28 protein-coding genes, 2 tRNA genes and 4 rRNA genes (2 of these 34 running past the window's edge) are annotated in these 57671 nt (G+C 62.2%); 19 read left to right on the forward strand and 15 right to left on the reverse strand.

Features of this window, described 5'->3' with window-relative positions; all coding sequences use genetic code 11:
* From alr to ACZ899_RS20090, 5 genes are all read left to right on the forward strand, one after another.
* Positions 1-338, forward strand: the final stretch of a protein-coding gene (gene alr / locus ACZ899_RS20070) for an alanine racemase (protein ID WP_234562809.1). It extends 736 nt beyond the left edge of the window; only the last 338 of its 1074 coding nucleotides appear in the window; its start codon lies off the left edge, out of view; its stop codon occupies positions 336-338.
* 108 nt (positions 339-446) lie between these two features.
* Positions 447-995, forward strand: coding sequence for a cupin domain-containing protein (locus ACZ899_RS20075; protein ID WP_023629132.1), 549 nt, complete (start codon positions 447-449; stop codon positions 993-995).
* A 154-nt stretch (positions 996-1149) separates the two neighbouring features.
* Positions 1150-1554, forward strand: coding sequence for a c-type cytochrome (locus ACZ899_RS20080; RefSeq protein WP_036985953.1), 405 nt, complete (start codon positions 1150-1152; stop codon positions 1552-1554).
* Between the two features lie 152 nt (positions 1555-1706).
* Positions 1707-2582, forward strand: a complete 876-nt coding sequence (locus ACZ899_RS20085; protein ID WP_234562808.1) for an RHS repeat-associated core domain-containing protein — start codon at positions 1707-1709, stop codon at positions 2580-2582.
* A gap of 26 nt (positions 2583-2608) precedes the next feature.
* Entirely contained in the window at positions 2609-4471 is a 1863-nt protein-coding gene (locus ACZ899_RS20090; protein ID WP_234562807.1) for an acetyl-CoA hydrolase/transferase C-terminal domain-containing protein, read from the forward strand.
* Positions 4472-4571: 100 nt separating this feature from the next.
* Here the strand turns inward: ACZ899_RS20090 and ACZ899_RS20095 are convergent, their stop codons facing one another.
* The gene (locus ACZ899_RS20095) at positions 4572-5144 is read right to left on the reverse strand and encodes a xanthine phosphoribosyltransferase (RefSeq protein ID WP_234562806.1); all 573 of its coding nucleotides are present in this window, start codon (positions 5142-5144) and stop codon (positions 4572-4574) included.
* A 222-nt stretch (positions 5145-5366) separates the two neighbouring features.
* Entirely contained in the window at positions 5367-7376 is a 2010-nt protein-coding gene (rep, locus tag ACZ899_RS20100) for a DNA helicase Rep (RefSeq protein WP_050707509.1), read from the reverse strand.
* Between the two features lie 256 nt (positions 7377-7632).
* On the opposite strand from rep, the gene ACZ899_RS20105 reads away from it, so the two are divergent.
* Positions 7633-9300, forward strand: a complete 1668-nt coding sequence (locus tag ACZ899_RS20105) for a putative bifunctional diguanylate cyclase/phosphodiesterase (protein ID WP_234562805.1) — start codon at positions 7633-7635, stop codon at positions 9298-9300.
* Positions 9301-9369: 69 nt separating this feature from the next.
* Here ACZ899_RS20105 and scpC read toward each other — a convergent pair whose 3' ends face one another.
* From scpC to ACZ899_RS20130, 5 genes are all read right to left on the reverse strand, one after another.
* Complete coding sequence (scpC, locus tag ACZ899_RS20110; protein WP_050707507.1) at positions 9370-10863, reverse strand: succinyl-CoA:acetate CoA-transferase ScpC; 1494 nt, start codon at positions 10861-10863, stop codon at positions 9370-9372.
* A 266-nt stretch (positions 10864-11129) separates the two neighbouring features.
* A complete protein-coding gene (locus ACZ899_RS20115; protein ID WP_234562804.1) occupies positions 11130-12566 on the reverse strand; it encodes an NAD(P)(+) transhydrogenase (Re/Si-specific) subunit beta in 1437 nt (478 codons plus the stop codon).
* Positions 12567-12568: 2 nt separating this feature from the next.
* Positions 12569-12883 carry an NAD(P) transhydrogenase subunit alpha part 2 gene (locus ACZ899_RS20120; protein WP_232855387.1) on the reverse strand — a complete coding sequence of 105 codons (315 nt, stop codon included), beginning with the start codon at positions 12881-12883 and terminating at the stop codon, positions 12569-12571.
* Positions 12884-12894: 11 nt separating this feature from the next.
* Entirely contained in the window at positions 12895-14016 is a 1122-nt protein-coding gene (locus ACZ899_RS20125; RefSeq protein ID WP_232855386.1) for a Re/Si-specific NAD(P)(+) transhydrogenase subunit alpha, read from the reverse strand.
* A 441-nt stretch (positions 14017-14457) separates the two neighbouring features.
* A complete protein-coding gene (locus ACZ899_RS20130) occupies positions 14458-15357 on the reverse strand; it encodes a LysR family transcriptional regulator (RefSeq protein WP_203649451.1) in 900 nt (299 codons plus the stop codon).
* 163 nt (positions 15358-15520) lie between these two features.
* Here ACZ899_RS20130 and ACZ899_RS20135 point away from each other — a divergent pair, with 163 nt between their 5' ends.
* The 8 genes from ACZ899_RS20135 (at position 15521) to rrf (ACZ899_RS20170) (ending at position 24136) form a co-directional block, all read left to right on the forward strand.
* Positions 15521-16702 carry an acyl-CoA dehydrogenase gene (locus ACZ899_RS20135; protein WP_028689912.1) on the forward strand — a complete coding sequence of 394 codons (1182 nt, stop codon included), beginning with the start codon at positions 15521-15523 and terminating at the stop codon, positions 16700-16702.
* A 15-nt stretch (positions 16703-16717) separates the two neighbouring features.
* Positions 16718-17938: a CaiB/BaiF CoA transferase family protein gene (locus ACZ899_RS20140; protein WP_203649453.1), complete on the forward strand. Its 1221-nt coding sequence runs from the start codon at positions 16718-16720 to the stop codon at positions 17936-17938.
* Positions 17939-18712: 774 nt separating this feature from the next.
* Positions 18713-20249: ribosomal RNA gene (locus ACZ899_RS20145) — 16S ribosomal RNA — on the forward strand.
* 86 nt (positions 20250-20335) lie between these two features.
* Positions 20336-20412 (forward strand) — tRNA-Ile (locus ACZ899_RS20150).
* Between the two features lie 38 nt (positions 20413-20450).
* Positions 20451-20526 (forward strand) — tRNA-Ala (locus ACZ899_RS20155).
* Positions 20527-20771: 245 nt separating this feature from the next.
* Positions 20772-23664: ribosomal RNA gene (locus tag ACZ899_RS20160) — 23S ribosomal RNA — on the forward strand.
* A gap of 131 nt (positions 23665-23795) precedes the next feature.
* Positions 23796-23911: ribosomal RNA gene (gene rrf / locus ACZ899_RS20165) — 5S ribosomal RNA — on the forward strand.
* Positions 23912-24020: 109 nt separating this feature from the next.
* Positions 24021-24136 (forward strand): 5S ribosomal RNA (rrf, locus tag ACZ899_RS20170).
* Together the 16S, 23S and 5S rRNA genes with 2 tRNA genes alongside form the textbook arrangement of a ribosomal RNA operon.
* Positions 24137-24498: 362 nt before the next feature.
* Here rrf (ACZ899_RS20170) and ACZ899_RS20175 read toward each other — a convergent pair.
* From ACZ899_RS20175 to ACZ899_RS20200, 6 genes are all read right to left on the reverse strand, one after another.
* Entirely contained in the window at positions 24499-24966 is a 468-nt protein-coding gene (locus ACZ899_RS20175; RefSeq protein ID WP_203649455.1) for an SRPBCC family protein, read from the reverse strand.
* Positions 24967-24997: 31 nt separating this feature from the next.
* Positions 24998-28429: an amino acid adenylation domain-containing protein gene (locus ACZ899_RS20180; protein ID WP_234562886.1), complete on the reverse strand. Its 3432-nt coding sequence runs from the start codon at positions 28427-28429 to the stop codon at positions 24998-25000.
* A gap of 10 nt (positions 28430-28439) precedes the next feature.
* Complete coding sequence (locus ACZ899_RS20185) at positions 28440-29369, reverse strand: diiron oxygenase (RefSeq protein WP_234562885.1); 930 nt, start codon at positions 29367-29369, stop codon at positions 28440-28442.
* Positions 29366-30142 carry a DUF3050 domain-containing protein gene (locus ACZ899_RS20190; RefSeq protein WP_234562884.1) on the reverse strand — a complete coding sequence of 259 codons (777 nt, stop codon included), beginning with the start codon at positions 30140-30142 and terminating at the stop codon, positions 29366-29368. Before ACZ899_RS20190 ends, ACZ899_RS20185 begins: the two co-directional genes overlap by 4 nt.
* A gap of 601 nt (positions 30143-30743) precedes the next feature.
* A complete protein-coding gene (locus ACZ899_RS20195) occupies positions 30744-31310 on the reverse strand; it encodes a hypothetical protein (protein WP_203649463.1) in 567 nt (188 codons plus the stop codon).
* Between the two features lie 78 nt (positions 31311-31388).
* Positions 31389-32081 (reverse strand): GntR family transcriptional regulator, encoded by a 693-nt coding sequence (locus ACZ899_RS20200; protein ID WP_234562883.1) that lies wholly within the window; start codon positions 32079-32081, stop codon positions 31389-31391.
* A 271-nt stretch (positions 32082-32352) separates the two neighbouring features.
* Between ACZ899_RS20200 and lapG the strand changes: the two genes are divergently transcribed.
* The gene (lapG, locus tag ACZ899_RS20205) at positions 32353-33054 is read left to right on the forward strand and encodes a cysteine protease LapG (protein ID WP_203649467.1); all 702 of its coding nucleotides are present in this window, start codon (positions 32353-32355) and stop codon (positions 33052-33054) included.
* A 10-nt stretch (positions 33055-33064) separates the two neighbouring features.
* Positions 33065-35011, forward strand: coding sequence for a cyclic di-GMP receptor LapD (lapD, locus tag ACZ899_RS20210; RefSeq protein ID WP_234562882.1), 1947 nt, complete (start codon positions 33065-33067; stop codon positions 35009-35011).
* A 230-nt stretch (positions 35012-35241) separates the two neighbouring features.
* Here the strand turns inward: lapD and ACZ899_RS20215 are convergent, their stop codons facing one another.
* Complete coding sequence (locus ACZ899_RS20215; RefSeq protein ID WP_203652574.1) at positions 35242-35583, reverse strand: tryptophan synthase subunit beta; 342 nt, start codon at positions 35581-35583, stop codon at positions 35242-35244.
* Between the two features lie 162 nt (positions 35584-35745).
* The gene (locus ACZ899_RS20220; protein WP_485627709.1) at positions 35746-53598 is read right to left on the reverse strand and encodes an immunoglobulin-like domain-containing protein; all 17853 of its coding nucleotides are present in this window, start codon (positions 53596-53598) and stop codon (positions 35746-35748) included.
* Between the two features lie 350 nt (positions 53599-53948).
* Between ACZ899_RS20220 and ACZ899_RS20225 the strand changes: the two genes are divergently transcribed.
* The 3 genes in view from ACZ899_RS20225 to ACZ899_RS20235 are tightly spaced (at most 45 nt apart) and all read left to right on the forward strand, a layout consistent with a single transcriptional unit that may run on beyond the window.
* Positions 53949-55286, forward strand: a complete 1338-nt coding sequence (locus ACZ899_RS20225; protein WP_110735609.1) for a TolC family outer membrane protein — start codon at positions 53949-53951, stop codon at positions 55284-55286.
* 45 nt (positions 55287-55331) lie between these two features.
* Entirely contained in the window at positions 55332-57488 is a 2157-nt protein-coding gene (locus ACZ899_RS20230) for a type I secretion system permease/ATPase (RefSeq protein WP_203649469.1), read from the forward strand.
* Positions 57478-57671 carry the beginning of an HlyD family type I secretion periplasmic adaptor subunit gene (locus tag ACZ899_RS20235; RefSeq protein ID WP_234562888.1) on the forward strand. Its footprint extends 1183 nt past the window's final position, so only the first 194 of its 1377 coding nucleotides appear in the window; its start codon is at positions 57478-57480; the stop codon falls past the right edge of the window. The genes ACZ899_RS20230 and ACZ899_RS20235 overlap by 11 nt, the downstream gene beginning before the upstream one ends.

A 57671-nucleotide genomic window follows, 5' to 3' on the forward strand; every position in this document is an offset into this window, starting at 1 on the left:
CGGCCGGCGAACCGGTGGGCTACGGCGCCAAGTTCCTCAGCCCGCGCCCGACCCGCGTGGGCGTGGTCGCCATGGGCTATGCCGACGGCTACCCACGCCAGGCGCCCACCGGCACCCCGGTGGTGGTGGCCGGCAAGCGCACCCAGCTGATCGGCCGGGTGTCGATGGACATGCTCTGCGTCGACCTCACCGAGGTGCCCGAGGCCACCATCGGCAGCCCGGTGGAGCTGTGGGGCAAGCAAGTCCTGGCCAGCGACGTGGCGATGCAGGCCGGGACCATTCCGTACCAGATCTTCTGCAATCTCAAGCGTGTGCCACTGGACTATATCGGCGAATAAGGCGCTGAAGCGGACAGGCTGCGGGGCTGTGTGTTGTAAATACTGAACGGCATTGCCATCATATCGTTCACACTACCCCCATCTCGACCGATTCAGGAGGCTCCAGCTTTGGACGTCGGTGAACGACTGCAAGCCATCCGCAAGCTCAAGGGCCTGTCCCAGCGCGAACTCGCCAAGCGCGCGGGGGTGACCAACAGCACCATCTCGATGATCGAGAAGAACAGCGTGAGCCCGTCAATCAGCTCCCTGCGCAAGGTGCTCAGCGGTATCCCCATGTCCATGGTCGAGTTCTTCTCGGTGGAGCTGGCGCCGGAAAGCCCGACCCAGATCGTCTACAAGGCCCACGAGCTGATCGACATCTCCGACGGCGCGGTGACCATGAAGCTGGTCGGCAAGTCGCATCCCAACCGGGCCATCGCCTTCCTCACCGAGGTCTACCCGCCGGGTGCCGACACTGGCGCGGAAATGCTCACCCACGACGGCGAAGAGACCGGCATCCTGCTCGAAGGCCGCCTGGAGCTGGTGGTTGGTACCGAGATCTTCATTCTCGAGGCCGGCGACAGCTATTACTTCGAAAGCACCCGTCCACACCGCTTTCGCAACCCGTTCGAGGAGCCGGCACGTTTGATCAGCGCGGCGACCCCGTCGAACTTTTGATCCAGCGCAGTGCATTGATTCGCCAATACCCTTTCCCTGAGTGTGGTCGTTTCACGCCTTCCGGGTTCCCGCTATACTTTTCAACGCTCGCAATTCCGTGGCCGCGGGCGTGATTAGCCACCATGAGGGTGTTCGCGTGAACCAAATCAAGAAGATGCTGGCCGTACCAGCAGCCGTATTCGCCCTTTGGGCAATGAGCGCAACCGCTGCAACCAACGACGACATCGCCAAGCGCCTCGAGCCGGTTGGCCAGGTGTGCGTCCAGGGCCAGGAATGCAAGGGCATGGAAGTGGCCGCCACTGCCGGCGGCGGCGGTGCCAAGACGCCCGACGAGATCATCGCCAAGCACTGCAACGCCTGCCATGGCACGGGCCTGCTGAACGCGCCGAAGATCGGCGACACCGCGGCGTGGAAAGAGCGTGCCGATCACCAGGGCGGCCTTGACGGCATCCTGGCCAAGGCTATCACCGGGATCAACGCCATGCCGCCGAAGGGCACCTGCGCCGATTGCTCGGATGAAGACCTGAAGGGCGCGATCAAGAAGATGTCCGGGCTGTAAGCCATAGATGCAATACACGAGGCCCGCCTATCCTGGCGGGCTTTGTTTTTTGTGTCTCCAGTTGTTTAGGCTGATACCTGGTATTTTTACCAGTACTCTGTTACAGGTGTGGTCATGATAATAATGCACCCAGCCGAGGCAGAGGGTGCGTCATGATGGTAGACAAAAGAGTTAGTACATTATTGGCCGTGGCTCAGCAGCGTTCGACGCTGACTAGCGTCAACCCCTGCTGTTTACCCCAGAACTTCGCCTACCCACCTTACGGCTATCGCCATGAGTTGACGGTTGTCCTTGGTTTTAATGGTGAGGGTCTAGAGCCGATAACCGGTCATTATCTTTTGGGTAATGGCTATCGTGCATTTAATCCAACGCTGATGCGCTTCAGTAGCCCAGACTCCCTGAGTCCATTTGCACAGGGTGGTTTGAATGCGTATGCATACTGTCTGGGGGATCCAGTAAACTATCGCGATCCGAGCGGTCATGCTGGGGAAGGCCAAGTTGTTGGTGTTCTGAGAATTTTATTTCGTCAGTACTCACAAAAAACAAAACGAATTGCGTGGCATGGCAGTGATAAAGCAAATGAGAATTCATTGAGATATGGTGTGTCGCTAGGCTTTTCAGAAAGGCAAGCCAATGGCCCCGCTTTCTATACCACGCCGAATTATAGAAAGGCCGAGGGTTATGCTGAGAGATCTACTGACGGAGGCTATGTCTATGCGGTGACTACTGAACATCCCGAAATTCTTGTCCCAGGGGTGCATTATATACAGTATCCTTCGGGTGTATTGGTGTTCCTTGAGCCTGCTTTTAAGTTGCTTGTCGTGCAGAGAGAGATTGTTGGGCCTATGTACTTCAATCCTAAGTATGTGGAGATCGAAAAGTACTCGGGCTACAAGTTTACAAAGGATCTGAGTCATCCATTGAGCAACTACGACGGTCCCTGGGAAGCTTGGTATATAATTGAGCACTCGACCGGAATGAGGTCGGAGCCCGCAACCAACCCGCATGGACCGCTGTCCAACCCCTGAACCCACGGACGACTCAGGAGGCCGAGATGTACCTCTGCTCCATTGACCAGGCTGTCGAGCAGACCCTGTCACGCCTTCCTGCCCATATCCATATGGGCCTTCCTTTGGGCTTGGGCAAGCCCAATGCTTTCGTCAATGCCCTGTATGCCCGGGTGAGTGAGCTGCCTGAGCGTCGGTTGACCATCTACACCGCCCTGTCGTTAGGCCGTCCATCTCTGGGCGATGGCTTGCAACGGCGCTTTATCGAACCCTTCATCGAGCGTGTGTTCGCCGACTACGAAGAACTCACCTACCTGGCCGACCTGCGTGCCGACCGGCTGCCGCCAAACATCCGCGTCGAGCAGTTCTTCATGCAGCCCGGCAGCCTGCTGCACAGCGAGGCGGCGCAGCAGGACTACGTCAGCAGCAACTACAGCCACGCTGCCCGCGACATCAACGCCAAAGGCTTGAACCTGGTTGCGCAATTGGTGGCCGCCACGCCTGAAAGGCCCGACCACCTGAGCCTGGCCTGCAATCCCGACATCACCCTTGACCTGCTGCCGATGGTCGCCCGGCGCCGAGCCGCCGGCGAGACCATCCTGGTACTCGGCCAGGTCCACGACGAACTGCCCTACATGCCTGGGGACTCGGAGCTGGGCCTGGAGCAGTTCGACCTGCTGATCGACCAGCCCGAACAACGTCGGCTGTTCTCCACGCCGAACATGCCGGTGAACACCCAGGACCACTGCATCGGCCTGCATGCCAGCGCCCTGGTGCGTGACGGCGGTACCTTGCAGATCGGCATCGGTGCCATGGGCGATGCGATAACGGCGGCGCTGCTGGCGCGCCAGGGCGACAACGAGGGCTATCGCGCGCTGCTCGATGAGCTGGATATCGGCCCATGGCAGGCACTGATCGAGCGGGAAGGGGGCTTGGATACCTTCGCCCAGGGGCTGTACGGCTGCAGCGAGATGTTCGTCAATGGCCTGCTGGCACTGGCCGACGCCGGGGTGGTGCGCCGTCCTGCCGACGAGCAGGGCGTGCTGATCCATGGCGGGTTCTTCCTCGGGCCGCAGGCGTTCTATCAGCGCCTGCGCGAGATGCCGTTGGAACAGCGCGCAAGGTTCGCCATGAGCGCCATCAGCTTCATCAACGAGCTCTACGGCCAGGAGGAGCGCAAGCGTCGCCAGCGTCGGGATGCGCGCTTCGTCAACACGGTGTTCGGCATGACCCTGCTGGGCGCGGGGGTTGCCGACCAGCTCGAGAATGGCCGGGTACTCAGCGGCGTGGGCGGGCAGTACAACTTCGTCGCCCAGGGGCATGCGCTGGAGGGTGGTCGCTCGATCCTGTTGCTGCGCAGCTGGCGCGAGGCCGGTGGCGAAGTGACCTCGAACCTTTACTGGACCTACGGCCATTGCACCATCCCCCGACACCTTCGGGACATCGTGATCACCGAGTACGGCATCGCCGACCTGCGCGGGCAGACCGACAGCGAGGTGATTGCGCGTTTGCTGGCGATCAGCGACTCACGTTTTCAGCGCGAGCTGATGGAGCAGGCCAAGGCGGCGGGCAAGCTGGCCAAGGACTTCGAGCTGGATGCGCGGTTCATGGACAACACGCCTGAGCGGCTCGAGGCAATTCGGGCACGGCATGCACGACTGTTCCCTGAGTATCCGCTGGGCACTGACTTCACGGCAGAGGAGCGGGATCTGTTGCGGGCGCTGAACTGGTTGAAGAGCAAGTTCAAGTTGAGCGAGGTTTTGGAGTTGGGCAAGGCGGCATTGGATGCGCCGGGGCCCGAGGGGTATGGGGCAGCGTTGGCGAGGATGGGGCTGGGTGAGCCACAGGGGTTGAAGGAGGAGTTGTATCAGCGGTTGCTGTTGGCGGCGCTTCGGGCGACGCGGCAATGATGCAGCGTGGGAGCGGGCTTGCCCCGCGATGGCGTCAGCTCGGGCAATATCTTTGTTTGACCTGACGCCATCGCGGGGCAAGCCCGCTCCCACGGGTCCATCACTCGATGAACGAAACTACGCCACCTTCCAGCGACTTCACCCGGGCCAGCGATTCGACGCGGTAACCCTGGCTGTCCAGCTCGGCGCGGCCGCCCTGGAACGACTTCTCGATGACGATGCCCAGGCCGGCCACGGTGGCGCCGGCCTGCTTGATGATCGAGATCAGCGCCTGGGACGCCTTGCCGTTGGCCAGGAAGTCGTCGATCACCAGCACGCGGTCGCTGCTGTTGAGATGGCGCGGCGAGATGGCCACGGTGTTCTCGGTCTGCTTGGTGAAGGAGTACACCGAGGCAGTCAGCAGGTTCTCGGTCAGGGTCAGCGACTGGTGCTTGCGGGCGAAGATCACCGGCACGCCGAGCTTCAGGCCGGTCATTACCGCCGGGGCGATGCCGGAGGCTTCGATGGTGACGATCTTGGTCACGCCCGAATCGGCGAACAGGCGGGCGAACTCGTCACCGATCAGCTGCATCAGCGCCGGGTCGATCTGGTGGTTGAGAAACGCGTCGACTTTGAGAACCTGGTCGGAAAGCACGATGCCTTCTTCGCGAATCTTCTGCTGCAGTGCTTCCACTGTTTTTTCCTCGATGTAGATAGTGGCCTGTATGGCCGATTTGTAAGCCCAACTTCGGCGCCAGCCTTCGTCACACTGCGTTGCCGCTCCTCGCCGTAGCTGGGCTACGACTCGTCGCGGCGCCTTGTGTGCCGAACCCTGGCACTCGAATTTGAGCTCACAAATCGGCCATACAAGCCACCGTGGCCGCAAATAGCGGCAAAGTTTAAGAGTAATGGTTGATCAGCGTTTGAGCATCGCCCGGATATCGGCCAGGGCGTTGTTGCCGCGCGCGGCTTTCACTTCCACGGGCGCATCGTCCAGGCCTTCCCAGGCCAGGTCGTCCGGCGGCAGTTCGTCGAGGAACCGGCTCGGGGTGCAGTCGATGATCTCGCCGTACTGTTTGCGCTTGGCGGCGAAGGTGAAGGCCAGGGTCTGGCGTGCGCGGGTGATGCCCACGTAGGCCAGGCGGCGTTCCTCTTCGATGGTGTCGGCCTCGATGCTCGAGCGGTGGGGAAGAATCTCCTCCTCCATGCCCATGATGAACACGTAGGGGAACTCCAGGCCCTTGGAGGCGTGCAGGGTCATCATCTGCACGCCTTCGGCGTTCTCTTCCTCTTCCTGCTGGCGCTCGAGCATGTCGCGCAGCACCAGCTTGCCGATGGCGTCCTCGATGGTCATGTCACCCTCTTCATCCTTCTCGAGGGTATTCTTCAGCGCTTCGACCAGGAACCAGACGTTGCTGATGCGAAACTCCGCGGCCTTGTCGCTGGCGGTCTGCTGGCGAATCCAGTTCTCGTAGTCGATGTCGCGGATCATCTCGTGCAACGCGGCGATCGGATCTTCCAGGGCGACCTTGTGGCGCACGCCGTCGAGCCAGTGCTTGAAGCGCTGCAGGCGCTCGGTGTAGCGGGCATCCAGGTGCTCGCCCAGGCCCAGCTCCTCGCTGGCGGCGTACATCGAGATGCCGCGCTCGGTGGAATAGTTGCCGAGCTTTTCCAGGGTGGTCGAGCCGATTTCGCGGCGCGGCACGTTGATCACCCGCAGGTAGGCGTTGTCGTCGTCCGGGTTCACCAGCAGGCGCAGGTAGGCCATCAGGTCCTTGACCTCCTGGCGGCCGAAGAAGCTGTTGCCGCCGGAGAGGCGGTACGGCACCTGGTGGTGCTGCAGCTTAAGTTCGATCAGCTTGGCTTGGTAGTTGCCCCGGTAAAGGATGGCGAAGTCACTGTACGGGCGGTTGGTGCGCAGGTGCAGGGTGAGGATTTCCATGGCCACGCGCTCGGCCTCGGCTTCCTCGTTCTTGCAGCGGATCACGCGGATCTCGTCGCCGACGCCCATCTCGCTCCACAGTTCCTTCTCGAAGGCGTGGGGATTGTTGGCGATCAGCACGTTGGCGCAGCGCAGGATGCGGCTGGTGGAGCGGTAGTTCTGCTCGAGCATGACGATCTTCAGGGAGGGATAGTCCTCCTTGAGCAGCATCAGGTTCTCGGGGCGGGCGCCGCGCCAGGCGTAGATCGACTGGTCATCGTCGCCGACCACGGTGAACTGGTTGCGCATGCCGATCAGCATCTTCACCAGCAGGTATTGGCTGGCGTTGGTGTCCTGGTATTCGTCCACCAGCAGGTAGCGTACGCGGTTCTGCCAGCGTTCGAGCACGTCGGGGTGTTCCTGGAACAGCTTGACCGGCTGCAGGATCAGGTCATCGAAGTCCACCGCGTTGAACGCCTTGAGCGTGCGCTGGTAGTGGGTGTAGACGATGGCCGCGGTCTGCTCGCGCGGGTTGCGTGCCTTTTCCAGGGCCTCGGGCGGCAGGATCAGGTCGTTCTTCCAGGCACCGATCATGTTCTTGATCTCGTCGATGCCGTCGTCGCCGGAGTATTCCTTCTGCATGATGTCCGACAGCAACGCCTTGATGTCGGATTCATCGAAGATCGAGAAGCCCGGCTTGTAGCCCAGGCGCTCGTGTTCCTTGCGGATGATGTTCAGGCCTAGGTTGTGGAAGGTGCACACCGTCAGGCCCCGGCCTTCCCCCGGGCGCAGCAGGGTGCCGACCCGCTCCTTCATCTCGCGCGCGGCCTTGTTGGTGAAGGTCATCGCCACGATGTACTGGGCACGGATGCCGCAGTTCTGGATCAGGTGGGCAATCTTGCGCGTGATCACGCTGGTCTTGCCGGAGCCTGCACCGGCGAGCACCAAAAGAGGGCCGCCGACGTAGTCTCGGGCTTCCTGTTGCCGGGGATTGAGTCGGGACATGCTAGAAACCGGGGGTAACCAGAAAATAGCCGCGCATTCTAGCAGGCATGGGGCTGTTAATGCGCGACCGTCTGACGTTGTGATGCAGGGCGCGAATCGGATTTGCCGCATCTGCTACTTTCGCGCAGGATGCACGTCAGATTGCGTCGGGATGGCGGCCAGGGAAGGGCAACGACTAAAAGTGAAAATCATTTCCAATTAATCGGGTAGGATTGCCCGCGCTCGCCGTTCCACCGCCCATGTCTAAGGAGCCCGCTTGTCCACGCCTGTCGAACCCCTGCGTTTGCTGCTGTTGGCTGATGAGCCGGAGTGGGCCGTGCACCTGCGCGAATGCCTGCAGCCGATGGGCGGCAGCGTCGTGCTGCTGACCGCGCCGAACTGGGCGGCGGTGGACAGCCTGTTCGCCAACGACCGCCAGGCCGTGGTGCTGGCCACCCCCGAGCTGCAGCCGGCGCCGGGGCGTTGCGAGCTGCCGACCATCCTGCTGCTGGAGCAGGAGCCGGCCAGCGCGCCGCTGGGCGTCAGCGACTGGCTGGTGCTGGCGCAGCTGACCACCGACACCCTGCGTCGCTCGCTGCGTCATGTGCGCGAGCGCGGCGTGCTGGTGGCCACCCTGCAGCGCCTGGCCGAACAGGATCCGCTGACCGGTATCGCCAACCGCCAGGGCTTCCAGGCCCTGCTGACCGCGCGCCTGGCGGAGAACGAAGGCCGTGGCCTGGCGCTCGGCCACCTCGACCTGGATAACTTCCGCCACGTCAACGACGCCCTCGGCCACCAGGGTGGCGACCGGCTGATCCTGCAGGTGGTCGGTCGGTTGAAACACCAGTTGGAAGCGAGCGACCAGCTGGCACGCCTGGGCAGCGACGAGTTTGCCCTGTTGATCGACACCCGGCGCGACCCCAATCGCGCCGAGTGGATGGCCGAGCGCATCACCGAAGCGCTCACCGAGCCCTACTGGATCGACGGCGAGAGCCTGCTGCTCGGTTGCAGCCTGGGGATCGCCCATGCCCGCGCCCAGGCCGGCGCCGACCCGCTGATGTGGCACGCGCACATCGCCATGCGCCAGGCCAAGAGCAGCCAGGGCTGCACCTTCCATGTGTTCAACGAGCGCATCAACCGCAACGCCCGCAGCCTGGCTGACCTTGAGAGCGAGCTGCGCCGCGCCCTGCGCCGCGACGAGCTGGAGCTGCACTATCAACCGCGGCTCAACCTCGCCGACGGCCGCATCGTCGGGCTGGAGGCGCTGGTGCGCTGGAATCATCCCGAGCGCGGCCTGCTCGCGCCGAGCGAATTCGTGCCGTTGGCCGAGCAAAGCGGGTTGATCGTGCCGCTGGGCTACTGGGTGATCTCCCGGGCGCTGAGCGACATGCAGGCCCTGCGCGAGCGCGGCCTGGCGCCGCTGCACATGGCGGTGAACCTGAGCTTTCGCCAGTTCCAGGACAGCCAGCTGCTGGCCACCCTGAGCCGGCTGATCGTCGAGCACGGCGTCGATGCGCGCTGGCTGGAGTTCGAGCTGACCGAGACCGCGGTGATGCGGCGCAACGAGCTGGTGCGCCAGACCATGGACGCCCTGGGGCGCCTGGGGGTGCGTTTCTCGCTGGATGACTTCGGGACCGGCTTCTCGTCGTTCGTGCACCTGAACAGCCTGCCGATCACCTTGCTCAAGGTCGATCGCAGTTTCGTCGGCGGCATGGAGCAGCGCGAGGAGAACGCCAAGCTGGTGCACGCGATGATCAACCTGGCGCACAACCTCAACCTGGAGGTGGTGGCCGAAGGGGTGGAGAGCGAGGAGCAGCTGGCGCTGCTGCGGGCGTTCGGTTGCGACCAGGTGCAGGGGTTCCTGGTAAGCCGGCCGTTACCGGTGGAGGCGTTGATCGAGTACCTGTTGCAGGTGCCGAGTCCTGGTCTGGTGCAGACCTTGTAGATCTCATGCAGCCTTGTGCCGCGAAAAGGGGCGCAAAGCGCCCCCGGCAATTTCAAACCGTGAAGATGATCAACCGACCAGCATCCGCCCGGTCTCTTCCAGGTTCTCATGCCAGCTCAAGGCTTCGCGCAGGATATGCGGGGTATGCCCGCCACGCTGGCAGGCGCGTTCGAAGTAATCGTTCAGCGCGGCGCGGTAGTCCGGGTGCACGCAGTTGTCGATGATCACCCGGGCACGCTCGCGCGGAGCCAGGCCACGCAGGTCGGCCAGGCCCACCTCGGTCACCAGGATGTCCACGTCGTGCTCGGTGTGGTCGACGTGGCTGACCATCGGCACCACGCTGGAAATCGCGCCGCCCTTGGCGATCGACTTGGTGACGAAGATCGCCAGGTGCGCGTTGCGGGCGAAGTCGCCCGAGCCACCGATGCCGTTCATCATCTTGGTGCCGCAGACGTGGGTGGAGTTGACGTTGCCGTAGATGTCGAACTCCAGCGCCGTGTTGATGCCGATGATCCCCAGGCGACGCACCACTTCAGGGTGGTTGGAGATCTCCTGCGGACGCAGCACCAGCTTGTCCTTGTAGCGCTCCAGGTTGCCGAACACGTCGGCGTTGCGGCGGCTCGACAGGGTGATCGAGCTGCCCGAGGCGAAGCTCAGCTTGCCGGCGTCGATCAGGTCGAAGGTCGAGTCCTGCAGCACTTCGGAGTACATGGTCAGGTTTTCGAACGGCGACTCGATCAGGCCGCACATCACCGCGTTGGCGATGCTGCCGATGCCGGCCTGCAGCGGGCCGAGGTTGTTGCTCATGCGCCCGGCGTCCACCTCGCCCTTGAGGAAGGCGATCAGGTGGTCGGCAATGCCCTGGGTCTCGTGGTCAGGCGGCAGCACGGTGGACGGCGAGTCCGGCTGGTCGCTGATGACGATGCCGACGATCTTGGCCGGGTCGATCGGGATCGCGGTGCTGCCGATGCGGTCGTCGACCTTCACCAGCGGGATCGGCGTGCGGGTCGGGCGGTAGGTCGGGATGTAGATGTCGTGCAGGCCTTCGAGGTTGGCGTGGTGCGACAGGTTGATCTCGACGATGACCTGCTTGGCGAAGATCGCGAAGCTGGCCGAGTTGCCGACCGAGGTGGTCGGCACGATGTGGCCCTGTTCGGTGATCGCCACCGCTTCGATGACCGCGATGTCCGGCAGGGTCAGCTGTTTGTTGCGCAGTTGCTCGACGGTTTCCGACAGGTGCTGGTCGATGAACATCACCTTGCCGTCGTTGATGGCCTTGCGCAGGGTGCTGTCGACCTGGAACGGCATGCGTCGGGCCAGCACGCCGGCCTCGGTCAGTTGCTTGTCCAGGTCGTTGCCCAGGCTGGCGCCGGTCATCAGGCTGATCTTCAGCGGCGACTGTTTTGCACGTTCAGCCAGTGCGTGGGGCACGGCCTTGGCTTCGCCGGCGCGGGTGAAACCGCTCATGCCGACGGTCATGCCGTCCTGGATCAGGCCAGCGGCGTCAGCCGCACTCATAACCTTGCTGTGCAGGGAGGACAAGCGGATACGATCACGGTACATGGATTGTTATCTCAGGCTACTGAAGCTACTGGAAGCGCAGTCTAGAGATTTCACCCGGAACCGTCCCGCGACCATGGTCGTAGGCGAAGGCCGGAAGTAGAGCCGTTGATCTGGATCAGGCAAATACGACAAACCCCGGGAGTGACTTCCCGGGGTTTGTTCGACAGCAGCGGTTTCGTGGGAGCGGGCTTGCCCCGCGATGGCGATGCTGCATTCAAGCCATCATCGCGGGGCAAGCCCGCTCCCACAAAGCATCGCTCCTGCTATTACTCCACCGCCTTGACCATGTCCTCGATGACTTTCTTGGCGTCACCGAACACCATCATGGTCTTGTCCAGATAGAACAGTTCGTTGTCCAGACCCGCATAGCCACTGGCCATGGAGCGTTTGTTGACGATGATGGTCTTGGCCTTGAAGGCTTCGAGGATCGGCATGCCGGCGATCGGCGACTTCGGATCGTTCTTCGCCGCCGGGTTGACCACGTCGTTGGCGCCCAGCACCAGCACCACGTCGGCCTGGCCGAACTCGGCGTTGATGTCCTCCATCTCGAACACCTGGTCGTACGGTACCTCGGCCTCGGCCAGCAGCACGTTCATGTGCCCGGGCATGCGCCCCGCCACCGGGTGGATCGCGTACTTCACGGTCACCCCGTTGTGGGTCAGCTTCTCGGTCAGCTCCTTGAGTGCGTGCTGGGCGCGGGCCACCGCCAGGCCGTAGCCCGGGACGATGATCACGCTGTCGGCGTTGCTCAGCAGGAAGGTGGCGTCGTCGGCCGAGCCGGACTTCACCGGGCGCTGCTCCTTCGAGCCTTGCGCCGCGCTGGTATCGGTATCGCCGCCGAAGCCGCCGAGGATGACGTTGAAGAACGAACGGTTCATCGCCTTGCACATGATGTACGAGAGGATCGCACCGCTGGAGCCCACCAGGGAGCCGGCGATGATCAACATCGAGTTGTTCAGCGAGAAGCCGATACCCGCCGCCGCCCAGCCCGAGTAGCTGTTGAGCATCGACACCACCACCGGCATGTCGGCGCCGCCGATCGGGATGATGATCAGCACGCCCATGACGAAGGCCAGGGCCAGCATCAGGGTGAAGGCGCTGTAGTGGCCGGTGAAGGTGAACAGCAGCCCCAGGGCGATGGTCGCCAGGCCCAGGATCAGGTTCAGCTTGTGCTGGCCGGCGAACTGTACCGGTGCGCCCTGGAACAGGCGGAACTTGTACTTGCCCGACAGCTTGCCGAAGGCGATCACCGAGCCCGAGAAGGTGACGGCACCGATGGCCGCGCCAAGGAACAGCTCCAGGCGATTGCCGGTGGGGATCGGGTCGCTGATGGCGGCGACGATACCCAGCGATTGCGGCTCGAGCACGGCAGCGATGGCGATGAACACTGCAGCCAGGCCGATCATGCTGTGCATGAAGGCGACCAGCTCGGGCATCTTGGTCATCTCGACGCGCTTGGCCATGATCGAGCCGGCGCTGCCGCCGACCAGCAGGCCGACGATGACGTAGCCGATGCCGGCGGTCGCAAGCTCTGCGCCAAGCTTGTAGATCAGGCCGACCGTGGTGAGGATGGCGATACCCATGCCGATCATGCCGAACAGGTTGCCGCGGCGTGAGGTAGTCGGATGCGAGAGTCCCTTGAGCGCCTGGATGAAGCAGACCGAGGCGACCAGGTACAGAAGCGTTACCAGATTCATGCTCATGCTTACTTCTGCCCCTCGCTCTTGGTTTTCTTCTTGAACATTTCCAGCATGCGGCGGGTGACCAGGAAGCCACCGAACACATTCACCGCAGCCAGCGCCACGGCCAGGGTGCCCATGACCTTGCCGGCCGGGGTGACGGTCAGCGCGGCGGCCAGCATGGCGCCGACGATGACGATCGCGGAAATGGCGTTGGTGACCGCCATCAGCGGCGTGTGCAGGGCCGGGGTGACGTTCCACACCACGTGGTAGCCCACGTAGATGGCCAGCACGAAGATGATCAGGTTGTAGATGCCGTGGGAAATCAGCATGTCTTCCATTGTCGTGCTCCTCAGCCGTTCTTGCGCACGACTTGGCCGTCGCGGCACATCAGGCACGCGGCGACGATGTCGTCTTCGAGGTTGATGACCAGGTTGCCGTCCTTGTCGAACAGCAGCTTCATGAAGTCCAGCAGGTTGCGCGCGTACAGCGCCGAGGCATCGGCGCCGACCTGGGCCGGCAGGTTGGTCGGGCCGACGAGGGTCACGCCGTTGTGCATGACGACCTGATCGGCCACGGTCAGCGGGCAGTTGCCGCCCTGGGCCGCGGCAAGGTCGATGACCACCGAGCCGGGCTTCATCTGCGCCACGGTCTCGGCGCTGAGCAGGGTCGGCGCCTTGCGCCCGGGAATCAGCGCAGTGGTGATGACGATATCGGCCTGCCTGGCGCGCTCGTGCACGGCCTGGGCCTGACGCTGCATCCAGCTCGCCGGCATCGGCCGGGCATAGCCGCCGACGCCTTCGGCGCATTCGCGTTCTTCATCGGTCTCGTAGGGCACGTCGATGAACTTGGCCCCCAGCGATTCGATCTGCTCCTTCACCGCCGGACGCACGTCCGACGCTTCGATCACCGCACCCAGGCGTTTGGCCGTGGCGATGGCCTGCAGGCCGGCGACGCCGGCGCCGAGGATCAGCACGCGGGCGGCTTTCACCGTGCCTGCGGCGGTCATCAGCATGGGCATGAAGCGCGGGTAGTGGTGAGCCGCCAGCAGCACGGCCTTGTAGCCGGCGATGTTGGCCTGGGACGACAGCACGTCGAGGCTCTGGGCCCGCGAGGTGCGTGGCGCGGCTTCCAGGGCGAAGGCGGTGATGCCGCGTTCGGCCATCTTGCCGATCAGTTCGTTGTTGAAGGGGTTGAGCATGCCCGCCAACAGGCTGGTGCTGTTGATCAGCGCCAGTTCCTGATCATCGGGCGCGACCACCTTGAGTACCAGCTGCGCGCCGAAGGCGTCGGTGGCTTCACCCAGGGTGGCGCCCACGGCTTCATAGGCACTGTCGGGAATGCTGGCTTTGAGCCCTGCCCCCCGTTGCACGGTGACCTGATGGCCCTGGCCTACCAGTTTCTTGATGGTTTCCGGGGTCGCGGCGACCCTTGTCTCACCCGTCTGCGTCTCGAGAGGAACACCAATGTGCACGACTATGTCTCCTGCGGTGACCTTTATTGTCTTTATGGAAACCAGCGCACTTCGGGTGGTGCGGCTGGGCGGCCGTAGAGCACGACTCCGCCTGGTTCGAGGCGGGAGAGGCATTTTGCAGACGAACCCAGGGGCCTTCAACAGGTTCTGAAGCGAAACGAACTCAAAACTACAAGTCACCCTGTGACCGTATGTCGCAACGATTCCGATCGAGCCCGTCAAGTACGCGCTATTCGCAGCTTAGGGGAAAAAACGAAAAAATTTCGGCCGTTTTCGTTCGCGGCGTTGTGAATGTCGCAAAATAAGCCGCAAACCCGCGCAGTCACTAGGGTTGCTACGGTTTTTCCGGTAAACGGAACAGATTACGAATTTGCGACAAATCCATATATCTGTAGGTGTTCAAAATAATTGACTACGGAGTCAGGTTGTCGCTTCATGGCCTCAGCTGGTGGCGGTGTACTGCTGTGCCTGCGCCACCAGCCAGTCGCGAAACGCCCGCAGCGAAGCGGACTCCACCTTTCGCTCAGGGATCATCAGATGGTAGGCCTTGTCGCTGGACAGGGCATGCCTGTTAGCGACCAGCAATCGACCTTCCTGCAACTCGCGCTGGATCAGGAACGGCGGAATCAGCGCGATGCCCATGTCGTGCATGGCGGCCTGGGCCAGCATGGAGAACAGTTCGTAGCGCGGGCCAGTCATGTCGCGCTCGACGCTCATGCCCAGGCCGTCGAACCATTGCCGCCAGGCATAGGGGCGCGTGGTCTGCTGCAGCAGGGGCAATTCGGCGATGCGCCGGGCGTCGAGGCTGGCTTGTCCGTCCAGCAACGCGGGGCTGCACACCGGCACGGGGTTCTCGCCCATCAGTCGGTGGGACTGGGTTCCGGACCAGTCGGCGTCGCCGAAATAGATGGCGGCGTCGAAGGGCGTGTCGGCGAACAGAAAGGGGCGGGTGCGGTTGGTCAGGTTGACCGTGACTTCGGGGTGGCGCTGCTGGAAGTCCTTCAGGCGCGGCAGCAGCCATTGCGTGCCGAAGGTCGGTACCACCGCCAGTTCGATCACGTTGGCGCCCTGCTGGCGCATCACCGAAAGCGTGTCGCGCTCCACCGCATCCAGCTGCGCAGCCACCTGGCGGCTGTAGGACAGCCCGGCTTCGGTCAGTTTCACGCCCCGGCGCGAGCGGCGGAACAGTTCGACATTGAGGAAGGCCTCAAGGCCACCGATCTGCCGACAGACGGCGCCCTGGGTCAGGGCCAGTTCCTGGGCGGCCTTGGTGAAGCTCTCGTGACGCGCGGCCGCCTCGAAGCAGACCAGGGCGGTGGTGCTGGGGATCTTGCGGCGCATGTACGTCAACCTCACTTGTAGGGCGTTGAACAGGGCATTTCGATGATTACGAAGTGAGAAAATATCACTAAACCGTGCGCAATCCTCGTTTGTCCCGCAGGCCGATCAGGCCTAGGATCAATCCAGCACAACAATTCGTTCCCATCTTTCGAGGAATCCGCACATGGCTGGCAAGGCAAGCTTCAACTGGATCGACCCGCTGCTGCTGGATCAGCAGCTCACTGAAGAAGAGCGCATGGTTCGCGACAGCGCCTATCAGTTCGCCCAGGACAAGCTGGCACCCCGTGTGCTGGAGGCGTTCCGCCACGAGCAGACAGACCCGGCGATCTTCCGCGAGATGGGTGAAGTCGGCCTGCTTGGCGCGACCATCCCCGAGCAGTACGGCGGTAGCGGCCTGAACTATGTGTGCTACGGCCTGATCGCCCGCGAGGTGGAACGCATCGACTCCGGTTACCGCTCGATGATGAGCGTGCAGTCGTCGCTGGTGATGGTGCCGATCAACGAGTTTGGTACCGAGGCACAGAAGCAGAAGTACCTGCCGAAGCTGGCCAGCGGCGAGTGGATCGGCTGCTTCGGCCTGACCGAGCCCAACCATGGTTCCGACCCGGGTTCGATGATCACCCGCGCCCGCAAGGTCGACGGTGGCTATCGCCTGACCGGCAGCAAGATGTGGATCACCAACAGCCCGATCGCCGATGTGTTCGTGGTCTGGGCCAAGGATGATGCCGGCGATATCCGCGGCTTCGTGCTGGAGAAAGGCTGGGACGGCCTCAGCGCCCCGGCCATCCATGGCAAGGTGGGCCTGCGCGCCTCGATCACCGGCGAGATCGTCATGGACAACGTGTTCGTGCCGGAAGAGAACATCTTCCCGGACGTGCGTGGCCTCAAAGGTCCGTTCACCTGCCTGAACTCGGCCCGCTATGGCATCTCCTGGGGCGCCCTGGGCGCCGCCGAGGCCTGCTGGCACACTGCGCGCCAGTACACCCTGGACCGCCAGCAGTTCGGCCGCCCCTTGGCCGCCAACCAGCTGATCCAGAAGAAGCTGGCCGACATGCAGACCGAGATCACCCTGGCCCTGCAAGGCTGCCTGCGCCTGGGGCGGATGAAGGACGAAGGCACCGCGGCGGTGGAAATCACCTCGATCATGAAGCGCAACTCCTGCGGCAAGGCCCTGGATATCGCCCGTCTGGCCCGCGACATGCTGGGCGGCAATGGCATCTCCGACGAGTTCGGCGTGGCCCGCCACCTGGTCAACCTCGAGGTGGTCAACACCTACGAAGGGACCCATGACGTGCACGCGCTGATCCTGGGGCGTGCGCAGACCGGCATCCAGGCGTTCTATTAATAGAGGAGCCAGGCCATGGGCGCGCTTTCCCATCTGCGGGTGCTGGATCTTTCCCGGGTGCTGGCCGGCCCTTGGTCTGGCCAGATCCTGGCCGACCTTGGCGCCGATGTGATCAAGGTCGAGCGTCCGGGGGCGGGTGACGACACCCGTTCCTGGGGGCCGCCTTTCCTGCGCGACGCCCAGGGCGAGAACACCAGCGAGGCGGCCTACTACCTGTCGGCCAACCGCAACAAGCGCTCGGTGACCATCGACTTCACCCAGCCGGAAGGCCAGCGCCTGGTGCGCGAGCTGGCGGCGAAGTCGGATATCGTCATCGAGAACTTCAAGGTCGGCGGGTTGGCGGCCTATGGGCTGGACTATCAGAGCCTGAAGGCGGTCAATCCCAAACTCATCTACTGCTCGATCACCGGCTTCGGCCAGACCGGGCCGTATGCCAAGCGTGCCGGCTACGACTTCATGATCCAGGGGCTGGGTGGGCTGATGAGCCTGACCGGTCGCCCGGAGGGAGAGGAGGGTGCCGGGCCGATGAAGGTTGGTGTGGCGCTGACCGACATCCTCACCGGGCTGTATTCCACCGTGGCGATCCTGGCGGCCCTGGCGCATCGTGACCAGGCTGGTATTGGCCAGCACATCGACATGGCGTTGCTGGATGTACAGGTGGCCTGCCTGGCCAACCAGGCCATGAACTACCTCACAACCGGTACCGCGCCTCGCCGGTTGGGCAATGCGCACCCGAACATTGTGCCGTACCAGGATTTCCCGACGGCTGATGGCAACTTCATTCTTACCGTGGGCAATGACGGGCAGTTCCGCAAGTTCGCGGAAGTGGCCGGGCAGGCGCACTGGGCGGATGACCCACGCTTTGCCACCAATAAACAGCGGGTGGCCAATCGCGCCGAGCTGATTCCGCTGATTCGCCAGGCCACGGTGTTCAAGACCACGGCCGAGTGGGTGAGTGAGCTTGAGAAGGCGGGCGTGCCGTGTGGGCCGATCAACGACCTGGCGCAGATGTTCCAGGATCCGCAGGTGCTGGCCCGTGGGCTGGCAGTGAATGTTCCTCATCCGTTGGCGGGCAGCGTGCCGCAGGTGGCCAGCCCGATCCGGTTGTCGGAGACGCCGGTGGAGTATCGGCAGGCGCCGCCGTTGCTGGGGGAGCATACCGAGGTGGTGCTGGGGGAGGTGCTGGGGTTGGATGGAGAGGCGGTGCAGCGGCTTCGGGGGGCTGGGGTGTTGTGATGTTTTCTATATAGATATATGAAGCGGGGAGACCGGTAGGTCTCCCGCTTTTGTTTTTGGGGTTGCTTTATAGAGGTGTCAGGGCTGGCAGGGGCCTGTCTTGGGATTGGGTTGTGTGTGCGAGGTGTTCGCCTTGAGGTTGCGTTGTGTTCCAGAAGTGTCCGCCGAGGGTTCTCTGGCGCCTGTGAGATCGAGCGCCGCGCGGGCGGCGCTCGATCTCACAGGCGCTGCAAGGGTCGTGGCGAACACCTGGCAGCCCTGACGCGGTCTTTTTCCCCGATATTTCACTTTAATGAAATTAACGGTTGACGCCCTGTCAGATCCCCTTATAATGCGCCCCACTTCCAGCGACATCGGAACGAAAAACTCCTTGAATATCAAAGAGTTGATTGTTGAAGAGGGTTGCGGAGGTGCTTCGGTCTCACGATCGGCAGCGGTGAAAAAGGCAGTTGACAGCAAGTTGTAACGCTGTATGATTCGCCTCCCGCTACGAGAGATCGCAGCGAGTCAAGTGTTTGAAGTGAAACGAAAAACTTCAAAATAAACGCTTGACACGAAATGAGGAAAGCGTAGAATGCGCGCCTCGGTTGAGACGAAAAGCTCTTAGCCAAACGCTCTTTAACAAATTGAATCAAGCAATTCGTGTGGGTGCTTGTGAGTATGGACTGATAGTCGCCAAGATTATCAGCATCACAAGTGGCCATGCGAGAAATCACATAGTCATTTGAGATTGCTGAGCCAAGTTTAGGGTTTCTTAAAAACCCAAGCAGTATTGAACTGAAGAGTTTGATCATGGCTCAGATTGAACGCTGGCGGCAGGCCTAACACATGCAAGTCGAGCGGATGACGGGAGCTTGCTCCTTGATTCAGCGGCGGACGGGTGAGTAATGCCTAGGAATCTGCCTGGTAGTGGGGGACAACGTTTCGAAAGGAACGCTAATACCGCATACGTCCTACGGGAGAAAGCAGGGGACCTTCGGGCCTTGCGCTATCAGATGAGCCTAGGTCGGATTAGCTAGTAGGTGAGGTAATGGCTCACCTAGGCGACGATCCGTAACTGGTCTGAGAGGATGATCAGTCACACTGGAACTGAGACACGGTCCAGACTCCTACGGGAGGCAGCAGTGGGGAATATTGGACAATGGGCGAAAGCCTGATCCAGCCATGCCGCGTGTGTGAAGAAGGTCTTCGGATTGTAAAGCACTTTAAGTTGGGAGGAAGGGTTGTACGTTAATACCGTGCAATTTTGACGTTACCGACAGAATAAGCACCGGCTAACTCTGTGCCAGCAGCCGCGGTAATACAGAGGGTGCAAGCGTTAATCGGAATTACTGGGCGTAAAGCGCGCGTAGGTGGTTTGTTAAGTTGGATGTGAAAGCCCCGGGCTCAACCTGGGAACTGCATCCAAAACTGGCAAGCTAGAGTACGGTAGAGGGTGGTGGAATTTCCTGTGTAGCGGTGAAATGCGTAGATATAGGAAGGAACACCAGTGGCGAAGGCGACCACCTGGACTGATACTGACACTGAGGTGCGAAAGCGTGGGGAGCAAACAGGATTAGATACCCTGGTAGTCCACGCCGTAAACGATGTCAACTAGCCGTTGGAATCCTTGAGATTTTAGTGGCGCAGCTAACGCATTAAGTTGACCGCCTGGGGAGTACGGCCGCAAGGTTAAAACTCAAATGAATTGACGGGGGCCCGCACAAGCGGTGGAGCATGTGGTTTAATTCGAAGCAACGCGAAGAACCTTACCAGGCCTTGACATGCAGAGAACTTTCCAGAGATGGATTGGTGCCTTCGGGAACTCTGACACAGGTGCTGCATGGCTGTCGTCAGCTCGTGTCGTGAGATGTTGGGTTAAGTCCCGTAACGAGCGCAACCCTTGTCCTTAGTTACCAGCACGTTATGGTGGGCACTCTAAGGAGACTGCCGGTGACAAACCGGAGGAAGGTGGGGATGACGTCAAGTCATCATGGCCCTTACGGCCTGGGCTACACACGTGCTACAATGGTCGGTACAGAGGGTTGCCAAGCCGCGAGGTGGAGCTAATCTCACAAAACCGATCGTAGTCCGGATCGCAGTCTGCAACTCGACTGCGTGAAGTCGGAATCGCTAGTAATCGCAAATCAGAATGTTGCGGTGAATACGTTCCCGGGCCTTGTACACACCGCCCGTCACACCATGGGAGTGGGTTGCACCAGAAGTAGCTAGTCTAACCTTCGGGAGGACGGTTACCACGGTGTGATTCATGACTGGGGTGAAGTCGTAACAAGGTAGCCGTAGGGGAACCTGCGGCTGGATCACCTCCTTAATCGAAGACATCAGCCTGCTGATGAGCTCCCACACGAATTGCTTGATTCATTGTGTAAAGACGATGCTGTAACGCGACCCTGTTATAGGTCTGTAGCTCAGTTGGTTAGAGCGCACCCCTGATAAGGGTGAGGTCGGCAGTTCAAATCTGCCCAGACCTACCAATTACTTGGTGCGGCCATGATGTAGGCTATAGATACACGGGGCCATAGCTCAGCTGGGAGAGCGCCTGCCTTGCACGCAGGAGGTCAGCGGTTCGATCCCGCTTGGCTCCACCACTCTTTCAGGTTTCGCAGCAATGCTCAGAACTTAGAAATGAACATTCGTTGATGAATGTTGATTTCTGACTTTTGTCAGATCGTTCTTTAAAAATTCGGATATGTGATAGATAGACTGAATGCCAGTTTCACTGCTGGTTATTCAGGCTAAGGTAAAATTTGTGAGTTCTGCTCAGCAATGAGCGAAATGCGAATTTTCGGCGAATGTCGTCTTCACAGTATAACCAGATTGCTTGGGGTTATATGGTCAAGTGAAGAAGCGCATACGGTGGATGCCTTGGCAGTCAGAGGCGATGAAAGACGTGGTAGCCTGCGATAAGCTTTGGGGAGTCGGCAAACAGACTGTGATCCAGAGATCTCTGAATGGGGGAACCCAGCCAGCATAAGCTGGTTATCTTGTACTGAATACATAGGTGCAAGAGGCGAACCAGGGGAACTGAAACATCTAAGTACCCTGAGGAAAAGAAATCAACCGAGATTCCCTTAGTAGTGGCGAGCGAACGGGGACCAGCCCTTAAGCTGGTTTGAGATTAGTGGAACGCTCTGGAAAGTGCGGCCATAGTGGGTGATAGCCCCGTACACGAAAATCTCTTGCCAGTGAAATCGAGTAGGACGGAGCACGAGAAACTTTGTCTGAACATGGGGGGACCATCCTCCAAGGCTAAATACTACTGACTGACCGATAGTGAACCAGTACCGTGAGGGAAAGGCGAAAAGAACCCCGGAGAGGGGAGTGAAATAGAACCTGAAACCGTATGCGTACAAGCAGTGGGAGCCTACTTTGTTAGGTGACTGCGTACCTTTTGTATAATGGGTCAGCGACTTATATTCAGTGGCGAGCTTAACCGAATAGGGGAGGCGTAGCGAAAGCGAGTCTTAATAGGGCGCTTTAGTCGCTGGGTATAGACCCGAAACCGGGCGATCTATCCATGGGCAGGTTGAAGGTTAGGTAACACTGACTGGAGGACCGAACCGACTACCGTTGAAAAGTTAGCGGATGACCTGTGGATCGGAGTGAAAGGCTAATCAAGCTCGGAGATAGCTGGTTCTCCTCGAAAGCTATTTAGGTAGCGCCTCATGTATCACTGTAGGGGGTAGAGCACTGTTTCGGCTAGGGGGTCATCCCGACTTACCAAACCGATGCAAACTCCGAATACCTACAAGTGCCGAGCATGGGAGACACACGGCGGGTGCTAACGTCCGTCGTGAAAAGGGAAACAACCCAGACCGTCAGCTAAGGTCCCAAAGTCATGGTTAAGTGGGAAACGATGTGGGAAGGCTTAGACAGCTAGGAGGTTGGCTTAGAAGCAGCCACCCTTTAAAGAAAGCGTAATAGCTCACTAGTCGAGTCGGCCTGCGCGGAAGATGTAACGGGGCTCAAACCATGCACCGAAGCTACGGGTATCACCTTTGGTGATGCGGTAGAGGAGCGTTCTGTAAGCCTGTGAAGGTGAGTTGAGAAGCTTGCTGGAGGTATCAGAAGTGCGAATGCTGACATGAGTAACGACAATGCGAGTGAAAAACTCGCACGCCGAAAGACCAAGGTTTCCTGCGCAACGTTAATCGACGCAGGGTTAGTCGGTCCCTAAGGCGAGGCTGAAAAGCGTAGTCGATGGAAAACAGGTTAATATTCCTGTACTTCCAGTTATTGCGATGGAGGGACGGAGAAGGCTAGGCCAGCTTGGCGTTGGTTGTCCAAGTTTAAGGTGGTAGGCTGAGATCTTAGGCAAATCCGGGATCTCAAGGCCGAGAGCTGATGACGAGTGCTCATTAGAGCGCGAAGTGGTTGATGCCATGCTTCCAAGAAAAGCTCCTAAGCTTCAGATAACTGGGAACCGTACCCCAAACCGACACAGGTGGTTAGGTAGAGAATACCAAGGCGCTTGAGAGAACTCGGGTGAAGGAACTAGGCAAAATGGCACCGTAACTTCGGGAGAAGGTGCGCCGGTGAGGGTGAAGCACTTGCTGCGTAAGCCCACGCCGGTCGAAGATACCAGGCCGCTGCGACTGTTTATTAAAAACACAGCACTCTGCAAACACGAAAGTGGACGTATAGGGTGTGACGCCTGCCCGGTGCCGGAAGGTTAATTGATGGGGTTAGCGCAAGCGAAGCTCTTGATCGAAGCCCCGGTAAACGGCGGCCGTAACTATAACGGTCCTAAGGTAGCGAAATTCCTTGTCGGGTAAGTTCCGACCTGCACGAATGGCGTAACGATGGCGGCGCTGTCTCCACCCGAGACTCAGTGAAATTGAAATCGCTGTGAAGATGCAGTGTATCCGCGGCTAGACGGAAAGACCCCGTGAACCTTTACTATAGCTTTGCACTGGACTTTGAGCTTGCTTGTGTAGGATAGGTGGGAGGCTTTGAAGTGGGGACGCCAGTTCTCATGGAGCCATCCTTGAAATACCACCCTGGCAACCTTGAGGTTCTAACTCAGGTCCGTTATCCGGATCGAGGACAGTGTATGGTGGGTAGTTTGACTGGGGCGGTCTCCTCCCAAAGAGTAACGGAGGAGTACGAAGGTGCGCTCAGACCGGTCGGAAATCGGTCGTAGAGTATAAAGGCAAAAGCGCGCTTGACTGCGAGACACACACGTCGAGCAGGTACGAAAGTAGGTCTTAGTGATCCGGTGGTTCTGTATGGAAGGGCCATCGCTCAACGGATAAAAGGTACTCCGGGGATAACAGGCTGATACCGCCCAAGAGTTCATATCGACGGCGGTGTTTGGCACCTCGATGTCGGCTCATCACATCCTGGGGCTGAAGCCGGTCCCAAGGGTATGGCTGTTCGCCATTTAAAGTGGTACGCGAGCTGGGTTTAGAACGTCGTGAGACAGTTCGGTCCCTATCTGCCGTGGACGTTTGAGATTTGAGAGGGGCTGCTCCTAGTACGAGAGGACCGGAGTGGACGAACCTCTGGTGTTCCGGTTGTCACGCCAGTGGCATTGCCGGGTAGCTATGTTCGGAAGAGATAACCGCTGAAAGCATCTAAGCGGGAAACTTGCCTCAAGATGAGATCTCACTGGAGCCTTGAGCTCCCTGAAGGGCCGTCGAAGACTACGACGTTGATAGGTTGGGTGTGTAAGCGCTGTGAGGCGTTGAGCTAACCAATACTAATTGCCCGTGAGGCTTGACCATATAACACCCAAGCAATTTGCAAAGCGCAGATTGCGGTGGTGAAGACGAAAGAACCGAAAGTTCGTAAGACCACAAATTCACATATCCGAATTCGCTGGAGTATCCATCTGGATGTTCTGGCAACAGAATTTCTTGACGACCATAGAGCATTGGAACCACCTGATCCCATCCCGAACTCAGCAGTGAAACGATGCATCGCCGATGGTAGTGTGGGGTTTCCCCATGTGAGAGTAGGTCATCGTCAAGATTCATTTCGCAAAACCCCTATCTGCGCGAGCAGGTAGGGGTTTTGTCTTTAAGTAGAGAGTACAGAGATTCGCTGGCACGTCCCTCGGACGGACCGGCACACAGAATTTCTTGACGACCATAGAGCATTGGAACCACCTGATCCCATCCCGAACTCAGCAGTGAAACGATGCATCGCCGATGGTAGTGTGGGGTTTCCCCATGTGAGAGTAGGTCATCGTCAAGATTCAATTCCAAAGCCCCTGATCGCGATGCGATCGGGGGCTTTGTCTTTTCAGGGTATCAATGCGCGTGATTGCTGTATGAGACAGCCTAGCTCCTTGGACTGGGCTGTCTCGCAGGGAACAAAGTTGTAAGCATCAGCAGCGTGGGAGCGGGCTTGCCCCGCGATCACCGGCGAAGCCGGTGCCATACAGCGCATCGCGGGGCAAGCCCGCTCCCACGCTGCTGATGCTTGAAAACCTGCACCCTGCGCGAAAGTGCAGCCCGAACAGTTATCCCCGCGCCCTGATATCCAAGACAAAAAAAGGCCGCTCCCGGTTGGGAGCGGCCTTTTTGCTACCGGGGCATACACCCCCGCCAGTGCTATCAGCTCAGCAGATTACGCACATTGCCCATCGCCTCATCGGCAAAGCCCTGCAGGAACGCCTGGAAGCCCGGCAGGGCCTCCGGGCCACCTTCCCAGGGCTCGGCCTGGATGGTCCAGGTCGCTCGGCTGCGGCTGGCATCGATCGTCTGCACCTCCATGGCAGCCCACAGGTTGCCGATATTCAGGCTGGTGTAGATCAGGCTCCAGGTCATGTGCATGGCCTGCTCGTCACGGCTGTTCAACTGCTCGATCACCACGTTGCCATCCTTGAACAGTTTCTTGCGCACCGAGCGCACGCCACTGCCGGTCATTTCGATATGCGCCAGCGCGGGGATGAATACCGGGAAGCCGGCGAAGTTGCCGACGATGTTCCACACGCTGGCGGCCGGGGCGGCGATCTCGACGCTGGAAACCACCAGGCAGCCTTGCGGGTTGCGGATCAGGGTGTCGGGTTTGAGTGCTTGCATGGGATGTTGCTCCTGTTGTGGATAAAAGGGGTCAGATAAAGCCGATGTCGGCCAGGTAGCGGCAGCCGCGGCTAAGCAGCGCCGGGTCCTTGCTCGGGTAACGGGCGCCCATGCGCTGCACGCCGGCACGGGCGTTGTCGTGGGCGATGCCGGAGATATCGCCGATGTCTTCTTCGAAGCCGTCCAGGTAGAAGCCCAGGACGTCGTACAGCGCGTTGTCGCGGTCGACCCGGGCCAACTGGCGCTGCCACTGCTCGACGCTGACCAGCTCGAAGGCATGGCCCTGCGCATGGAACGACGCCAGGTAGTCACGCCAGCGCAGTGGCTCGGGGTTGTGCAGGTTGAACACGCATTGGCCAGCCTGGTGGCGGCTGCTGTGGAAGGCGATGAAACGGGACAGGAAGTCCACCGGCATGAGGTCGAAGTCGATCTCCAGCCCCGGTACCTGCCCCAGTTGCAGCGAACCCTTGAGCATCAGCATCAGCCGGTTGCGCTGGGGCTGGCAGGCGCCCGTGCGGCTGTCGAAGGTGATGTTGCCGGGACGGAACAGGTTGACCCACACGCCCTGCTCGCGGGCACGGCTGAGGATGCGCTCGCCGACCCATTTGCTCAGGTTGTAGCCATTGCGGATGTAGATCGGCGGGGTACTGGCCGGGTCGCTCTCCAGCACGCGACCGTCACCGTCCACCGCGCTGCACGCGGACAGGGTCGAGACGAAGTTGAAGATCTTCTTGCGTCGACCTTCGCACAGCCGCAGGCACCCGAACAACGGCTCGATGTTGTCGGCGGCCAGCACCTCGTAGTCGAGCACATGGTTGACCTGCGCGGCGTTGTGCAGCAGGGCGCCATAGTGGTTGTCCAGGTCGTCGTAGTCGGCCTGGGACAAGCCCAGCAGCGGCTTGCGCAGGTCTGCCTCGAGTACCCGCACGCGGCTCAGGTCCAGGTCGATATGGTTGTCCTGCAGGGCTTGAGCGAAGCGTTCCTCGGCGGACTGCCCACCGGCGCGGCGTACCAGGCAGGCGACTTCGGTGGCGCCCCACTCCAGCAAGGCTTCAACCAGGTGAACGCCAAGGAAGCTGTTGGCCCCGGTGACGATGACCTTGTGCACATCGCCCAGACGCTCCATCGGCAGTACCTGCAGGCCGAGATCGCGGTTGGCGTCCTGTTCCAGGCGCGCCAGGGAGGTCTGCAGCGCATCATCGTTGCCGTCGAGCAGCGCGCCCAGGCGCCGCAGGGTCGGCTGCTCGATGAAACGGTTGATGGCCACACCCTGGCCGAAGTGTTCCCGGATCTCCAGCAACAGGCGCGACAGCAGGATCGAGTGCCCGCCCAGGTTGAAGAAGCTGTCGTCCAGTGAGATGTCGGCTGGCGGCAGTTCCAGCAACTCGCTCCACAGATGCAACAGGTGCTTTTCGGTGTCGGTCTCTGGTGCGATGCGCGCGTTCGCCGACAGGGCCAGTGGCTGTGCCGACAGCGCCCGGCGGTCCACCTTGCCGTTGGCGGTATAGGGCATGTGCTCCAGCACCTGGTAGAACAACGGGCGCATGTAGTCGGGCAGGTGCCGCTCGGCATGATCGCGCAGCAAGGTTTGCGCATCGGTCCGCTGCGGATGGGCGAGGAAGGCCAGGATCCGGCGCTGCGCGTCGATCACCACCGCCACCTGGGCGAACAGGTGGCTGTCGCGCAAGCAGTGCTCGATCTCCTCGGGCTCGACCCGAAAACCTCGGATCTTCACCTGGTTGTCACGCCGTCCGCACAGCTCGATGCCCTGGGCGGTCCACTTGCCGATGTCTCCGGTGCGATAGACACGCAGCGTGCGGCCGGCGGGCAGGTCCAACTCGACGAAGCGTTCGGCGGTCAGTGCCGGCTTGTTCAGATAGCCCAGGCCGACACCGGGCCCGGCGATGTACAGCTCGCCCGGGGTCTGCTCCGTTACCGGTTGCAGCGCCGGGTCGAGTATCAGCACCTGGGTGTTGGCGATCGGCAGGCCCAGGTTGCGGTTGCTGTCACCGCTGGCGAACACCCGGGTGGTGGCCAGCACTGTGGTTTCCGTCGGCCCGTAGATGTTGTGCATCCGGCACTGACCGGCCAGGCGGGCGATGACCTCCGGCTCGCAGACGTCGCCGCCAGTGACCAGGTGGCGCAGGCCGAGGTGGACATTGCGCGGCAGGATGCTTAGCAGGGCCGGTGGCAGGAACGCATGGCTGACTTCCTGGCTGTGGATAAGTTGTACCAGCTGCTGCGGATCGCGGCGCTGATCCTCACTGGGCAGCACCAGTTCCGCACCACAGGCGAAGGTCGGCAGGATATCCAGCAGTGAGGCATCGAAGCCGATGGTGGAGAACTGCAGCACTCGGCTGTGCTCGTCCAGGGCCACATGCTCACGGTACCAGGCCATGAAGTGCGTAAGGTTGCGCTGGCTGAGCAGCACGCCCTTGGGCTGGCCGGTAGTGCCGGAGGTGTAGATCGCCACGCAGGCCTGCTCGGCGCCGGCCTGGCGCAGCGCCAGGCCGGGCAACGGCATGGCCGGTGTCGCCGCGATGCCGCGAATATCCACATGAGAGATATCCACAGGCGCCTGCCCGTCATGCAGCACGACGCAGGCACCGGCATCCTCGAGGATCGACTGGCGTCGTTCGGCCGGCGTTGCCGGGTCCAGCGGCAGGTAGATGGCGGCGCAGCCCAGCACCGCCAGCAGGCTGGCATAGAGGTCGGGCGACTTGCCCATGCACACGGCGACCACCGGCGGCTGTTCACCGGGCTCGGGCAGCAACGGCGCCAGGGCCTGCTGGATGGCGACGGTGCGGGCATGCAGCTGGCGATAGCTGGAGCGCTGGCCGGCATGGTTCAGCGCAGGGCATTCGGCATGCAGGCGCAAGCTGTGCTCCAGCGTATCGATCAGGCCCGTTTCGGCCTTCTCCAGCAAGTCAGCGCGCAGTGTGCGGTTGAATGGGTGGCGGTAGGCCAGAGCCTCCAGCCAGTCCAGGCCGTGCTCGCGCTCCTGGTCGCCGGGGCTTGCCGCGGGTGCTTCCTGCAGATGCGCCGGATTGCGCGCAAAGCGGGTGACCTGCAGGGCCAGTTGATCACACAGGGCCTGCAGGGCGTCTTCGCGCAACTGCTGGCCGTTGCCGGCACTCGGCGCGGGGATCGCAGTTCGCTGGATCAGCCGCTGGGCGCTGGCACTGCCGCACCAGCACAGGGCTTCCAGTTGCGGCAGGGGCTCGGCGAAGCTGGCGCCCAGGCGCAGCCTGAGCAGTGGCGTGTTGCCCAGGGCATGCCAGTCGCAGCTGCCCAGGGCCAGGCTGCCATCTTCCACCACCAGGTCCGGCCGGGCCGACAGCTGCTGGCGCAAGGCTTGCGCGCTGTCGGCGGTGGCCGAGCCATGGCCGTGCTCGTCGAGCAGCCGGGTGAATGCCTCCAGGGTGGGGCTGGTGCCCACCAGGAGTATGTCGAGGCGTCTCATGTCCAGGTCCTCAGGGCAGGTAATCGCGCAGGGCGTCTTGTACGCAAGGCGACTCGAGCATCGAGCTGCTGCGGAAGAAACGCAGGATGTTGCCCAGCAGCGGATGCTGGTGATTGATCGGGTAGGCCAGGCCCTGCGCCTCCTCGCGCAAGGCCTGGCGCACCGGCTCGCTCACCGGCAAGGCGGCGATCAGGGCGCAGTCGAAAGCTTGCTGGATGTCGCTGGTCAGGTACTGACGCAGGAACAACGGCAGCACCTTGGCGATTGCCCGGCGATCCGCCTCCGGCGCGGTGTGCCAGTAGATGCGCGTCAGCCGCGCCCAGAAGCTTGAATGACGGCCTTCGTCCAGCAGATGATCGGCCATCAATCCCTTCACCGAGGGCTTGACCGAGTCGTCCTTGGCAAAGGCCGCGACATCGTCGGTCAGGGTGTTCTCGGCGATGCCCACGCAGATCAGTTCCAGCGCATCGCGCAGTGCCTCGGGCACCTGGTCCAGCACGGCCGGAATGGCGCGGCTGAGTTCGATCTCCTGGGGCAGGGCGATCGGCTCGATGCCGGTCAGGGCGATGGTCTGCTGCAGGAAGTCCATCGCCACCAGGGCGTGATAGTCCTCGTCCACCACCACGGTCATCGCGTCGTAGCGGCAGGCGAACGGGAAGCGCACGGCAAAGCGGTCCTTGGCGATGCGCCGGGCGGTGCGGTCGACGATTTCGGTCTCGAAGATCACCACATCGTTGATGAACTTGTAGAGACTTTGCACCAGCACGAAATCACGCAGCTGCGGACATTCGCGCTGGAACGTCGCGCCGAGCACCAGGGGTTGGCGGCTCAGGGGGTAGATCAGTCGCTGGTCATCCTCCACCAGGCGCCGGGGCCGGGTGCGGATGGTCGCCCGAGCCTCCCAGGCCTCGGCAAAGGAGCGGTACTCGAGGGCATTCATGGGGTGACCTCGGCGACAGGTGTCTGCAGCGAGGCACGCAGGCGGTCCCACAGCGCCACGCGGCTTTCCACCGCGGCGATGGCGGCCACGTAGACGTCTTCCTGGCGCAGCGGGTCGTGGTCGACCAGGCGGGCCAGCAATTGTTCGGCGGCGGGCCCGTGGTCTTCGGAGTCCACCTCGATATGGCGCTGCAGGTAGTAACGGAAGGTCGGAGCCTGCTCGGTGCCGATGCCCCACTCGTCGAGGATCTGCTGGAACATCGCCGGGATCACGCTTTCCCGGCCGTGCAGGAAGGCGGCCGCAACGCGGTGGGCCGGCGCGTCGAGAGCCACCTCGAGGGTGTCGCGGACGAATCGCTGGGCGGCTTCACTGGCACCGCAGCGCTGCAGGGCGTCAATGGCCGCGATGCCTTGCTGTTGCAGGCTGATGAAGCGATCGATGGCCTGGGTGCTGGCGCCGACTTCGCGCATGGCATCCAGGTACAGTTCGAAGTGGCTGTAGTGACCGTGGTCGAGGCGGTCATCCGATTCTTCGCCCAGCACGATCTCGTTGATCAGGCGTGCCGCGGCCGGGTCCGCAGGTGGCAGCCATGGCAGGCTGACGCAGGTCAGCTCCTGCTGCAGGCGCTTGGTCAGCGACATGAAGTCCCAGACTGCAAAAACATGGGTTTCCATAAATCGACGCAGTGTCTGCAGCGAGTCGATCTCGGAAAAGAGCGGGTGCAGGGAAAGTTCATGTTTCTTGTCGGAAAGTGTGCGCTTCAATGTGCTCATGATGAGGTCCGTTATGGATGGCATTCAGGGATTAAGTTGCTCTGCGCATTGTTCGCTATATAAATTCCAGGCGAAGAGATACCTCGAATGAAATTTCGACATCGAACAACGGATAGAGGCCGGCAGGGCTTGTCTGGCAAGGCGTCCACGGTGATGCCTGGCCGCCCCTGGCTGGCGCTATAAAAGTTAGAACAACTTCAAAGTTCGCCGCAATTGTTTTTTTGATTATTTTATGCTCGGACTTTTCTTGAAATATAAGTGCCCGAATAAAACTTTGGGTAAGTTTTATTTTGGCAATATGTGCTCCTTCCGATAAATAACGATCAGAAAAATAGACACAGAGTGAATGCCTCACTCGGAGCACTGATGAACGGAGATGGGAGAGTGACTATTGGAGGGCGGCTGATCGCGTGCGGTCCTTGCCCCGGTGCCAGGTTCCTTCTGCTGGTGAATGAGGAGGCAGGCGGCCAGGTCCACGTCTGATGATCAGCGGCCGCTGCGGGGAGTAGAGTGTGCCCAAAATGCTGGCACTGCCATGGCCAGCAGCAGACCGGGCAGAGTAAATGCCCTCTTGGTCAGCGCATGGAAGGCAGGGGGAGGGTCAGTAACTGAGCAGCCCGAGGTGGCTGTTGAAGATGCGCACCAGGCGCTGGTTGAGCAGCGAAGCATCGACCGATGGCAGCGGCAACTCGATCAGCTCCAGCTCTCGGCGCACCAGACTGTGCCAGCCGAGCATCGCGGCCAGGGAGCCGGGCGGGTACAGCACGGTCATCGGCACCTGCAATGGAAGGTTGCTGGTACTGAACTGCGGGCTGTCACAGCTTGAAACAAACAAGTGACGGGTCTGCCCCGGACTCGTCTCCTGCACCTGTTGGATCAGGGCCAGGGCGATGTGCGCGCCCAGTCCCTGGGCGAACATCGCGTGGGGTTGTGCAAGGTAGGGTTGGAGCTGTTCGCGCAGGGCCTGGGTCAGGCGCCCGGCCACGGGCAGCGCGGTGGACTGTTCCAGGTCGGCAATGCTTGGGACATCGACCGCGACCAGTTCGATGGGGTCGCTGAGGGTCCTTGCCCAGGTACGGTACTGGGCAAGTTGCTGCCGGGTGCTGGCCAGGCAGATCAGGCGGATCCTGGACGGCTGGTCGGGCGTGGTTTCCTGTCGCGTCTGCACGTGCACTGCCGTTCCTTGTGGCGGATCGTGTCTGCGCAGCGACGCGGTCGCTGAGGTCGGCTGCGCGGTTGAGCAGGATCAGTTGCCCGATTGCCTGTCGAGGTAGCTCCTGATGGTGCGCGCGGCATGGTTCAGGTGCTCTTCCAGAAGCCCGATGGCTCTGTCCACCAGTTTGTCGCTGGCGGCGTCGACCAGGGCGATGTGGTCGTCCTGGGTGAGCTTGCCCAGCCCCATCGAGGACAGGTGGAAGCGCAGGAAGCGTTCCTCCTCGTTGAGCTCGATCTCGATCATGCGCAGCAGTTTCTGGTTCTGCGCCTTGCTGTAGAGGGCCATGTGGAACAGACGGTTGAGCCGGCCGATCTCGGCGTGGCGGGTCTCATTTTCCAGCTGGCGGATGTATGCCCTGGCCTGGGTGATGTCGTCGGCATCGAGCAAGGGGATCGACTGACGCAACGCCTCGGTCTCGAGCAGCACGCGCAGGGCGTAGGTGTCGACGGCATCCTCGCCGATCAGTGGTGCCACAACCGCACCTTTGTGCATCACCACCTGCAGCAGCGACTGGGCCTCGAGCTGGCGCAGCGCTTCGCGCACGGGCATGCGGCTGACGCCGAACAGGGTCGCCAGCTCTTGCTGGCGCACGGCGGTGCCCGGTGGCAGGCGGCCGTCGAGGATGGCACTGCGCAGGCGCTCTTCTATGACACTGCGGGCCAGGTGCGGCGGTACCTGCTCGCTGCCCAGCACGGTGCTCAGGAGTTTGGGTTTCTCAGCCACGCGGGGTTCGCCTCGGCAACATGAAAATTGGATCCAATAACCCTAGTGAGGGAAGGGGGCGCTTGTCAAACGGATTGATCAAGCGGGTGCGCCATGGCGCACTCACGAAACGCGGCTATCGTGAAGCAAGTTGTCGGCATTGGGAAGATGGCCAAGGTCGCCAGCCCTTGTACGAAGCGGGTTTGCCGACAGTTGGCAGCACAGGCACCCGGTGCCATTGTCTTTTGCCGCGCCAGCCCGCACCATCGCTGCTTTCGACTGATCTGAACGGGTGTCCGCAGTGGCGATACCTTGGCCTCTCAATGCGACCGCACGCCGGCTCGGCCTTGCCGTGCTGCTCGGCTGCCTGTGGCTGGGCGCTACCCAGGCGGATTGGGACTTCTCGCAGATCAGCCGCCGTGCGCAGGCCCTGTATGGTCCGCTGGGGCCGGGGCAGGGGCGTATAGATGCCTGGCAGAACCTGCTGGCGACACAGAAGCAGGGCAGCGAGCTGGAGCAGTTGCAGGTAGTCAACCTGTTCTTCAACAAGCAGTTGCGCTACGTCGAGGACATCGACCTGTGGCACGAGGTCGATTACTGGGCCACGCCGGTGCAGTCGCTGATCAAGGGCGCGGGCGACTGCGAGGACTATGCCATCGCCAAGTACTTCAGCCTGCGGCGCATGGGCGTCCCGGCGGAAAAGCTGCGCATCACCTACGTCAAGGCCTTGCGCCAGAACCGTGCGCACATGGTCCTGACCTATTATTCAAGCCCACAGGCCCAGCCGCTGGTGCTCGACAGCCTGATGGACGCGATCAAGCCGGCCAGCCAGCGTACCGACCTGCTGCCGGTGTATGCCTTCAACGGTGAAGGCCTGTGGCTGACCGGCGCTGGCGGCAACAAGAAGGTCGGTGACACCAAGCGCCTGTCGCGGTGGCAGGACTTGCTGAAGAAAATGCAGGCCGAAGGGTTCCCGGCCGAACCGGTTTACTGAAGGAGCACAGATGTCACTGTTCAAACAATTGCTGCTAGCCATTTGCCTGTTCCTGGTGGTCGCCTTCAGTGGCAGCTTCATGGTCAGCCTGGAGAGCTCGCGCAGCCAGTATGTCAACCAGCTGCGCTCCCATGCCCAGGATGCGGCGACCGCGCTGGCGCTGTCGCTGACGCCGAACATCGATGACCCGGCGATGGTCGAGCTGATGGTCAGCTCGATTTTCGACAGTGGCTACTATTCGAGCATCAAGGTCATCGACCTGGATTCCAATGCCGTGCTGGTCGAGCGCCATGCCGAGCCCGATGCGGGAAGCGTGCCGGGCTGGTTCATCCAGCTGATCGGCCTGGACCCGGCCGGTGGCGACGCCATTGTCAGCCGTGGCTGGCAGCAGGCGGCGCGGGTCGAGGTGATCAGCCATCCGATGTTCGCCCTGGCCAAGCTCTGGCAGAGCGCCCTGGGCAGCCTGGGCTGGCTGCTGCTGTGCGGCGCGGCGAGTGCGGTGCTCGGGGCGCTGCTGCTGCGTCGCCAACTGCGGCCGCTTGACTATATGGTGGCGCAGTCCCACGCCATTGCTCGCCGTGAGTTCCTCAGCCTGCCGGAGTTGCCGCGTACGCCCGAGCTGCGCCGGGTGGTGCAGGCGATGAACCAGATGGTCGAGAAGCTCAAGGCGCTGTTCACCGAACAGGCCGAGCGCAGCGAGAAGCTGCGGGCCGAGTCGTACCAGGACAGCCTCACCGGGCTGGCCAACCGGCGTTACTTCGAAATGCAGCTCAATGCCCGGGTCAGCAACCTGGAGGAAGCCCGTGCCGGCTACCTGCTGTTGCTGCGGGTCCAGGACCTGGCGGGCCTGAACGCGCGCCTGGGGGGCCAGCGCACCGATCAGTTGCTGCAGGCGGTGGGCGAGCAGTTGCGCCGCACCTGCGCGAACTTCCCCGAGACCAACGACCTGATCACCCGCAGTCGTGGCGGCGAGTTCGCGGTGCTGGCGCCGGGCATGGTGCATGAGGAGGCGATCCAGTTGGCTCAAGCCCTGGAGACCACCTTGCAGAGCCTGCACGAGACCGGCGCCAGCGATGTCGACCCGGTGGCCTGCATTGGCCTGGCGCCTTACAGCCCCGGGGATGCCCCGCAAGCGCTGCTCAAGCTCGCCGACGAGGCCCTGGCCCGCGCCGAGAGCCAGCCCGCGCCGGGCTGGGTGTGCCTGGAACAGGGCGCAGCGGGCCAGGCCGCCGACAGCCACCACGCCTGGCACACGCGCCTGGACCAGGCGTTGGACAAAGGGCAGTTCGAGCTGTTCTTCCAGCCCGTCGTGGATGCCAGGGCGCCGGAGCGGGTGCTGCACTACAAGGTCATCTCGCGCCTGCACGACGAGCAGGGTGAAGCCCTGGCGGCCGGCCGCTTCCTGCCGTGGCTGGAGCGCTTCGGCTGGATGGCGCGGCTGGACCTGCTGGTGCTGGAGAAAGTGCTCAGGCACTTGCAGGGACATGGCGAGGCGCTCGCGCTGAACCTGTCGGCCGCGACCCTGGCCGATCCCAAGGCGCTGCAGCGAGTCTACGAGCTGCTGGGGCAGCATGGCGCGCTGGGGCGGCGGCTGACCTTCGAGATCGGCGAAGAGCAGTTGCCCGAGCAATCGGTGCTGGAGCAACTGACCCGACGCCTGCGCGCCCTGGGCTTCAGCCTGGCGCTGCAACGCTTCGGCGGGCGCTTCAGCATGATCGGCAACCTCGCCCACCTGGGCCTGGCCTACCTGAAGATCGACGGTGGCTATATCCGCAGCATCGACCAGGAGCGGCACAAGCGCCTGTTCATCGAGGCCATCCAGCGCGCGGCGCACAGCATCGACCTGCCGTTGATCGCCGAGCGGGTAGAGACCGAAGGGGAGCTGAAGGTACTACGGGAGATGGGCGTGCAGGGGATTCAGGGGCAACTGGTAGGTGGGCCGGCACCCTGGCGCTGAGTGGCACACTGTGGGAGATTACCCAGCCCTTCGGGTAGCACGCGAGCCCTGTGGGAGCGGGTTTATCGGACCGCCGCACCGCCGCGAACACCGGCAGAGCCGGTGCCAGGCACCGCGTTGGATTCTTCGCGGCTAAAGCCGCTCCCACAGTGATAACAGTTCCCTGCGCGACAGCGTCGTAGCCCGAAAGGCTGGCCTATCTCCTACAGGAGCAAGCAAGGGCCGCGTGATCAGATCAATCCGCCGTCCTCGTCTTCCTCGATCAGGTTGTTCAGGCCGCCTAGCGCCTCACGTGCACTGGCGCGACTGAGCAGCTTGGCCTGGGCACCGGGCGGCAGGTCGGTGATGCTGAACACGCCCTTGGCGGTCAGTACCTCGATCAGGTCCTCCAGTACCCGGATCATGTCCAGGTCGCTCTGCTTGAGCTGCTTGAGGCTGTTCTCGACAACGTTGTCGGCGAACCATTCCTGGATCTCGGCATTGTCTGCCGGGACCATGTCGTTAAAACCACCGAATTCGGCGGCTTCAACCCGCAGCAAACGGCCGTCAGCGTCGCGTTGCACGTAGAACATGGCGGCGTCCCTCGTCACGATGAATCCTTTTTGGTAGTCAGCAGCATAGGCAAAGTTCACCGGGCATGTAAGCCCGGTGCACGAGTATGCGCGTGAAGGGATGGCTGGAAAAGCCCGCGCCCCCAACGGCGGCCCTTGCGGGCCGCCGTAGAGAGGCAGGGATCAGCTGTTGGAGTTGTCGATCTTGATGGTCGGGTCGGCACCGCTGATCAACGAGTTGATCGTGGTGTTGGACCAGTTCACGCCCTCGAGCTTGATGGTCACGTCGGCGTTGGCCAGGCCACCGGCGGCGTTGAGCTTGCCTTCGGTGCTGACCTGCAGGGTCGACTCGCCATTGACCGTGGTGATCTTCAGGAAGTTGTCGATGGTGCTGGCCTTCTCGCCCTGGAGCAGGTCGCTCAGGTCGAGGCGGTCGCCCTCGCTGGCCTTGAAGTCCTTGATCACGTCCTTGCCCAGGTCGCCGGACTTCCACACGAAGGTGTCGGCACCGCTGCCACCGGTCATGATGTCGTCACCCTTGCCGCCGATGAGGATGTCATTGCCGGCACCGCCGAACAGGATGTCGTTGCCTTCGCCGCCGAGCAGGGTGTCGTTGCCGGTGCCACCGAGCAGGATGTCATTGCCCTTGCCGCCGTCGATGTAGTCGTTGCCACCCTGGCCGAAGATGATGTCGTTGCCGTTGCCGCCCAGCAGGGTGTCGGCGCCGTCGTTGCTGCGCGAGACATCGAACTCGGCGTAGTTCTCGGTGATGTACTTGTGCATCGCCCGTGCGTCCACGCTGCCCGCGTCGACGCCCAGCTTGTCGGCGACATAGCCGCGGATCGCCTCGACACCGGTGCCGGCAACACCGTCGAAGACCATCAGGTCACCGAAGATGATGTCGTTGCCGTCGCCGCCGTTGACCGTGTCATTGCCCGGCTGGGTGACTTCGGTATGGCCGAGGATGGCTTCGGCCAGCTTGCTCGGGTCGATGTTGGTCTGCGGCTTGCCGTCGGTGTCGTATGGTTTCAGGTCGTTGGTGTTGACGCCGTTGTTGAGGCCGATGGCCTCGACCTGGGACAGGCCCGAGAGCAGCTTGAAGCTGTCCTGCGAGTTGCTCGTGGTGGTGCTGTTGGTGTCGTAGCCCAGGCCGCCCCGCGAAGACAGCTCGTAGGTGCCGTTACCTTCGGCATGCAGTTCGCCCGATACGCCGTATTTCCAGCCGTTGCGGTAGTACTGCACCTGCAGGTTGCCGGCGTTGTCGATGCTGACGTAGTTGGTGTTGCTGCTGTCGATGTAGCCGTTGTAGGCCATGCCCGGCTTGTAGTTGATCGAAGCCAGGAAGGTGTCCAGGGTGATGCCCGAGGTCCCCAGGGTCGGGTTGGGGTTCTCGTTGGCCTGGTAGTAGGTCGGCTTGCCGTCGGTGATGAAGAACGTCTGGTTGCTGCCAGTGTTGCCACCATTCTGGAGGTTCTGGAACCAGTTGGCGGTGGTCTTGAAGGCGTCCTCGTAGTTGGTGCCGCCGTCCGCCCGCAGGTTGTTCAGGGCGTTGAGCAACTGCTGCAGGCCGGCATCGTTCAGGGTTACCGCAACGCTGCTCTTGACCTGGGTGGCGAAGTCCACCAGGAGGATGTTCACGGTGCCCGACTGGTCGCCCTTGACGCTGGCGGCCAGGGTCTTGAACACCGACTCCAGGGATTTCTTCGCCGCATCCACGCCGGACGAGCCCATGCTGCCCGAGGTGTCGACGATGAAGGCGAGGTTGTAGTCCTGGCCCGGCACCACGTGCAGGCCGGTGACGTCGGCCACCACCACATCGTTGCCGTCGGTGCCGGTGATGTTGTCGCTGTCCGAGGACAGGTTGCTGGTGGTGTAGGACTGCGGGTAGACCGTGACCTTGATGGTGCCTTCGCTGGTCGCGGTGCTGCCGCCGACGCTCTCGGTGGAGGTCGAGCTGACCTTCACGTCGAACTGGCCGGCATAGTAGGCCGGTGGCTTGATGGTCAGGCTGCCCAGGTTCCAGCCGGTGACGTCCACCGCGTCCTTGCCGACGGTGATGGTGTGGCCGGCATTGTCGGCCAGCACCGAGCCTGCCGGAATGCCGCTGAGCTTGACGCTCAGGGCCTCGGAGCCGTCGGTGTCGGTGAGGTTGGTGCTGATGCCCACCAGCTTGACCGGGGCGCCGTTCTCGCTGCCTTCGTTGAGCTTGTAGCCGTCGTAGTAGCCCTGGTTGTTGCTGCCGTGCAGGTCGCCGACGGTCACGCCGGCGTTGGTCAGGTCCTTGACGCTCGGGTACATCGGGATGTTCGAGCTGTTCAGGTCGGTGACCGCGCCGTTGCCCACCTTGATGTTGACGTCCAGGCTGCCGGGGCCGGCCTGGTTGGCGTTGTAGATCTCCAGGGTGTAGTAGCCGCTGGTGGTCGGGGTGAAGCTGCCGGAGATGGCGCCGCTGCCCGAGCCCCAGGTACCGCTGGCGACGTTCTTGCCACCGACGACGATCTGCAGGCTGTCGTCGGCGGTGCCGCTGAACGCATAGGTCTTGCCGGCTTCGAGGTAGATCAGGCCGGAGGTCTTCGAGCCTGTGCCAGGCGACACGGTGGCGACCGTGTCGACACCGGTGACGGTCTCGCTCTTGCTGGCATTGCCGGAGTTGGCGAAGACGTTCTTCAGCGCATCGCCGGTGATGCCGTTGCCGTTGCTCCCCAGGCCGGTGAGGCTGTTCCAGGTTTCCTTGAGCAGGCCGATGGAGTTGACGTTGTTGTTGCCGATGTTCAGGTCAGGCTTGTCGGCCACTGGCGCGATATCGACCTTCATGGTCACTTCGCCGCCGGCGTTGGTGCCGTCGTTGGGCTTGTACTTGATCTGCGCGTAGTCGGCCTGCTTGTTGCCCACGCCGCTGCCGCCATAGCCGTCGACGCCCGACTGGTTGGCCAGCGGCACGAACTTGAGCTTGCCGGCGGCGATGTCGGCCTGGCTGATGTTCTGGTTCAGCGACACATCGACCCACGAGGTGCCGTTGAAGAACTTCAGGCTGCCCAGGTCCGGCAGCTTGCTGATGGTCACCGACAGGCCGCTGTTGCCATCGGCGTCGCTGACGTTGAAGTCGCCCCACTTGAACACGTAGTCGGTGTCTTCGCTGCCGGTCACGGCGCCACCGGTCGACACCGGCGCGTGGTCGTTGTCGATGATGGTGGTGGTGACGCTGGACTTGCTGGCGTCGACTTGCAGGTTCTCGAAGCCGCCGCCTGTGGCGCCGCTGATCTTGACCGTGAAGTTCTCCGAACCCTCGACCAGCTTGTCGTCGATGGTCTTGATGTCGAAGGTGGTGCCGCTGCTGCCCGCCGGGATCTTCACGGTGACCACACCGGTAAAGTCCTGGCCGTCGGTGGCGGTGCCGCTGTAGGTCAGGGTGATGGTCACCTCGGACTTCGACGGGTTGCTCAGGGTCAGGTTGTAGTGGGCGGTATCGCCTTCGGTCACCGAGGTGTCGCCGCTGATGCCGACGGTGGTCAGGTCGCCCTGGCCGCTCGGCTCGTCGGTGACGCTGGTGGTGACGGTATTGCTGCCCAGGGTCAGTTTCTCGAAGTTGTCGCCACCGACGACCGTTTCGATCTTGTTGACGATGTTCGGCTGGCCACCGAGGTACGGGTCGTCCTTGGCGGTGATGGTGAAGGTGCCGCTGGCGCTGCCGGCCGGGATGCTGACCTTGGTGCCATCGGTCAGGGTGAAGGTCAGGCCGTTGTGGCCGGTGACCGACAGGCCCTGGGCGTTGGTCAGGGTCACGGTGTAGGTGACCTGGCCGCCTTCGCTGACGGTGGTCTTGTCGGCGGACAGGGTGGCGACCACTTCACTGATGGTATCGCTGATCTGCACGGTGGCGTTGCCACCCAGCTCGAGGTTCTCGAAGGTCTTGCCGGTGACCGCGGCATCGGTGATGCCGACGGTCAGCGAGCTGCCATCCTTGAACACGTCGTCGCCTTGGGCGGCGGCCTTGTACTCGACCTGGGTCTGGCCAGCCGGAATGATTACCTTGGCACCGTTGCTCAGGGTCACGGTCAGGTCCTGATCGAGCTTCTGGCTGACCTTGACGGTGAACGATGGCTGCTGGTCTTCGGTGACGTTGCCGTTGCCGACAATGGTGACCGAGACCTTGTCGCCCTGGTTGCCGGTACCCGGGGTGCCCGAACCTGGCTCGTCGGTGACGGTAGTCTTCACTTCGTTCTGGCCCAGGGTCAGTTTTTCGAAGTTGTCGCCGCCGGTGACGCCGGTGATCTTGTTGCTGATGGTCGGCTGGCCACCGACGAACACGTCGTCCGCAGCGGTGATGGTGAAGGTGCCGCTGGCGCTGCCGGCCGGGATGGTGACCTTGGTGCCGTCGGTCAGGGTGAAGGTCAGGCCGTTGTGGCCGGTGACCGACAGGCCCTGAGCGTTGGTCAGAGTCACGGTGTAGGTGATCTGGCCGCCCTCGGAAACGGTGGTCTTGTCGGCGGACAAGGTGGCCACGACTTCGCTGATGGTGTCGGTGATCTGCACGGTGGCATTGCCACCGAGTTCCAGGTTCTCGAAGGTCTTGCCGGTGACTGTGGCGTCGGTGACGCCTACTGTCAGCGAGCTGCCATCCTTGAACACGTCGTCGCCCTGGGCGGCGGCCTTGTACTCGACCTGGGTCTGGCCGGCCGGGATCACCACCTTGGCGCCATTGCTCAGGGTCACGGTCAGGTCCTGGTCGAGCTTCTGGCTGACCTTGACGGTGAACGACGGCTGTTGGGCTTCGTTGACATCGCCATTGCCGACGATGGTGACCGAGACCTTGTCGCCCTGGTTGCCGGTACCTGGGGTACCCGAACCCGGTTCGTCGGTCACCGTGGTGGTCAGCGTGTTGTTGCCGAGAGTCAGCTTCTCGAAGTTGCCGCCACCGGTGACGGACTCGATCTTGTTGACGATGCTCGGCTGGCCGCCGACGAACACGTCGTCCTTGGCGGTGATGGTCACGGTACCGGTGGCGCTGCCCGCCGGGATGGTGACCTTGGTGCCGTCGGTGAGGGTGAAGGTCAGGCCGTTGTGGCCGGTGACCGACAGGCCCTGGGCGTTGGTCAGGGTCACGGTGTAGGTGAACTGGCCACCCTCGGCAACCGTGGTCTTGTCAGCGGACAGGGTCGCGACCACTTCGCTGATGGTGTCGGTGATCTGCACGGTGGCCGAACCGCCGAGCTCGAGATTCTCGAAGGTCTTGCCGACCACGCTGGCATCGGTGATGCCGACGGTGAGCGGGCCGCCGTCCTTGAACACGTCGTCGCCCTGGACCGGCGCCTTGTACTCGACCTGGGTCTGGCCGGCCGGGATCACCACCTTGGCGCCATTGCTAAGGGTCACGGTGAGGTCCTGATCGAGCTTCTGGCTGACCTTGACGGTGAACGACGGTTGCTGGGCTTCGTTGACATCGCCGTTGCCGACGATAGTGACCGAGACCTTGTCGCCCTGGTTGCCGGTGCCCGGGGTGCCCGAGCCCGGCTCGTCGGTGACCGAGGTCTTCACTTCGTTCTGACCCAGGGTCAGTTTCTCGAAGTTGTCGGCACCGCTGACGCCGGTGATCTTGTTGCTGATGGTGGCCTGGCCGCCGACGAACACGTCGTCCGGCGCGTTGATGATGGCGGTGCCAGTGGCGCTGCCGGCTGGGATGGTGACCTTGGTGCCGTCGGACAGGGTGAAGGTCAGGCCGTTATGACCGGTGACCGACAGGCCCTGGGCGTTGGTCAGGGTCACGGTGTAGGTGACCTGGCCACCTTCAGTGACGGTGGTCTTGTCGGCGGACAAGGTGGCCACGACTTCACTGATGGTGTCGGTGATCTGCACGGTGGCGTTGCCGCCCAGTTCCAGATTCTCGAAGGTCTTGCCGGTGACCGTGGCATCGGTGATGCCGACGGTCAGCGAGCTGCCGTCCTTGAACACATCATCGCCTTGGGCGGCGGCCTTGTATTCGACCTGGGTCTGGCCAGCCGGAATGATTACCTTGGCACCGTTGCTCAGGGTCACGGTCAGGTCCTGGTCGAGCTTCTGGCTGACCTTGACGGTGAACGACGGCTGCTGGGCCTCGTTGACATCGCCATTGCCGACGATGGTGACCGAGACCTTGTCGCCCTGGTTGCCGGTACCCGGGGTGCCCGAACCTGGCTCGTCGGTGACGGTGGTCTTCACTTCGTTCTGACCCAGGGTCAGTTTCTCGAAGTTATCCGCACCGGTGACGCCGGTGATCTTGTTGCTGATGGTCGGCTGACCACCGACGAATACGTCGTCTGGCGCATTGATGGTGAAGGTGCCGCTGGCGCTGCCGGCCGGGATGGTGACCTTGGTGCCGTCGGTGAGGGTGAAGGTCAGGCCGTTGTGGCCGGTGACCGACAGGCCCTGGGCGTTGGTCAGGGTCACGGTGTAGGTGATCTGGCCGCCCTCGGAAACGGTGGTCTTGTCGGCGGACAAGGTGGCCACGACTTCACTGATGGTGTCGGTGATCTGCACGGTGGCGTTGCCACCCAGTTCCAGGTTCTCGAAGGTATGGCCCGGAACCGTGGCATCGGTGATACCGACGGTCAGCGAGCTGCCGTCCTTGAACACGTCGTCGCCCTGTGCGGCGGCCTTGTACTCGGTCTGGGTCTGACCTGCCGGGATCACCACCTTGTCGCCGTTGGACAGGGTGACGGTCAGGTCGTAGCCAAGCTTCTGGCTGACCTTGACGGTGAACGACGGCTGCTGGGCCTCGTTGACATCGCCGTTGCCGACGATGGTGACGGACACCTTGTCGCCCTGGTTGTCGGTGCCTGGAGTACCGGTGCCCGGCTCGTCGGTCACGGAGGTTTGCACTTCGTTCTGACCCAGGGTCAGTTTCTCGAAGTTGTCGGCACCGGTGACGCCGGTGATCTTGTTGCTGATGGTGGCCTGGCCGCCAACGAAGACGTCGTCAGGCGCCGTGATGATGGCGGTACCGCTGGCGCTGCCGGCCGGGATGCTGACCTTGGTGCCGTCGCTGAGGGTAAAGGTCAGGCCGTTGTGGCCGGTGACCGACAGGCCCTGGGCGTTGGTCAGGGTCACGGTGTAGGTGATCTGGCCGCCCTCGGACACGGTGGTCTTGTCGGCGGACAAGGTGGCCACGACTTCGCTGATGGTGTCGGTGATCTGCACGGTGGCGTTGCCGCCCAGTTCCAGATTCTCGAAGGTCTTGCCGGTGACCGCGGCGTCGGTGATGCCGACGGTCAGCGAGCTGCCATCCTTGAATACATCGTCGCCCTGGGCCGCGGCCTTGTACTCGACCTGGGTCTGGCCGGCCGGGATCACTACCTTGGCGCCATTGCTCAGGGTCACGGTCAGGTCCTGGTCGAGCTTCTGGCTGACCTTGACGGTGAACGACGGCTGCTGGTCTTCGGTGACGTTGCCGTTGCCAACGATGGTGACCGAGACCTTGTCGCCCTGGTTGTCGGTGCCTGGCGTGCCAGTGCCTGGCTCATCGGTCACGCTCGTGGTGACGGTGTTGTCACCCAGAGTGAGCTTCTCGAAGTTGTCGGCGCCACTGACACCCTCGATCTTGTTGACGATCGAAGGTTGGCCACCGACGAATACGTCGTCTGGTGCGGTGATGGTGAAGGTACCGCTGGCGCTACCGGCCGGGATGGTGACCTTGGTGCCATCGGTCAGGGTGAAGGTCAGGCCATTGTGGCCGTTGACCGGCAGACCCTGGGCGTTGGTCAGGGTGACGGTGTAAGTGATCTGTCCGCCTTCGGACACGGTGGTCTTGTCCGCAGTCAGGGTCGCAACGACCTCGCTGATGGTGTCGGTGATCTGCACCGAGGCGTTGCCGCCCAGTTCCAGATTCTCGAAGGCCTTGCCGTCGACGGCGGCATCGGTGATGCCGACGGTCAGGGTGTCACCGTCTTTGAAGACGTCATCACCTTGGGCTTTCGCCTTGTACTCGGCCTCGGTCTGACCGGCCGGAATGACGACCTTGTCGCCGTTGGACAGGGTCACGGTCAGGTCGTGGTCCAGTTTCTGGCTGACCTTGACGGTGAAGGCCGGCTGCTGGTCTTCGGTGACATCGCCCTTGCCGACGATGGTGACGGTGACCTTGTCGCCCTGGTTGTCGGTACCTGGAGTGCCGGTGCCCGGTTCGTCAGTGATGGAGGTTTTCACTTCGTCCTGACCCAGGGTCAGTTTTTCGAAGTTGTCGGCACCAGTCACGCTTTCCAGTTTGTTGGTGATGGTCGGTTGACCACCAACGAACACATCGTCCGGTGCAGTGATGGTGAAGGTGCCGCTGGCGCTGCCGGCCGGGATGGTGACCTTGGTGCCATCGGTCAGGGTGAAGGTCAGGCCGTTATGGCCGTTGACCGGCAGACCCTGGGCGTTGGTCAGGGTGACGGTGTAGGTGATCTGGCCGCCTTCGGACACAGTGGTCTTGTCGGCAGTCAGGGTCGCAACGACCTCGCTTACTGTGTCGGTGATCTGAACGGAGGCGTTGCCACCCAGTTCCAGATTCTCGAAGGCCTTGCCGTCGACGGCGGCATCGGTGATGCCGACGGTCAGGGTGTCACCGTCTTTGAAGACGTCATCACCTTGGGCTTTCGCCTTGTACTCGGCTTCGGTCTGACCGGCTGGAATGACGACTTTGTCGCCATTCGACAGAGTCACGGTCAGGTCGTGGTCCAGTTTCTGGCTGACCTTGACGGTGAAGGCTGGCTGCTGGTCTTCGGTGACATCGCCTTTGCCAACGATGGTGACGGTGACCTTGTCGCCCTGGTTATCGGTACCCGGAGTGCCGGTGCCAGGTTCGTCAGTGACGGAGGTCTTCACTTCGTCCTGACCCAGGGTCAGTTTTTCGAAGTTGTCGGCGCCGGTGACACCTTCCAGCTTGTTGGTGATGGTCGGTTGGCCACCAACGAACACGTCATCCGGTGCGTTAATGGTGAAGGTCCCGCTGGCGCTGCCGGCTGGAATGGTGACCTTGGTGCCGTCGGTGAGGGTGAAGGTCAGGCCGTTGTGGCCGTTGACCGGCAGACCCTGGGCGTTGGTCAGCGTCACGGTGTAGGTGATCTGGCCGCCTTCGGACACCGTGGTCTTGTCGGCGCTGAGGGTCGCGACGACTTCGCTGACGGTGTCGGTGATCTGCACCGAAGCGTTGCCGCCCAGTTCCAGATTTTCGAAAGCCTTGCCATCAACGGCGGCATCGCTGATGCCGACGGTCAGGGTGTCGCCGTCCTTGAAGACGTCGTCGCCCTGGGCCTTGGCCTTGTATTCGGTTTCGGTCTGGCCGGCCGGGATCACCACCTTGTCGCCATTGGACAGAGTGACAGTCAGGTCATGGTCGAGCTTCTGGCTGACCTTGACGGTGAAGGCTGGCTGCTGGTCCTCGGTGACATCGCCTTTGCCGACGATGGTGACAGTGACCTTGTCGCCCTGGTTGTCGGTACCTGGCGTGCCAGTGCCTGGCTCGTCGGTCACGGTCGTGGTGATCGTGTTGTCGCCGAGGGTCAGCTTCTCGAAGTTGTCTGCGCCGCTGACGCTTTCGATCTTGTTGACGATCGAAGGCTGGCCGCCGACGAACACATCATCCGGTGCGGTGATGGTGAACGTGCCACTGGCGCTACCGGCCGGGATGGTGACCTTGGTGCCATCGGTCAGGGTGAAGGTCAGGCCATTGTGGCCGTTGACCGGCAGCCCTTGGGCGTTGGTCAGGGTGACGGTGTAGGTGATCTGGCCGCCTTCGGACACAGTGGTCTTGTCCGCAGTCAGGGTCGCGACCACTTCACTGACGGTGTCGGTGATCTGGACGGAGGCGTTGCCACCCAGTTCCAGATTTTCGAAGGCCTTACCGTCAACGGCGGCATCGGTGATGCCGACGGTCAGGGTGTCGCCATCTTTGAAGACGTCGTCGCCCTGGGCCTTGGCTTTGTACTCGGCTTCGGTCTGACCGGCTGGAATGACGACTTTGTCGCCGTTCGACAGGGTCACGGTCAGGTCGTGGTCGAGCTTCTGGCTGACCTTGACGGTGAAGGCTGGCTGCTGGTCTTCGGTGACATCGCCTTTGCCGACGATGGTGACGGTGACCTTGTCGCCCTGGTTGTCGGTGCCCGGAGTACCGGTGCCTGGCTCGTCGGTCACGGTCGTAGTGATCGTGTTGTCGCCGAGGGTCAGCTTCTCGAAGTTATCACCACCGGTAACCGACTCGATCTTGTTGACGATCGAAGGCTGGCCGCCGACGAACACGTCGTCAGGGGCGGTGATGGTGAAGGTGCCGCTGGCGCTGCCGGCTGGAATGGTGACCTTGGTGCCGTCGGTGAGGGTGAAGGTCAGACCGTTGTGGCCGTTGACCGGCAGGCCCTGGGCGTTGGTCAGCGTCACGGTGTAGGTGATCTGGCCACCTTCGGTGACGGTAGTCTTGTCGGCGGTGAGGGTCGCGACGACTTCGCTGACGGTATCGCTGATCTGTACGGTGGCATTGCCGCCCAGTTCCAGATTTTCGAAGGTCTTGCCATCAACGACTGCATAAGTGATGCCGACGGTCAGCGAGCTGCCATCCTTGAAGACGTCATCGCCCTGGGCATCCGCCTTGTACTCGACCTGGGTCTGGCCAGCCGGAATCACCACCTTGGCGCCATTGCTCAGGGTGACGGTCAGGTCCTGGTCCAGCTTCTGGTTGACCTTGACGGTAAAGGACGGCTGCAGGTCTTCGGTGACATCGCCGTTGCTGACGATAGTGACGGACACCTTGTTGCCGGTATCCGGATCATCAGTGACGGTGGTGGTGAGTGTTTCCTTGCCGAGCGTCAGCTTCTCGAAGTTGTCCGCGCCGCTGACACCTTCAAGCTTGTTCACGATCGAGGGCTGGCCGCCGACGAATACATCGCTCGGGGCGGTGATGGTGAAGGTACCGCTGGCGCTGCCGGCTGGAACGGTGACTTTGGTGCCGTCCGACAGGGTGAAGGTCAGGCCATTGTGGCCGGTGACCGACAGGCCCTGGGCATTGGTCAGGGTCACTGTGTAAGTGATCTGGCCACCTTCGGTGACGGTAGTCTTGTCGGCGGTCAGGGTCGCGACGACTTCGCTTACTGTGTCGGTGATCTGAACCGAGGCATTGCCACCCAGTTCCAGATTTTCGAATGCCTTACCGTCAACGGCGGCATCGGTGATGCCGACGGTCAGGGTATCGCCGTCCTTGAAGACGTCATCACCTTGGGCCTTGGCTTTATATTCGGCTTCGGTCTGGCCGGCCGGAATAACGACCTTGTCGCCATTGGACAGGGTGACCGTCAGGTCGTGGTCCAGTTTCTGGCTGACCTTGACGGTGAAGGCTGGCTGCTGGTCTTCGGTGACATCGCCTTTGCCGACGATGGTCACGGTGACCTTGTCGCCCTGGTTGTCGGTGCCTGGAGTGCCGGTGTCTGGCTCGTCGGTCACGGTCGTAGTGATCGTGTTGTCGCCGAGGGTCAGCTTCTCGAAGTTATCACCACCGGTAACCGACTCGATCTTGTTGACGATCGAAGGCTGGCCGCCGACGAACACGTCGTCAGGGGCGGTGATGGTGAAGGTGCCGCTGGCGCTGCCGGCTGGAATGGTGACCTTGGTGCCGTCGGTGAGGGTGAAGGTCAGACCGTTGTGGCCGTTGACCGGCAGACCCTGGGCGTTGGTCAGCGTCACGGTGTAGGTGATCTGGCCACCTTCGGTGACGGTAGTCTTGTCGGCGGTCAGGGTCGCGACGACTTCGCTGACGGTGTCGGTGATCTGAACCGAGGCATTGCCACCCAGCTCCAGATTCTCGAAGGCCTTGCCATCGACGGCAGCATCGGTGATGCCGACGGTCAGGGTATCGCCATCTTTGAAGACGTCGTCGCCCTGAGCCTTGGCTTTGTATTCGATTTCGGTCTGGCCGGCCGGGATCACCACCTTGTCGCCATTCGACAAGGTCACGGTCAGGTCGTGGTCCAGTTTCTGGCTGACCTTGACGGTGAAGGCTGGCTGCTGGTCTTCGGTGACATCGCCTTTGCCGACGATGGTGACGGTGACCTTGTCGCCCTGGTTGTCGGTGCCTGGAGTGCCAGTACCCGGCTCGTCAGTGACGCTCGTAGTGACCGTGTTGTCGCCGAGGGTCAGCTTCTCGAAGTTATCTCCACCGGCAACCGACTCGATCTTGTTGACGATCGAAGGCTGGCCGCCGACAAACACGTCGTCTGGAGCCGTGATGGTGAAGGTACCGCTGGCGCTGCCGGCAGGGATGGTGACCTTGGTGCCGTCGGTGAGGGTGAAGGTCAGGCCATTATGGCCGTTGACCGGCAGGCCCTGGGCATTGGTCAGGGTCACGGTGTAGGTGATCTGGCCACCTTCGGTGACGGTGGTCTTGTCAGCGGTCAGGGTCGCAACGACTTCGCTGACGGTATCGGTGATCTGCACCGAAGCGTTGCCGCCCAGTTCCAGATTTTCGAAAGCCTTGCCATCAACGGCGGCATCGGTGATGCCGACGGTCAGGGTGTCGCCGTCCTTGAAGACGTCGTCGCCCTGGGCCTTGGCCTTGTATTCGGTTTCGGTCTGGCCGGCCGGGATCACGACCTTGTCGCCATTCGACAGGGTCACGGTCAGGTCATGGTCCAGCTTCTGGCTGACCTTGACGGTGAAGGCCGGCTGCTGGTCTTCGGTGACATCGCCTTTGCCGACGATGGTGACAGTGACCTTATCGCCCTGGTTATCGGTGCCTGGCGTGCCAGTGCCTGGCTCGTCGGTCACGGTCGTGGTGATCGTGTTGTCGCCGAGGGTCAGCTTCTCGAAGTTGTCTGCGCCGCTGACGCCTTCGATCTTGTTGACGATCGAAGGCTGGCCGCCGACGAACACATCATCCGGTGCGGTGATGGTGAACGTGCCACTGGCGCTGCCTGCCGGGATGGTGACCTTGGTGCCGTCGGTGAGGGTGAAGGTCAGGCCATTGTGGCCGTTGACCGGCAGCCCTTGGGCGTTGGTCAGGGTGACGGTGTAGGTGATCTGACCGCCTTCGGACACAGTGGTCTTGTCCGCAGTCAGGGTCGCGACCACTTCACTGACGGTGTCGGTGATCTGGACGGAGGCGTTGCCACCCAGTTCCAGATTTTCGAAGGCCTTACCGTCAACGGCGGCATCGGTGATGCCGACGGTCAGGGTGTCGCCATCTTTGAAGACGTCGTCGCCCTGAGCCTTGGCTTTGTACTCGGCTTCGGTCTGACCGGCTGGAATGACGACTTTGTCGCCGTTCGACAGGGTCACGGTCAGGTCATGGTCGAGCTTCTGGCTGACCTTGACGGTGAAGGCTGGCTGCTGGTCTTCGGTGACATCGCCTTTGCCAACGATGGTGACGGTGACCTTGTCGCCCTGGTTGTCGGTGCCAGGAGTACCGGTGCCTGGCTCGTCGGTCACAGTCGTGGTGACCGAGTTGTCACCGAGAGTCAATTTCTCGAAGTTGTCACCACCGACAACCGATTCGATCTTGTTGACGATCGAAGGCTGGCCACCGACAAACACGTCGTCCGGTGCGGTGATGGTGAAGGTGCCGTTGGCACTGCCTGCCGGGATGGTGACCTTGGTGCCATCGGTCAGGGTGAAGGTCAGGCCATTGTGGCCGTTGACCGGCAGCCCTTGGGCGTTGGTCAGGGTGACGGTGTAAGTGATCTGGCCGCCTTCGGACACAGTGGTCTTGTCGGCGGTGAGGGTCGCAACGACCTCGCTGATGGTGTCGGTGATCTGCACCGAGGCATTGCCACCCAGCTCCAGATTCTCGAAGGCCTTGCCGTCGACGGCGGCATCGGTGATGCCGACGGTTAGGGTATCGCCGTCCTTGAAGACGTCATCGCCCTGGGCTTTCGCCTTGTACTCGGCTTCGGTCTGACCGGCTGGGATGACAACCTTGTCGCCGTTGGACAGCGTGACAGTCAGGTCATGGTCGAGCTTCTGGCTGACCTTGACGGTGAAGGCCGGCTGCTGGTCTTCGGTGACATCGCCTTTGCCGACGATGGTGACGGTGACCTTGTCGCCCTGGTTGTCGGTGCCTGGCGTGCCAGTGCCTGGCTCGTCAGTCACCTTTGTGGTGACCGAGTTGTCGCCGAGAGTCAGCTTCTCGAAGTTATCGCCACCGGCAACCGACTCGATCTTGTTGACGATGCTCGGCTGGCCACCGACGAATACGTCGTCCGGTGCAGTGATGGTGAAGGTACCGCTGGCGCTACCGGCCGGGATGGTGACTTTGGTGCCATCGGTCAGGGTGAAAGTCAGGCCATTGTGGCCGTTGACCGGCAGCCCTTGGGCATTGGTCAAGGTCACGGTGTAGGTGATCTGGCCACCTTCGGTGACGGTGGTCTTGTCCGCAGTCAGGGTCGCGACCACTTCACTGACGGTGTCGGTGATCTGGACGGAAGCGTTACCGCCCAGTTCCAGATTTTCAAAGGCCTTGCCATCAACGGCGGCCTCGGTGATGCCGACGGTCAGGGTATCGCCATCTTTGAAGACGTCGTCGCCCTGAGCCTTGGCTTTGTACTCGGCTTCGGTCTGACCGGCTGGGATGACAACCTTGTCGCCGTTGGACAGAGTGACAGTCAGGTCATGGTCGAGCTTCTGGCTGACCTTGACGGTGAAGGCCGGCTGCTGGTCTTCGGTGACATCGCCTTTGCCGACGATGGTGACAGTGACCTTGTCGCCCTGGTTATCGGTGCCCGGAGTACCGGTGCCTGGCTCGTCGGTCACGCTCGTGGTGACGGTGTTGTCACCCAGCGTGAGCTTCTCGAAGTTGTCGCCACCGGCAACCGATTCGATCTTGTTGACGATGCTCGGCTGGCCACCGACGAATACGTCGTCCGGTGCAGTGATGGTGAAGGTGCCGCTGGCGCTACCGGCAGGGATGGTGACCTTGGTGCCATCGGTCAGGGTGAAGGTCAGGCCATTGTGGCCGTTGGCCGGCAGGCCCTGGGCATTGGTCAGGGTCACGGTGTAGGTGATCTGGCCGCCTTCGGACACAGTGGTCTTGTCGGCGGTGAGGGTCGCGACGACTTCGCTGACGGTGTCGGTGATCTGCACCGAGGCGTTGCCGCCCAGTTCCAGATTTTCGAAGGCCTTGCCATCAACGGCGGCATCGGTGATGCCGACGGTCAGGGTGTCGCCGTCCTTGAAGACGTCATCGCCTTGGGCTTTGGCTTTATATTCGGCTTCGGTCTGGCCGGCCGGAATAACGACCTTGTCGCCATTGGACAGGGTGACAGTCAGGTCATGGTCCAGTTTCTGGCTGACCTTGACGGTGAAGGCCGGCTGCTGGTCTTCGGTGACATCGCCTTTGCTGACGATGGTGACGGTGACCTTGTCGCCCTGGTTATCGGTACCTGGGGTACCAGTACCCGGCTCATCGGTCACGGTCGTGGTAACCGAGTTGTCGCCAAGGGTCAGTTTCTCGAAGTTGTCGCCACCGGCAACCGACTCGATCTTGTTGACGATCGAAGGCTGGCCGCCGACAAACACGTCGTCTGGTGCGGTGATGGTGAAGGTACCGCTGGCGCTACCGGCCGGGATGGTGACTTTGGTGCCATCGGTCAGGGTGAAAGTCAGGCCATTGTGGCCGCTGACCGGCAGCCCTTGGGCATTGGTCAACGTCACGGTATAGGTGATCTGACCGCCTTCGGACACAGTGGTCTTGTCGGCGGTGAGGGTCGCGACCACTTCACTGACGGTGTCGGTGATCTGCACGGTGGCATCGCCACCCAGCTGCAGGTTCTCGAAGGTCTTGCCCGCCACGTTGGCGTCGGTCACGCCGAGGGTCACCGAGCTGGCGTCCTTGAACACGTCGTCACCCTGGGCCGGCAGGCTGTAGGTAGCCTCGGTCTGGCCAGCGCTGATGACCACGGTGGCGCCATTGGACAGGGTCACGGTCAGGTCATGGTCGAGCTTCTGGCTGACCGACACGGTGAAGGTCGGTTGCTCGGCCTCGGTCACGTTGCCATTGCTGGCGATGCTGACGGTCACCGTGTCGATGCTGTCGCTGATCACGGTCTGGGTCGTCGTGGTGTCGGGCTCCAGCTTCTCGAAGTTGCCGCCGGTGGCACCGGTGATGCTGGTGCTGACCGTGCTGCCGTTGACGAATACGTCGTTGGCCGGGGTCTGGAAGTCGACGCTGCCGGTGCTTTCGCCAGCCTTGACGGTGATGGTCTGGCCGTTGGACAGGGTAACGGTGACCGGAGTCTGGGCCGGGTTGGTCAGGGTCACGGTATAGGTGATCACGCCGCCTTCGGTGACGCTTGGGGTCGCGGTCAGGGTGGCGGTGGTGGTGTCGATCGAGTCGTTGATCTTCGTTTCAGCGGGTGCCGGGTTCGGCTCCAGTTTTTCGAAGTTGCCGCCCGTTGCCCCCGTGATCGTGGTGCTGACGGTGCTGCCATTGTTATAGACGTCATTGGCCGGGGTCTGGAAGTCGACACTGCCGGACGACTTGCCGGCCTCGATAGTGACGGTCTGGCCATTGGACAGGGTGACGGTGACCGGGGTCTGGGCCGGGTTGGTCAGGGTCACGGTGTAGGTGATCACACCGCCTTCGGTGACACTCGGGGTCGCGGTCAGGGTGGCGGTGGTGGTGTCGACCGAGTCGTTGATCACCGTTTCCGCTGGTGTCGGGTTCGGCTCCAGTTTCTCGAAGTTGCCGCCCGTTGCCCCCGTGATCGTGGTGCTGACGGTGCTGCCGTTGTTGTAGACGTCATTTGCCGGGGTCTGGAAGTCGACGCTGCCGGACGACTTGCCGGCCTCGATGGTGACGGTCTGGCCATTGGACAGGGTGACGGTGACCGGGGTCTGGGCCGGGTTGGTCAGGGTCACGGTGTAGGTGATCACGCCGCCTTCGGTGACGCTCGGGGTCGCGGTCAAGGTCGCCGTGGTGGTATCGACCGAGTCATTGATAACGGTCTGCGCTGGCGTCGGGTTCGGTACCAGATTCTCGAAGTTGCCGCCCGTTGCCTCCGTGATCGTGGTGCTGACGGTGCTGCCGTTGTTATAGACGTCGTTGGCCGGGGTCTGGAAGTCGACGCTGCCGGACGACTTGCCGGCTTCGATGGTGACGGTCTGGCCATTGGACAGAGTGACGGTGACCGGGGTCTGGGCCGGGTTGTTCAAGGTCACGGTGTAGGTGATCACGCCACCTTCGGTCACGCTCGGGGTCGCGGTGAGCGTGGCGGTGGTGGTGTCGATGGTGTCGGTGACCTGGGTCACCGCCGGGGTGGTGCTTGGCGTGACGATCAGGCCGTTACCGCCAGTCGTGCCGGTAATGGTCGCGGAGATCTGGCCGCCATCGATGTAGGGCGTGTCGTTGGCCGGGATGTCGACGTTGACGGTGCCGGTGGTCTGGCCGGCCGGGATCACGATGACGGCGCCGTTGGACAGGGTCACGGTCAGGTTGGTCAGCGGTGGTTGGCCGACGGTGGCGGTATAGACGATGACGCCACCCGCCTCGGTGATCGTGGGGGTGGCGCTCAGGGTCAGCCCTGTGGTGAGCGGGACGTTGGTCGTGTTGGTGCTGCCAGCATTGCCGTCCAGCCCGCCCAGCTCCTCGACCGCCAGGCCGTTGGCGAAGCCTATCGGGCCAGTGGGGAAGCCGATGCTCGGGTCGACCACCCCGGCGGTCTCCTCAAGCAGGACGAAGCTGTGTCCGCCGCCGACCGAGCCGCCGCCTGCCGCGGCCGGGCCGGCTGCGGTGGCTTCCAGCTCGGTGGTCGGGTCGACACCGGCGGCGATGGCCTGTTGCAGTTCTTCGACCGAGGGCGCTGCCTGGGCGGTGGCCTGGCTCAGGTCGGTGCTGCTGTCGGGCGCGTCGGCGCTCCACTGGGTGTCGCGGCCCAGGTCGAGCACACGGCCGTCGGCCAGCTCCAGGGTGACCGCGCCGCCCGCGCCGGTGTCTACCTGTTCACCTGCCAGCAGGCGATCGCCTTCGATCAGTACGCGCCGGATGCCTTCTGGGGAAACTGCGATGACTTGGCCAACAATGCTTTTGACGATGGCGACAACAGTGCTCATTGGACTCTCCGGGCTACCTGTTCAGTTGGCTTCCATGCCTGGCCGGCGTTCGAGGGCGGCGACTGATGGAATGTTTCAAATAATGTTTTTGACGCTGATTTGCGTCAATTTTACGTCTATAATTTCTGGCTATTAAGTTTATGCCAAACTATTGACCTTCTGGCTGCCATCCTAAACAATCGCCAAGGTAATGTCACATTGATATTTGGCCAGCTAAGCCCTTTCTTTTGTATTAATCGCACTGCCTATTCGGAAGCTTCCTACATACAGGATCAGGGTTTGCCATTTTCCAGGGCAGGCACGGCTTCGGCTGTGATTTGGGACAACAGCTCTCTCGGGAACCAGTAAAAATGCGTGCGTCACTGTTCACCGCTCTTCCTTTCGCTCTCGCCGCCACATTCGTTCAAGCACAAACCTTGCCCGAAGCCATGCAGAAGGCCCTCGAGGTCCATCCGGAAATCCAGGCCGGCGTGAACGCCCGCACGGCTGCGGACTATCAGCTGCGCGCTGCCCAGGGTGGCTATTTGCCGCGGGTCGACGTGACCGCCGGCTATGGTCGTGAGGGCACCGACAGCCCGAGCACCCGCAACCGCTGGGAGACCCTGAACCGTGGCGAGTCGGCTATCCGCCTGCGGCAGATGGTCTTCGACGGCTTCGCCACCTCCAGCGAGGTTGGCCGTCAACAGGCCACTGTCAACGCCCGCGCCTACTCCCTGCTGGGGACCTCCGAGCGCACCGCGCTGACCGTCGCCCAGGTCTACCTGGACGTGCTGTCGCGCCGCGAGATGGTGCGCCTGGCCGAAGACAACCTGCGCAACCACGAGCGCATCCTCGACCAGATCAAGCTGCGCACCAGCCGCGGCGTCGGTCGCCTGGCCGACCTCGACCAGGCCGAGGCGCGCCTGGCCCAGGCCCGCAACAACCTGATCACCGAGCAGACCAACCTGGCCGACGCCAACACCAACTACCTGAGCGTCGTCGGCCAAATGCCCGACGAGTTAAGCACGCCCGCGCCATTTGTCGACCTGCTGCCGGCCACCCTCGACGAGGCTCGCCACCAGTTGGTCGAGGAAAGCCCGATCCTGCGTTCGGCCGAGTCGGACATCGCCGCCGCCGAGAAGCAATACGAAGCGGCAAAGTCTACGTTCTATCCGCGATTCGATGCCGAACTCGGACGAACGGCCGACAACAACCTCGACGGCGCCGTTGGCCACAACAACGAATGGCAGGCCATGCTGCGCATGAACTTCAATTTGTACGCCGGTGGCAGCAACAAGGCCGACCTGGAATCGAAGTCGTACCTGGCCAACCAGGCCCTGGACATTCGCAACAACGCCTTGCGCCAGCTCAATGAGGAGTTAGGCTTGGCATGGAATGCTCTGGAGAACGCCAACGCCCAGGTGCCGATCGCCCAGCAGTATGTCGATCACAGCAACCGCGTGCGCAGCGCCTACCAGCAGCAGTTCGGCCTGGGCGAGCGTACCTTGCTCGACCTGCTCGACAGCGAGAATGAAACCTTCACCGCCCAGCGTCGTCTGGTAGAGGTGAAGAACACACAAATGTTTACTCAGTACCGAATCAAGGCGACCATTGGTCAACTGCTCAAGAGCCAGGGTGTCGTAGCACCGATGGCCTCCGTTGTGCAGAACGACCTGAAACCCAAGGTGAACCTGCCAGGCATGAACTGAAAGGCGCACCTTGAATCACCCCCGCAAGGATGAAGAGAGCGCCGCGTGGAATCCGAAGTCAGTCGAGTCCAACTCAGCCACGATCCACGCAGTCAGCATGACGACCCGCTGCTGGACAGTCTGCTGACCCTGTGTGTCCTGCACCAGAAGCCCGCCAGCCGGGCCATGCTGACCACCGGGCTACCCTTGCCCTCGCAGCGCCTGACCGCCGAACTGCTGCCCCGCGCAGCCGCCCGGGCCGGGCTGCAGGGGCGCCTGCTGCAGCGCAAGCTCGAGCAGATCCCCAGCATCGCCATGCCGGCGATGCTGCTGCTCAAGGAAGGCCGCTGCGCCGTGCTGCTCGGCTGGGAGAACGAAGACACCGCGCGCCTGCTGCTCAGCGAGAGCGACGGCGGCGAGGTGCATGTCACCCGTGAAGCGTTGCAGGGCGACTACAGCGGCAAGGTGTTCTTCGCCCAGCCGCAGCACAAGTTCGACGTCAACCACGGCAACCTGATCCCGCGCGCGCGCTCCTGGTTCCGCGACACCCTGCTGCGCAGCAAGTGGCTGTACATCGATGCCATCGCCGCCAGCCTGGTGATCAACCTGATCGCCCTGGCCGCGCCGCTGTTCGTGATGAACGTGTACGACCGCGTGGTGCCCAACCAAGCCACCTCGACCCTGTGGGTGCTGGCGGTCGGCATCGCCGGTGCCTATGTCTTCGACCTGATCCTCAAGGGTTTGCGCAGCCTGTGCCTGGACCTGGCCGGCAAGAAGACCGACCTGATCATCTCGGCGACGCTGTTCGAGCGCATTGTCGGGATGTCGATGAAGTACCGCCCGGCGCGGGTCGGCAGCTTCGCCCAGAATATCCACGAGTTCCAGGGCCTGCGCGACTTCCTCGCCTCGCTGACCCTGACCAGTCTGATCGACCTGCCGTTCACGTTGCTGATCCTCATGGTCATCGCCATCATCGGTGGGCACCTGGTGTGGATTCCGATCCTGGCCTTCCCGTTGGCGCTGGGCATCGGCTACGCCCTGCAGAAGCCGTTGATGGCGACCATGGAACGCACCATGGCCCTGGCCTCCGAGCGCCAGTCGAGCCTGATCGAGACCCTCGCCGGGCTGGATGCGGTCAAGGTCAACAACGCCGAGAGCGAGCGCCAGTACATGTGGGAGCAGACCCTCGGCACCCTGAGCCGCCTGGAGCTGCGGGTGAAGGTGCTGTCGGGCCTGGCCATGAACATCACCGCGCTGATCCAGCAACTGGCCGGCGTGGCGATGATCTGCGTGGGCGTGTACCTGATCATCGACGGCAACCTCAGCATGGGCGGCCTGGTGGCCTGCTACATGCTCAGCGGTCGCGCCCTTGGCCCGCTGGGCTCGCTGAACGGCCTGCTGGCCCGCTACCAGCAAGCCAAGGTGACCATGGTCGCCACCGACCAGATGATGGAGCTGCCCCAGGAGCGCAACTTCGAGGAGCGCCCGCTGAGCCGCCAGGTGCTGCAGGGCGCCATCGAATTCCGCGGCGTCGAGTTCACCTACCCGAACCAGCAGAACCAGGCGCTCAAGGGCATCAACCTGAACATCCGCCCGGGTGAGAAGGTCGGCATCATCGGCCGCAGTGGCTCGGGCAAGAGCTCCCTGGCCAAGCTGATCGTCGGCCTGTACGAACCGGACAACGGCTCGCTGCTGGTCGATGGCGTGGACATCCGCCAGATCGACGTCAGCGAACTGCGCCACAACATCGGCTACGTGCCCCAGGACATCCAGCTGCTGGCCGGCACCCTGCGCGACAACCTGGTCAGCGGTGCCCGCTACATCGAGGACGAGCTGATCCTCCAGGCCGCGGAACTGGCCGGCGTGCACGAGTTCGCCCGTCTGCATCCGGACGGCTACGAGCTGCAGGTCGGCGAGCGTGGCCAGAACCTCTCCGGCGGCCAGCGGCAGAACGTCGCCCTGGGCCGGGCACTGCTGCTCAACCCGCAGATCCTGCTGCTCGACGAACCCACCAGCGCCATGGACAACACCGGCGAGGAGCGTCTCAAGCAGCGCCTGGCCGCGGTGATCGAGAACAAGACCGTGCTGCTGGTCACCCACCGGGCGTCGTTGCTGTCGCTGGTGGACCGATTGATCGTCATCGATCGTGGACAGATCGTCGCGGATGGCCCGAAAGCCGCCGTCATGGATGCGCTGAAGAAGGGGCAGATCAGTGTTGCATAAGCTGGATATCGGGCGTTTCAAGGACAACCTGCGCCGCTACTTCAAGGGCTCCGAGTCGTTGGCCGGGCAGCCGTTGCCCGAGGTCAACAAGGCGCTGATCGAGGACGCGCCGCGGGTGGTGCGCCTGACCATCTGGGGCGTGATCGCGTTCTTCCTGTTCCTTATCATCTGGGCCAGCGTCGC

The sequence above is a fragment of the Pseudomonas sp. TE31087 genome, assembly GCF_057284075.1.

Excerpts from the sequence above, each read along its gene's own strand:
- ACZ899_RS20080 (WP_036985953.1), top strand. The coding sequence starts at position 1,150 with ATGCTGGCCGTACCAGCAGCCGTATTCGCCCTTTGGGCAATGAGCGCA.
- ACZ899_RS20085 (WP_234562808.1), top strand. The coding sequence starts at position 1,707 with ATGATGGTAGACAAAAGAGTTAGTACATTATTGGCCGTGGCTCAGCAG.
- ACZ899_RS20090 (WP_234562807.1), top strand. The coding sequence starts at position 2,609 with ATGTACCTCTGCTCCATTGACCAGGCTGTCGAGCAGACCCTGTCACGC.
- rep (WP_050707509.1), bottom strand. The coding sequence starts at position 7,376 with ATGTCCCGACTCAATCCCCGGCAACAGGAAGCCCGAGACTACGTCGGC.
- scpC (WP_050707507.1), bottom strand. The coding sequence starts at position 10,863 with ATGTACCGTGATCGTATCCGCTTGTCCTCCCTGCACAGCAAGGTTATG.
- ACZ899_RS20115 (WP_234562804.1), bottom strand. The coding sequence starts at position 12,566 with ATGAGCATGAATCTGGTAACGCTTCTGTACCTGGTCGCCTCGGTCTGC.
- ACZ899_RS20120 (WP_232855387.1), bottom strand. The coding sequence starts at position 12,883 with ATGGAAGACATGCTGATTTCCCACGGCATCTACAACCTGATCATCTTC.
- ACZ899_RS20130 (WP_203649451.1), bottom strand. The coding sequence starts at position 15,357 with ATGCGCCGCAAGATCCCCAGCACCACCGCCCTGGTCTGCTTCGAGGCG.
- ACZ899_RS20135 (WP_028689912.1), top strand. The coding sequence starts at position 15,521 with ATGGCTGGCAAGGCAAGCTTCAACTGGATCGACCCGCTGCTGCTGGAT.
- ACZ899_RS20140 (WP_203649453.1), top strand. The coding sequence starts at position 16,718 with ATGGGCGCGCTTTCCCATCTGCGGGTGCTGGATCTTTCCCGGGTGCTG.
- ACZ899_RS20175 (WP_203649455.1), bottom strand. The coding sequence starts at position 24,966 with ATGCAAGCACTCAAACCCGACACCCTGATCCGCAACCCGCAAGGCTGC.
- ACZ899_RS20180 (WP_234562886.1), bottom strand. The coding sequence starts at position 28,429 with ATGAGACGCCTCGACATACTCCTGGTGGGCACCAGCCCCACCCTGGAG.
- ACZ899_RS20185 (WP_234562885.1), bottom strand. The coding sequence starts at position 29,369 with ATGAATGCCCTCGAGTACCGCTCCTTTGCCGAGGCCTGGGAGGCTCGG.
- ACZ899_RS20190 (WP_234562884.1), bottom strand. The coding sequence starts at position 30,142 with ATGAGCACATTGAAGCGCACACTTTCCGACAAGAAACATGAACTTTCC.
- lapD (WP_234562882.1), top strand. The coding sequence starts at position 33,065 with ATGTCACTGTTCAAACAATTGCTGCTAGCCATTTGCCTGTTCCTGGTG.
- ACZ899_RS20215 (WP_203652574.1), bottom strand. The coding sequence starts at position 35,583 with ATGTTCTACGTGCAACGCGACGCTGACGGCCGTTTGCTGCGGGTTGAA.
- ACZ899_RS20220 (WP_485627709.1), bottom strand. The coding sequence starts at position 53,598 with ATGAGCACTGTTGTCGCCATCGTCAAAAGCATTGTTGGCCAAGTCATC.
- ACZ899_RS20225 (WP_110735609.1), top strand. The coding sequence starts at position 53,949 with ATGCGTGCGTCACTGTTCACCGCTCTTCCTTTCGCTCTCGCCGCCACA.